We start from the raw sequence: 57671 nt of genomic DNA, 5'->3' as shown, positions 1-57671 counted from the left end.
TTCTTTTTTAGGCGTTTGCTCATCTCTGAAGAAATCCCGCCTACATTTCCGAAATTCTGCCATTAAATGTTCATACTCTTGTGCTTTTCCTGTTCCTTTACACTTAATATACTTGTTCAATAGTGCGTAGATGTTCACAGCCTTATATCGGTTAAATGCCTTTCCGCACCCTTGGTATTTCTCTGCGATAAAGGCTTCAATAGAATTCAAATTCTTTTCTATTACCTTTCTTGCATCGATACTATACTTAAGTTTTGTAATACTTCCGGGTCTGCTTCGATAATAGTATTCATTTGTTCCACAATGAGCAACTTTTCCAGCAGCATCCACTATTTTATAGAACACTGCTATATCCTCATTGTTTTCTCCTACCGGGTAACGAATATCATCAAATAATTCCCGGACATAAATCTTATCCCACGCTGCAACATCAAGTGACTTTCCAGAGAGAATCTCATTCAGTGCCTCTTCCGATGAGTAAACTCCTTCAGTTCCTTCGTAAGCTGTTCCATTTATGACTGTTCCATCAGTGATATACCTGCCACAGGCCGCCAGTTTAACATTGTACTTCTTACAGGCATCCAGTAAATGCTCTACCATCGTGGTTTCTACCCAGTCATCACTATCTATGAATACAAGGTATTCTCCCTTTGCAATGTCGATTCCGGTATTTCTGGCATCAGACAATCCACCATTCTCTTTATGAATCACCTTTATCCTACTATCTTTCCCTGCATATTCATCGCATATTTCTGGGCATTTATCTTTTCCTCCATCATCAACCAGTATAATCTCTAAATTCTTATATGCCTGGTTGATGATAGAATCAACGCATTTGCTGAGATAATCCTCTACGCCATATATAGGAACTATAACGCTTACGAGTTCATTCATTTAGGTTTCCTCCTTAACTTTTCTCTCCCACCCACATACACAATAAAACGCTAACAGTATCAAGAAAGAGCCGCCCAGCGTGATTTCAACAGTTGCCGAAAGAATGAAAGCATACACGCCAAATAGGAAGGGAGCTGTTCTTCCTCCTGAGTTCTTCCCCATTTTACCGCAATGATATGTTATAAGCAGCATCAGCACAACTCCAATGATGCCAGCCTGAATTGCCACCTGTGCTAATCCATTTTGTGCATTAGGACCAAAATATCGTGAAACTACTGCTGTACCATATCCATATCCAATCCAAGGCTTTTTTGATATAATCTCACCCAGATTCTTGTATATCAAAGTTCGAGATAGAATATTTCCTGTTTTACCTATCGTTCCTAGATACGTGGCAATAGTGGGAAGACTCATAATAGCATCAAGTGCAACCGTCACAATTCCCGAAAGAATAACTGAGACTACAAGAACAATCGGGCTGCTGATAAAGTTCAAAAATCCTGTCCAGCGTCTGTTTATTTTAAACTTGAATAGCCTTGAAATAAAAGACAAGAGTAAGACAAAAATAATCATAAACAATCCAGTATATGCCTTCATGTATAGATCCAAATAGATGATTAGGAAATAGAATAAACCGTTCAACACACTACTATGGCGTATTTTTAGTGAAAGCACAAACCGTTGTCGTTCGTTGTTATCACGCCTCATCAGATACAAATTGAAACAAAGCAATATCACATTTAGGTAAGCCACATTAAATTTGTTTCCAATAAAGTATATATTGTTTGCATTATCTACAACATTCCTTCCTTGAATCAGTACTGTTATCACAGACGGAACCCAATATAGAAGCAAGCAGTCCCTTGATACTTTTGCAATCTTCCTACTTCCTCTTTTCATTACTGAAATCCAAGGAACAGCAATATACAGTATCATTTTCCATGCATAAATCACACCTGAAAATGTAACATATAATCCATTATATTGCCTATTTACTGCCGAAGAAATCAAATAGGAAAACGCCAGTACCCCCCCCCAGATGAGTGTTGATCTATTGATACATTTTATATTTTTAATAACATACCCTGTACAAAACAGACAGCCCATTAGCTCAATCAGAAGCCAAGTGATTTCATTAACTGCTGTGATTCGCAAAAATAAGGCAAGCCACATTATTTGAACAGCAAAATAATTTATATCTAGTTTCACCTTCTACACCGTTTAAACCTTTCCTTACTCATTAGCATCGGTAGTTTCAATCTTCTACCAAATCAGATTACTCTTTCCACCCTCATATCACATGACTCTAAAATCCGAAAGTATACAAACGTGCCGGTGAACTTGCATAGCTTAAGAACGACCATGTCATTACAAAAAGTAGGCCTCCAACATATATTAGTCTACTGTTTGTGTTAAAATATTTTTTCATTGTTGGGAAAAAGAGAGGCAATCCTATACGGAAATACATTGCAACACGAGAGATCACCGTATATCTCATTCCGATCAATTCAACGCCAATATAAATGGTTGCCATATAAATCAGCCACCATGTTCTCTCATCATTATCTTTACGTCTTATCATAATCAGAATCGCAATTATTATAATTCCCCATAGTACAAGTGTACCTTTCGCCTCTGCACTCCAAAAACTTGTTTGGAGGTAAGATACATATTTCGGCAAAATCTTGGAAACTATCGTTGTCAATAGGGGAAGTGCGACTGGTAAAATACATACTCCTAACACTATCCATTTGTAATACTTTCTTTTTTCCTTCAGCTTATATATCAATAACACAGCCACAAACAATAGTGCAGACAGATGAAAACACGCCGCAATAGCAACCCACACGATTGCTTTTTTATACTTTTCTTGTTTAACTTCCTCAATAGCCTGCGCCGCAATTGACAAAGCCAAAACCTGTCGCATAATATTAAAGGAACTCATATATATGGAATCACACATATATACATACGTTGCAAGATACAAATCACTATACTGCTCTACATTGTTACAAATAAATCGCATCATGAAATAGCATGTAATAGCAGCAGTTATAATTAGAACCCATTGTGGATTATGGAATACAGACATAATCAGCTTATTATATGCCATGTATATGGTTTCTGTCTGTTCACTATATCCACCATAGATTCCATAAGAAATAAAGTTCCATTCAGTTGTTGGAAAAGATGAAAAAATATCTTTCCATGACATTCTTGATGCGGCATTCGCAACAGATAGATACATTTTTGTATCTTCTCCGACAGTAGATCCACGCAATCCAAGAACAAGGGTCATCGCCATGAAAGAAATCCATAAAAAGTATTTAGACGATAAGTTGGTTTTCTTATTGATGAATGCTACTATAGCAATAAATAACAAAAGTCCTATATAAACTGTCATACATTTATACTCCTTTAGAACTCCCTTCTAATTTGAATTTTCAGGAAAGATATCTTGCTAAAATACTATATGCCTTCGGCATCTTACCAAACAAAACTGTTTTAATTTTTTCCTTTTTGTTCAATGCATTCTTAAAGCAAAAAGAAAAGTCCATTCCATCAATGACAAAACCATGTATATCATATAGTTGGCATTCATGTATGTACATCTTTACAAGCATCCCATACATACACTTCTGTAATGCTTTATCATCTAACAAATCAAATTGATTTTTCCATTCTTTCAAATTCTTAACCGAGTCATTTTTCTTTTTCTCATCCCTCTGCGAAGTCATAATTGAATTTTCACGAATGATATAATGATAGAAAGTTTCATCTATACATGTAATTTTTTTGGCAGGCAAAAAAACGCGCGGTAACATTTGAACATCCTCAAAATAAATACCTTTTTTAAAATATAATTCGTTATCAAGAAGGAATTTTCTCCTATACATATTCAACCATGCCGGCGCGTACCATTGAGACTCACAAACTGCCTTTTCAACAAAGTCTTTTGCGCTATATATAAATCCCGCCGGTGTTGCAGAATGAATCATTTTCTCATTTCCATCCGGCTTCTCCATAATTGCGTTTCCAACGACAATATCTACTTGCCCATCACTTGTGGCACTTATTAATCGTTCACAGGAATCCAATTCGATGTAATCATCCGAATCAACATATAAGACATATTCTCCTGTTGCCAAATTCAAACCAGCATTACGCGCATCTGAAAGTCCGCCATTTTTCTTGTGAATTACACGTATCCGTTCATCTTCCATTGCATACTGGTCACAAAGTATTGGACAACGGTCTGGGCTTCCATCATCAACTAAAATGATTTCCAGATTTTTATATGTCTGTTTCAACAAGCTCTGCACACAGCGATCCAGTTCTTTTTCTACTTTATATACGGGAACGATAATGCTAATTTTCCCCTGCATAATCTGTTTCTCCTTCAAGCCAAATGACTACCGTATTTACTTATACGGCTTATCCTTCATTTGGTATTTATTCTACAACAGGTGATGCAATATACCCCTCGGTGGCATTTTCTTTCGGTATTATTTTCCCCGGATTCCCGATTACAATTGAATGGTCAGGAACATCAAAATTAACATATGCGCCAGGAGCTATCAATACATCATTTCCTACTTTTACTTTTCCTACAACAATTGAGTTTGTGCCCAAAAACACATCATTTCCAATGATTGGCGTACCGGCTTTTGCACCACTGTCAATCTGCCCAAGCAGAACACCATTAAGGCAATCTACATTTTTTCCTACTTCAACACCTGGATTGAAAACAATTCCTCCTAGATGCCGTATTTTGAACCCCCCCCCGATTTTACAGCGAGCCGGAATATCTGTATTGTATTTCACTTTATAGTGTTCGTATATAAATCGGACACATAAATAGACAATCTTACTTTTTTCTGCCCAGTATTCACAACGACGTTTTGCCCTCACAAATCTATACTGTGCAACCAATTCGGGATGACGCATTTCAGAAAGCCATCTTGTTCTATCGCCTTTATACATTTTGGTCTCCTACTATAATCTTATTTTTTATACATTTTTTCAATTTCATGTGCATGTTCTGCCATTGTTTTGACATCGAAATTTTCCACCGTATAAGAATTCATTTGCCGGACAATAGACGGATTGTCAATAATTTTTTTTAAGCAATCTTTTAGCTTGTGAACAGAACCCTCAATTACAAAACCGTTTTTCCCCTCAAGAATCAAATCTTTTGCTCCAACCTTTTCACTCACAATTACTGGAATTCCATAGCTCAACGCCTCTAGTACAGTGAATCCAAATGTTTCTTCCCATTTACTAGGAGTGATCAAAACATCAAATTGATCCATAACATTAGGAAGTTCTTGGTAAGAATATGGCTTGTGACATATCATATATGGCGGTGGATTATTAATTTCAACAAAAATGTGGGCTTCAAAATTATGTTCTCCACTTTGCCACAATGCATCGCATGCATTCTTAAACAAGTTATATCCCTTGTGGGTAGTAAGAGGTCCTAAATAGCCAAATCTTACCGGTGAACCTACTTTTCGTATTCTTTTATGATCTGCAATTGCTCCATTGGATATTGATATTACTTTCGCATTATCTCCGGCGTATCCTCGCTTCTTATAAATACAAAGCGTATTTGTGCTATTGAAATGAACAACGTCCATTTTTTCAAGCAAAACTATATTACGGTTGCGTAAATTCTGATATTCCTTTTGCTTCTTCGCATCAATAATTTCTGATTCAATCACCTGCTCTGTTGCATCGTACATTTTCCTATTGTGTCTAGCACGAAGCATCTTGATAACAGAGCTTTCCTTAACACTTTTATACAGTTCTGACTGAAAAAGTCTCATTTTATTAAATGACAAGCCATATTGATTGCAGCTTACACAATCGGAACATTTTTTGTCATCCTGACAATCTTTTCCAGAATGGAATAAATTGCAACGTGGGCATATCGGAAAATAATCATGAGTAGTAAATACAGTCTTAACTCCCACTTCATGCGCCGCTTCTACTAGTTCAGAAGGAAGTCCCATAAACGTATGAATATGAAACACCTGAAATGTGTGTTTTTGAAAGAATTCGGTATATACCTTTTTTTCTTTCTTAACCAGGTACATCGCAGGATTTTGAATTCCATCCATTAAGGGTATCGGCAATGGATTTAACAATTCATAACTTGTACAATACAAATCATTCTGTAGCTTATATTTTTGTTTTTGATTTACTTTCGACTTTGGAGTAAGATCATATAGTCTACCCGGCCATAAAAGCCCAACCTGATGCCCGACTTTAGCCTGTTCAATCATCAAATCCAAGCAATACTGTGTCATTCCTCCTCGACGGAACGGAGGGAAGCCAAGTGAATAATGTAATATGTTCATCGTCTTTTCTCAATTCAGCATTTCAAAATAGATGTCTTGCATCGCTTTTTTAGAATGTTCAACATCAAATGGTTCTGCTGCTTTCTCACAATTTTCAATCATAGATTTACGCAGGTTTTCGTCAGCCAGCTTACTAATAGCTTTTGCAAATGCATTTTCATCAAATGGGTCGCACAAATAGCCATCAACGTCATCCGTAATATAGTCCACAATACCATGCACATTAGATGCTATCACGGGAAGACCTGCAGCCAGCATTTCAATACCAGAAAGACCAAGTCCTTCTCTCGTTGATGGCATAACACCGATATCTGCACATTTACAAATCTGCGGAATATCATCGCGAAGTCCCATAAGCCTCAAATCAATACCAACTTCTTTGGCAAGTTGTTCTAATTCTTCTTTTGTATTTGCACTTGTCATAGCATTGCCACAAACCATAAAAACTGCACCCGGTATTTGAGCCTTAGCAAGTGCCTTAACAACAATCTGATGATTTTTTCTGTGGGAGAGTTCGCCCACGGCCAGTACTAACAGCTGATTGTCTCTAATACCCAACATCTTTCTATACGCCGAACGATCTATATCTATATCACGAAAACGCTTTGTATCCACACCAACTCCTGGAATATAAAAAACTTTTCTACAATGTAATTTCTTTGCATTCTCGTAATCTTCTCTGTTAATGGTAATGATGGCATCACAATATCTTGACATCATATCTTCAATGGTATGAAAAACGATCCATGTTTTCTTGCTAGAGTGCTTGTGAAAATAGAATCCATGTGTGGTGTATATTACAATACTTCCTGCTTTTCGCTGCCTTCTTCCTGCGAATCGAGCAATTGCACCCGCAATCGGAGTATGGCAATGAATTAAATCAAAGTGTTCTTTTTTGAACAACTTTGCCATCTGTTTATATGCCTTTAATGTTTCAGAAGACAACGGTTTACTAGACGAAAAATCGATCTGATGAAAAATAACATTCATTTCCTCAAAATATGCTAGCATACATTCTGCTCCAGCATGATGAATGTTTGCAGCACAGTGTACTTCATACCCCATTTTTTGAAGTGTAATAATATCGTTCGTTAAAAAGCTTTTTGTAAACCGTGCCAGAGCAGTCACAATCAACGCTTTCTTCATCTTTGTACATTCATTCGTCACCGTTTTTCTCCTCACATCATCTCATATTTAAAAATCCCACATAATCATAATCATCTATCCATCGCCTACCCGTGAATTTTCCCTTGTACTTACACAAATCCATTACATCACCATTCGGTTGCTCTGCACCAGGAATACAATATGAACATTTAATTTCCGGCATAGGCCGTGCCGTCAGTGCCAACTTATGTTTATAAGGCAGTTCATCAAATTTTTTTAAAATTTCTTCTGTGCATCCATTTTGCTGAACTAAAATAACATAAAGGTTATCTCTATTGATTCTTGCTGTTCTTTTTTCCCAAGTTGTTTTTGCTTCACTGAAAGACAGATAGTGCATAAAATAAATTGTCAGATCATCCAGTTTTGCAACAGGATAATCCTTGTCGCTTTGAATCTCTACCAGAGCCTGGCTCAAATAATAATCCAGTTTTTCCAAAAACCGAATGTAGTCCTCTGCACTTAAAAACAAGTTAACCGTTGGAGAGTTAAAGCGTTCCCCCAACTCGTGAAGAATTACCCCCCCTACGCAGTTATTACATAGTATCGTAAAATTTTCATTTTTAAGTCTTTTTCGATTTTCTGCATTTAGTCTTTTCCTCAAAAAAGCTCTGTAACGCTTTGAGATTTTCATAAACTGCACTTCCTCGTATTCTTACTTTGTAAATATATCTTCATATTGCCCACAAATCTTATCCCACGTGTACTCTTCCGCCACACGCTTCTTAGCTCTCCGGCCCATTTCTGCAATTTCATCTGCGCTCATTCGGTCTGCCTTATCAATCAACTTCGCAAGGCTACCCGGTTTACGGCTCCAATACAAAGCGCAATCCTCTGCCACTTCCTTGTTGAAACCAACATCAACCAACAGGTTCAGATCCGTACTGCCGAGAGCCTCAATCAGCGAGGGATTGGTACCGCCAACCGTATGACCATGGAAATACGCATAGGCATTCTCTCGAATCTTCTTCAGCAGTTCCTGATCATAAACAGTGCCAACAAATTTGATTCTCCTATCGCTCTTAAAATGAAGTTTTTCTTCCAACTCATTCAAAAATTTGTCATTCACATTCGTAATGATGGCAAAGTCCTTCTGGCTCTTGCTCTTCATAAACTCTCGGATCATGACTTCAAAAGAGTTCTCCGGCACGAAACGACCGACAACAAGGTAATAGTCCTTCTTCGTCAATCCTTTTTCCTTATACCAGCTCACCAGATTTTTATCATCGTCAGCCAGCTTACTGAGGGTCAAATCTGCACCGTAGGCAATGAAGGTCGTTTTCGGATTTCTGCCCTTGATTCCTTTACCGTCATAGCACTCATGGATATACTTTTCGATATTCACAGAATCACAGATGGCAAGATCACAGTACTTAACCATCATCTGCTCAGAAATCTTCCAGTACTTCCGAATCGGTGCGGACCACTTAGCTCTCATCCATTCATGTCCATCTGGATTCAAGTACACAGTTCCACCCAACTTGTGGATTTCTTTATAGAAATGACCAGCAAAGGGTCCGATACGACATGCCATTATGTAGACGATCGGGTGCGGAATTTGATTTTTCCTGATATGCTCGCAGCACGCTTTCAGCGCAGCAACGTCATAATAGATTGCCTGCGCAGGCCCAATCTGAGGAACATCAATTTTGAAACAGTGGGCATTGTGGAGTTCAAATTCATGTTCGTTGATTTTTGTCACACCATCAAATTTGCTCTCATCCATGCAGCCGTCACCATTGGCTTTGCAGGCAACATGATATTTGATGTTTTCTTTATTCTGGTGATACTCTGTGAGCTTGTAGACAAAGGTCTCATAACCTCCGTAAGCCCCCAATGACTTCGCTCCGACAAGGTATACGTGCTGCACTTCTTTTTTTGAATTCATTCCTCTATTCCATCCTCACATTTTTATCGCTAATGTTGCATCTATTCCCTTATGGATAAAAACAAACCTACGGCGGGTCGCACAAAGGCAATCCACCGTAGGCTTGAACTCTCCTTCAATCTTTATTTGTTGCTCCTTTTTGTGGGTCAAAACAGAGCTTCCAAAAGCCTCCTACATATAACCCCCAGGATTTTCCGCTTCTTGCAGTTTTTCAACAAATAAAACATTTGAAGGACAACTCAAGCCGTCAAAACCCTTTAATTATCGTAGGTTCTCTTGGTTGACCCTATTATATCTCTAGCCCCTTTTTTCTCTATCGTCGGAACGTACTTCTGCCGAATTCCCTCATAGTTTGTGCTATCGGTACTGTCATACTCCGCACCGCTCACATGGTGCCCCGACCGGTTGTAGCAGGTCACCCACCTGACAGCCTTGCTGCGCCATCCGCGTGCACAGCTCCTATACAACGATCTCCACGCCGCCCTCTCTTGACAACCGCTTCTGTCCAAACACCGCAATTCTAAGGTCTTTTTCCATCTCGTCTTTCCAACCGTTATCCTTCCATGTACTATTTTTTTACTCCCCATGCCCCAGCAGACACACCTTGAAGGTCTTAAAAATAATCTTCCAATCGACCCAGAAACTGCGCTCCTTCACATACTTCACGTCCAGATCCATCCACTCTTCAAAAGAAAGGTCGTTGCGGTGCGGGGCGATCTGCCAATAGCAGCTCAGGCCGGGAGTCACATACAGGCGCTGCTTTTCGTAGTCGCCGTACTGCTCCACCTCGCGGGGAAGCGCCGGGCGGGGGCCAACGATGCTCATATCGCCCTTCAGGATATTCCACAGCTGCGGCAGCTCATCGATACTGGTCTTGCGGATAAACTTGCCCACACGGGTAATGCGGGGGTCGTCCTTGATCTTGAACACGGGACCATCCATTTCGTTCTGGTCTAGCAGGTCGTCCAGTTTTGCCTCTGCATTGGGGCACATGGAGCGGAACTTATAGAACTTAAAGGGCTTACCGTTGCGGCCGATGCGCTCCTGACTGAAAACAGGACCAGCAGACGGGTCGTCCACCACAATTGCGATAGCCGTAGCCAGCATGACCGGCGACAACACCACCAACGCCAGAGACGACAAAATTACATCCTGCGTCCGCCGCCCGATCCAGTACAGGCGATGGTCGCGCAGATTTTCCTTGCGGTTAACTTCAACTTCCTTATCGATTCCGACAGTATTCGTAGCCATTTTTTCTCCTCACATAAATCCTTTTCTATGCACTTCTTATCGTTATTCGTTTTATCGCAATTTTCAGAAATAGTGCCTATCAACACGGCTTATTTGCGATATGCAGTTTGCGGATGTTGCTTGGACATTTAAAACGCAAACTTCTATAAAGTAATCTCTTTAACTCACACCGTTCCGGCAAGCACCTTCCTTTTAGATAACCGTTCCTCTTTTCCTAAAACCGGCAGACCGTTATTCCTGATCTCCGGGCAAGCAAAAACCCTCGGACGACAGCTTCGCCCAAGGTCATTTCAAATGCAATGTGGCCGTAATGAAAACCAGAACGTCATGCTGCAGCTCAAGCGCCGCGTGTGCAATGCTTCCAGTATGCAATATTTCACATTTTTGTAGAACCTCAACAAGCCCACTTCATTTTCACCTTTGCGCATCACGCCAGCAAGGGAAACAGCAGTGGGCTTTTTATTTTGATCTATCATTCGGGTTTCCTCATGATCTATCACATGATTGTTCGCAAACAGACATAAGCCCACTGGATTCACCTCCTTACCGCAATCAAGGCGTATCCTTCCATCACAAAACAGAGGATACCAGTTCTTCTACGTGGCCGTCTGAATTCTCTTATTATTCTATCATGGTTATATCTGGGAATCAATAGAAATCCGAGGAAATGTATCCATCCATGCTTTAGAAAAAAATGCGATTCAGCCAGAACTTTTTTGCACATTGCCCAGTTTCGCATGAAAGCTCCAGATGAAATCATCGATGGACAAAATGTGTGGTCATATAGTTGTCCAAGGCGCTGGAGAGTGCAGTTATAAAATTACAGGAGGCTCCTCATGGATACTTATAAAATCGCTATTGACACCTTTCTTGCCGAGACGTCCGAGTGCAAAGCCAGTGGGTGCGCCGTCTTTATCGGGGCAGACATCGCATTTCAAGACATCCAGCTGCATACACACCGGAACAAGTCAGAGCTGCATTTCATGGCCGGACACACCATGCTTTCCATCCCCCTTGCCAGCATCCTGAGTATTGAAAAGCTGGTATTGCGAGATATCCAGTCCACCAAGTATGAGATCATCACCAAAGAGAGCGGCACCATTACCCTTGACGTTGTTTAAAAATGCACCCGTAAAGACAGAGATTCGCCGGGCTGTGAGAGGACGCCCATTATTTAAAGGAGAGCAGCCATGACCATTATATCAGCGCAACAAAGCATGTCTTGACCCATTGAACTCGATTACCAATTTGGTAATTGAGGTAGGAAGTCACACACGGTACTCTCATGATTCGCTTTCAGGGGCAATCAATTTAAGTACCCCTTTTTTGCAGCCTAAAATTCCGCCACAAAACGGTGTCCACCACATAGACGCCCTCGCATTATACGGTAACGCGCCATATTTTGAAATTCATTTTTTAATCGCATCAATCCAGATAGGACAACGGCTTGTGATACCATCCGCCGGGCAGACACTTACTAGAATATAAATAATTGACAAATTGAGGTACCCACATACATTTCCAGACAGAATCACACCGCAACAGATGTTTTTCTCAACTATTTGAGATATTTCACTCTGATCAAATCGTCGCCCATTTCTGATATGCGTCCTATTGGTGAAGGATTGATAAAGAGGAAGGTATTCGCTGGCGCTCATACCATTTAGATCAACTCCAATCTTGAAAAAGCTCACAGGTTCGCTTAGTCAAGATTTACGTTGGCGTGATCATGTTAACCGAGCGTTTCTGTCCCGTCCTCATGCTTCGGCCGTTCAAGAAGCACTCGGCCAACACAACCACGCAAAAAAAAAACAAATAAAGTCAATCAAGAAGCGGTCTTGGTGCGCATATTTTTCACTTTGCTATATAGTATAGTGAATTTTGTGCGCATTTTACTGCTTTGTGACCCACCAAACGTTCTTATTTCGCAGTTCTCCACTTGTTACACGTCTCTTCTGTAAATCATATCCATAGTGCTGCAGCCATTGACGTGCAAAGGTATAGCTTGGCAACGATTTTTCAGCGTGTCCATCTGCCTTGTTGTAGATGTGCCCCAGCTCAAAGAAGATCTTCTGCCAGTCTTCATAGTAGCGTTCCTCATTCAGATGGGCATCCAGATATGCAAGCAGCAGCGGCGGGTCAAGGCGCTCTACTTTTGCAAGCAGGCTTTCATCGATTTTTTTCAGCAGCTCTGTCTGATACCCCTGTTCGAGCATTTGCAGCAGGAAAACACGTTCTACACGAGCCTGCAAGGTCGCACGCTTCCGCCAGCAGTATTCACCTTCCCGTGGGTCCAGAACGACTGTATGGCTTTTTTTCAGTATTTCCACTGTTTCAGGCTGATGCAGGTATGCCTTCCATGCCTTCCTATCATCAAACCATTTTCGATATGCCTTGACCGGTTCCAGCTGATACTTCTCGATTTTTTAAGTTCTCCTTCCAGACGTTCTTTGGGGTAATGCAGCAAATATACCGCGCAGGTATCCCCCTCATCCAAGGGACGTTTGCGGCCAAGGATCTGCGCATTAACGAGCGGGTTCCACAGTTCACTGACAATATATTTCAGCGCACGGTCTTTCATATCCACACCATTATAGAGGGTCGTTGTGGTCAGTGTAACCTGATGCTGCAGAACATTGCCCACGAGCACATCATCCAGTTTGTCAAATTCCTCCGCTTCCTGACGGTATTTGGAGCACAGGCACACCACATCCTCTATACCATCTGCTTTCAGAGTGTCCCGCAGTTTTCGTAGCTTGGCGATGGTATTCACAAAAACGAGGATCTTTTCTCCCGGCTGTACCCGGCGGATGATATCCAATTCGTCATCGTCACGGTAAAAGAATTTCACGCTTGACACAAACCGATAATCCATCGGCAGACGATAGTGCTGTCCCTCCGGGATCATATTCCGCAGCTCCCAATAGTCAAAGAAGGGGCGGGCGGTAGCGCTCATAAAGATACAGGTCTTCGTTGTCCAAAGCTCTTTAATAGCCTCATAGCTTGCATCCACATGATCGTTGAAGCTGGCATCTGTTACCATGTAGTGATACTCGTCTGACACGATACAATCAAACGATCTCAGATAAGTTTTGGCGGCATCTTCATTCCTTTGCAGGAAGGTTTCCAGCCACTGGTATGTTTCAACACAGATGGTGTGCTCATACTTGTTATCTATGGCGGTTTTGTCAACAATTCCTCCAAGCGCGGGATCATAGTCCTCGTAGGATACCTCTATACTCCCCAAACGGTTCACATCGCGCTCGATCTGGTTGCGCAGAGCTTCGCGATTGCACAGGATCAGGATACGCTTACGATGTTCATATGCCCACGGCAGCAATGTCTTCAGAATAAAATAGGTCTTGCCGGAGTTCGTGCCCGCATCAAGCACCACGATCCCATGCCAGTTCTTGTAATCCTCGCCAACAAGATCTGTGATGTACTGTTTTGCAGGCTGTAGGGTCGCCGCTGCGATGCTCCAGATACTCCTCCATGATCCTGACCAGTGCCTTGGAGAGCGGTACGATCTGCTGATTACGCGCCTTCATGTGGCGGAAAAATACTGTCCCGGCAGAAAGGTCCAAATCTCCGATCTGCAGGTTGAGCAGCGTGGACGCACGGCAGCCGGTACCAAGCAGGAAGTTGACAATGACCCAGTTGCGGTATTCGGCAAAGGAGCAGGTCTTGCAGTCCGGTTCCTTCAGCAGCTTCTGCAGCTCGTCGGTGGTATAGGGTTCCTTGATCGGATCATCGGCACGCACCAGTCGAATGGGATACTTTTCCAGATAGCCTTTTTCCATGCACCAGTACAAAAACGCACGCACCATGCGGAGGTTCGTATTGATGGTCGTATCGTGGAGCTGCTGGTCCTTCATATAGAAGATATAATCCTCCACCGTTTCCTCTGTGATGGTATGGATGGGCTGTTCTGTATCCCCCAGAAACCGAAAGAAGCTCCTACCTTTTGCGGCATAGAAGTCGAGCGAGCCTTGGGAGAGGTTCTTGAGCCGGTTGTACTTTTGGAACCTTTCAAAGGCCTGTTGGATGGTGGGATTTGCCTTGGCAGCGGGTCTTAAATCACGGTTACGCACGAGAGAGACTCCTCCTTTTTTCGCGAAAAATCCCTCTCGCCCGCTCAACACTTCCAGAAAATGGAACAAAAAGAAAAAGCCTAAAATCATTCGAATCAACGAATAATTCTAGGCTTTCCGATGCCGCCGACGGGGGTCGAACCCGTACTCTGTCTCCAGAAAGGGATTTTAAGTCCCTCGTGTCTGCCAATTTCACCACAGCGGCGCAAACCCGGCTTACAAAGCCCTGCTGCCCTCTGGCTTGGGAGGGAACCGGGAATAACAGGTGTGAGGTAAAATGTCATCCAAATGACTTGCCGTCACTTGAAGTAACATGAAATTCAGCGATATTTATGATACAATAGTTTCCGTACTTTGTCAAGAAAAACCGCTTATTCGGTGCTGCTTACACCTTGCCGCCGTGCAGCTCGGCGTACATCCGGGAGCGGCACTCGGCCACTGCGGGGGTCATATTGACGTAGTGCTTGTGGGGGCACTCCAGACGCAGCTCGCTCTCCCAAGTTTCCTCGGTGAGCTGCTTTGCAATATAGGCTTTCTTCTCCGCAATAGAGGGCAGTTCAATGGCCAGCTTACCGCCCAGAATATGCGGCACCAGCAGCGGACGCACAGCGGTGGGGGTAAAGGTGATGGTGCGCTCGATGGCGTCTGAGTCCAGATTGACCATGGTGACCGGCTTACCGGCCTCGATGACCTCGCCGTCCATGGCAATCAGGTCACACTGCGCCTGACCGTTTTCGTCGTACAGACGCCACGGCATCTTTTTGCCCGGGATGATGGCCTTGCTGGCGGAGTCCGAGCACTTCATCTTGGGGGTGTAGCTGCCGTCCGGCTTTTTCACCGCCACCAGCTTGTACACGCCGCCGAACACGGGGTCGGAGGCAGAGGTGATGAGGTTTTCGCCCACGCCGTAGGAGTCGAAGTGTGCGTGCTCGTACAGCTCCATGTTGGCGATCTTTTTCTCGTCCAGACCGTTGGAGGCCACCAGCTTGATGTAGGGCTTGCCGGCGGCATCCAGTGCCTTGCGCAGCCGCTTGGAGCCGCGGGCAAGGTCACCAGAGTCGATGCGGGCGCTCTTAACACGGCGGTTGGGATCGTTGGGATATTTCTCAATGAGATAATCGTCCAGCTTGATCAGGTTGGGCAGGCCGCTTTCCATAATATTATAGGTATCCAGCAGCAGGCTGACCGAATCCGGGTAGGTATCAGCAAAGGCCTTGAACGCATCGAACTCGGTGGGGAAAAACTCGATAAAGCTGTGCGCCACGGTGCCCACGGCCTTGACCTCTGCGCCGAACTTCATCTCGGCCAGACAGTTGGCCGTGCCGATGCAGCCGCCCAGCACTGCTGCGTAAGCACCATCGTTACCAGCGCTCTCGCCCTGTGCGCGGCGGGTGCCGAACTCCATGACGCTGCGAGGGGTGTGGGTGTTCAGGCCGGTAACGCGGGTGGCCTTGGTGGCGATCAGGCTATGGAAGTTCATGGTCTGCAGCAGGTAGGTCTCGATGAGGATCGCGCCTACCAGATCGCACTCGATGCGCACCATCTGTACATGGGGGTAGCAGACCGTGCCTTCGGGCAGGGCGTACATATCGCCCTGCCACTTGTAGGTGCGCAGATACTCGCAGAACTCCTCGCTCATGCCCTTGGTGCGCAGCCAGTGGATGTCCTGCTCATTGAAGTGATAGTCCAGCAAAAAGCGGGTCAGCTTGCGCTGGCCTGCGCTGATGGAATAGCCCTGATTATCCGGGTTTTTACGGAAGAACATATCAAACACCAGCGTGGTATCCTTAAAACCATGCAGGAACAGGCAGTTTGCCATGGTGAATTCGTAAAAGTCCACCACCATCGCGGGGTTATCGTAGTCCTCATCGGGGATATAAGGCTCAACCTTGATCTCGTTCATGAATGTTTTCCTCTCTATTTATACCCGGCGTCAGCTCTTCCCTACTGCGCGCCGCCTGCCGCTTGCCCGGCAGGGGGATCTGCCGCCCTGTCATGACAGAGCGTTTCTATCATGATAGCACGATTTCCCTGCCTGTGCAAGTATTTTCGCGCAAAAAGACCGCTGCACAAACGCTGTGCAGCGGTCTCTGCGCTTATAACAAATAAATCAGGCTCAGCCGTTCATAATGCTGGGGGTGGCGTTCTTCAGCACAACGTCGTGGCTGCCGCCCTCCACGATGGAGGTGGAGGAAACAACGGTCAGCTTGGCCTTCTGCTGCAGTTCGGGGATGGACAGAGCGCCGCAGTTGCACATGGTGCTCTTGACCTTATACAAGGTGGTCTGCACGCCGTCCGCCAGAGGGCCTGCGTAGGGCACATAGCTGTCCACGCCCTCCTCAAAGCTCAGCTTGGTGGAGCCGCCCAGATCGTAGCGCTGCCAGTTGCGGGCACGGTTGGAACCTTCGCCCCAGTACTCCTTCATATACTGGCCGTTGATGCGCACCTTGTTCGTGGGGCTCTCGTCAAAGCGGGCAAAGTAGCGGCCCAGCATCACAAAGTCTGCGCCCATAGCCAGCGCGAGGGTGATGTGGTAGTCATGGACGATGCCGCCGTCGGAGCAGATGGGCACGTAGATGCCGGTCTCCTTGTAGTACTCATCGCGTGCCTTGGCAACCTCGATAACAGCGGTAGCCTGACCGCGGCCAATGCCCTTGGTCTCGCGGGTGATGCAGATGGAGCCGCCGCCGATGCCGATCTTCACAAAGTCTGCACCAGCCTCAGCGAGGAAGCGGAAGCCCTCGGCGTCCACCACGTTGCCGGCACCCACCTTGACAGTGTCGCCGTAGTGCTCGCGGATCCAGCCGATGGTGCGGCTCTGCCACTCGGAGTAGCCCTCGGAGGAGTCGATGCACAGCACATCCACACCGGCCTCTACCAGTGCGGGCACGCGCTGAGCGTAGTCGCGGGTGTTGATACCGGCACCCACAACGTAGCTCTTGTTCTTATCCAGCAGCTCGTTGACGTTTGCCTTGTGGGAGTCGTAGTCCTTGCGGAACACCATATACACCAGATTGCCCTCGGCATCCACCAGCGGCAGGGTGTTGATCTTGTTGTCCCAGATGATGTTGTTGCAGTCGTGCAGGGAGGTGTTGGCCGGAGCAGTGACCAGCTTTTCAACGGGGGTCATAAAGGTGGTGACGCAGGCGTCGTCCGGGGTGTGGTTGATGCGGTAATCGCGGGAAGCCACGATGCCCAGCAGCTTGCCATTGGGAGTACCGTCGGCAGTGATGGCAATGGTGGAGTGACCGGTGCGTGCCTTCAGCTCCAGCACGTCATGCAGGGTGGCAGTGGGAGCCAGATTGGAATCGGACACCACATAGCCGGCCTTGAAGCTCTTGACGCGGCGCACCATAGCGGCCTCGTTCTCGATGCTCTGAGAGCCATAGATAAAGGAAACGCCGCCCTGACGAGCCAGTGCAATGGCCAGCTTATCGCCGGAGACCGACTGCATGATGGCGCTGATCATGGGGATATTCATCTGCAGCGGGCACTCCTCCTGTCCCTTGCGGTACTTGACCAGCGGGGTCTTCAGGCTGACCGCCGTAGGCACATTCTCCGCAGAGGAATAGCCAGGGACCAGCAGGTACTCGCCAAAGGTGCGGGAGGGTTCTTCGTAGAAATAAGCCATAATCAAACTCCTTTTCTCTTAGGGTGTATCTGAAAAGTCGAAAATTTAGCCTATTTCTACAAGCACAGCTGGATTTTGCGTTAAACAGCCTTGAAATCCACAAAGGATTCCTGCGGCTATTTGCCTTAAATCCCGCTTGTGCTTGCGAAATATTCGTCATTTTCTTTGTTTCCAGATACACCTTTAACGCATCCGATAAAGATCAGCATCAAAATCCTTCATGTTTGCTGCCTATAAATTGATTGTATATACTTTACCACAAAGCCCGCAAGAATACAAACCCCTGCCGCGCCAAACTTTATAATTGTCCTTTGCGGAAAAACAGACAAATTGCCAAGCGTTTTTAGGCATTGGTCATACTTTGATTTTTGAAGTATCACTTTTGCAGGCAAATCAGAGCTTACAGAATGCAAAAAAGCTCGTCCGGAACATCGGACGAGCCCTTTTGCACACGAAGCGGGACACTGCCTGTGCGGCGCATGGATCATAGCTGTGAAGGAGAACAGCCGGAGGAGGAGGATCCGCGCCCAGTATCCCAAAAAACAAGAAGAAAAAGATTTCACACACAGCCTTGGGGCTTTGCCCTTGCTGTAACCATATTGTAACTCTTTTGAAACCGTTTTGCAATAGGGTATTGTAATTTTTTTGTAATTTATTTTGTTAACTTTTTATGTCCTGCACCGCCGGGCTGCCGCAAACATCATTTCCCTTTTTGTGCCCGGTATGGTATACTGGCTTTGAATATGCTGCCACAGGCAGAAAAAGGAGTTTAGGATACGGATATGAAAACAAAATTGGGTATTGTGGGCTGCGGCTTTCTGGGCAACATCGTGGTTGACGCGTGGAAGAAGGGTCTGCTGCCGGACTACGAGCTGGTGGGCGTGACCAGCCGCACCCGCGCCTCGGCTGAAAAGACCGCCGCCAATGTCGGCTGCGCTGTTTGTGAGGACGTGGACGCGCTGCTGGCGCTTGAGCCGGAGTACATCGTGGAGGCCGCTTCGGTGGAGTCGGTGCGTGCTATGGCCATCCCGGTGCTGAAGCGGGGCGTGAATCTGGTCATTCTGTCCATCGGTGCCTTTGCGGATCTGGATTTCTACGCACAGGTCAAGGCAGCCGCCGTGGAGGGCGGCGCCAAGGTGCATCTGGCCAGCGGTGCCATCGGCGGCTTTGATGTGCTGCAGACCGTCACCCTGATGGCACAGGCGCAGGGCTTGCCGGAGACTGCCGGCATCGAGACCCACACCGGTGCAAAGGGCTTCCGCAACACGCCGGTATGGGCAGAGCACCTGCTGACCGACACCGAAAAGACCACCGTGTTCACCGGCAACGCAAAACAGGCCATTGCTACCTTCCCCCGCCGGGTGAACGTGGCGGTGGCTACCTCTCTGGCCACCACCGGTCCCGAGATCACCGGTGTGACCATGCACTCCGTGCCCGGCTGGGTGGGCGATGACCACTGCATCACTGCCGAGATCGAGGGCGTAAAGGCTGTGGTAGATATCTGCTCCTCCACCAGCGCCATTGCGGGCTGGAGCGCCGTCTCCCTGCTGCGCAATCTGGCTTCGCCCGTCTGCTTCTACTAATATAAGGAGGAGTCCGTCATGTTTGAAAAGCTTGTTGCCATTGAGCCTGTCAGCCTGATCCCCTCTGCCGAGGAGGAGCTGCACCGCTACGCCAAGCAGGTGGTGCTGTACCGGGACGTACCCGCCAGCGACGATGAGATGGTGCGCCGCATTGGAGACGCCGATGCCGTACTGCTGAGCTACACCTCCCGCATGGGCAAGGAAGTCATCGCGCAGTGCCCCAACATCCGCTATATCGGGATGTGCTGCAGCCTGTACTCTGAGGAGAGCGCCAATGTGGATATCGCCTACGCACGCACCCGGGGCATCCAGGTGCTGGGCATCCGGGACTACGGCGACCGCGGCGTTGTGGAGTACGTTCTGCACGAGCTGACCGGCCTGCTGCACGGCTTTGGGATGTCCATGCTGCGGGACGAGCCGGTGGAGATCACCGGCCTGAAGGTGGGCATCGTGGGTCTGGGCGTTTCCGGCCGGATGATCGCCGATGCGCTGCAATTTATGGGCGCAGAGATCAGCTACTTTGCCCGCAGCGCAAAGCCGGACGCCGAAGCCGCCGGTATGACCTTCAAGCCCCTGCCCCAGCTGCTGGCGGACAGCGAGGTGGTATTCACCTGCCTGAACAAGAACGTGCTGCTGCTGGGCGAAAACGAGTTTGCCCAGCTGGGTGTAGGCAAGGTGCTGTTCAACACCTCCATCGGCCCCGGCTTTGACTCCGCTGCGCTGGAAAAGTGGCTTAACCTGCCCGGCACACGCTTTTTCTGCGACACCCGCGCCGCAGCGGGGCCCGTGGCTGAGAACTTCTTTGCCCGGGAAAACGTGCGCTGCGCCAATGTGTCCGCCGGCCGCACCAAGCAGGCCTTTGTGCTGCTGAGCAAAAAGGTGCTGGACAACCTCCGCACCGCACTGGGCGAATAAAAAACAAGGAGTGTTTATCTATGAAAACTGCATTGACCATTGCCGGCAGTGATTCCAGCGGCGGCGCCGGGATCCAGGCCGATATCAAGACCATGACCGCCAACGGCGTGTTTGCCATGAGCGCCATTACCGCCCTGACCGCACAGAACACCACCGGTGTGACCGCCATTTTTGACACTACGCCGCAGTTTCTGGCGCAGCAGCTTGATGCCGTGTTCACCGACATCTACCCGGATGCGGTGAAGATCGGCATGGTATCCTCTGCCCCGCTCATCGACACCATCGCCGAGCGGCTGCACTTCTACGGCGCAAAGCATATCGTGGTGGACCCTGTGATGGTGGCTACCTCCGGCGCAAAGCTGCTGCAGGACGATGCCGTGCAGGCGCTGACCGAAAAGCTGCTGCCGCTGGCTGAGGTGCTTACCCCCAACATCCCGGAAGCGGAGATCCTGTCCGGCATGACCATTGCCAACGCCGCCGACATGGAAGCCGCTGCCCGCACCATCAGCGAGCGCTACGGCTGCGCCGTACTGTGCAAGGGCGGCCACCAGATCAACGATGCCGACGACCTTTTGTGGCGCGGCGGCACCGGCAAGTGGTTCAAGGGCAAGCGCATCGCAAACCCCAACACCCACGGCACCGGCTGCACCCTGTCCAGCGCCATCGCTTCCAATCTTGCCAAGGGGTACGACCTTGACACTGCCGTGGAGCGTGCCAAGGCCTACATTTCCGGCTGTCTGTCTGCCATGCTGGATTTAGGGCACGGCTCCGGGCCCATGGATCACACCTTCAACCTGAAGGGAGATTTTGTCCGTGACTGACCTGCCCTTTGTTTCGGCGCTGGTGCAGGCCGACCTGCCCGTGTGGGAACAGTGCTTACAGACCGAGTTTCTGCAAAAGATGGAAAACGGCACCCTGAGCGAGGACTGCTTTAAAAGCTACCTTGTGGAGGACAGCCTGTATCTGCGGGAGTACGCCAAAATTTTTGCGTGGGGCATGACCAAGGCCACCACCATGGCGGCTATGCGCACTTACTATTCCCTGCTGTCCTTCGTGCAGGAGAACGAGGATCTGACCCGGCTGCGATATCTGGAAGAGTACGGCCTGCGGGAAGCCGATATCCAGTCCCTGCCCCTGCGCCCGGAAAGCCGCGCTTATCTGGACTGCATGATCGACGCCGCCCGCAACGGCGATGGGGAAGCCGAGTGCCTGATGGCCTGCCTGCCCTGTATGCTGAGCTATGGCTGGCTGTTCCAGAAGCTTTTGCAGCGCTCCCCCGCCGTAAAGGACACCTACTACGGCGCGCTGGTGCTGGACTACGCCGGCCCCGGCTACGATGCCGCCTGCCGCGCATGGGCAGAACGCGCCGAAGCCGCCTGCACCGGCCTTTCGCCGGAGCGCGCCGCCCGCTGCCGCGCGATCTTCCGCGCCTGCTCGGAGCACGAGCTGCACTTCTGGGAGATGTGCGCCACACCCCGGACGGATATTTAGTCTTTGATACGCAAACGACCCACTGCAAGTTTTATGCAGTGGGTCGTTTATTTTCAGCCTACTTACCCCTTCCGTCTGCTCCCGTTGGTCGCAGCCACCTTCCCCAAGGGGACGGCTTTTGTAGCAACGGGCAGCTTTCCGGCACAGCCATAAGGCGTCCCCTTGGGGAAGCTGTCGCCGCAGGCGGCTGAAGGGGTAAATAATAATATTTTTTATCGCAGCACCGAGAGTTCCTCAATGCCATAACGCTGCATCAGGGCGATAGCCGCCGGGGTGATCTCCTCGCCGCTGACCGCCACAGGGATGGCGGGCGGGCAGGACACCGTGGGCATGGCACACACCCGTCCCAGTGCCTTGTGTACCGGGATGCGCACCTGTGCGCCCAGCACCGCCTGCCGGATGGTACAGCACTGCACCACCTGCTGCTGCAAGGCGGCAAACTCCCCTGCCCGGTTCTCGGGGCGGGGCAGCCCGGCAGGCACAGCAGCCAGAAGCTGTTCCAGCGCCGTTTGCAGGCGTTCAAAGTCCTGCGGCGGGTTCTCCGGGGTGAACATCAGCACCACATAACGGGGGTCGGCATACTCGCACTCCAGCTGTGCGCGGCGCAAAGCCTCTGCCAGCGCTGTGCCGGTGCAGCCAAGGGCGGCGGCATCCAGTGTGAGCTTCATCGGCTCCTGCTGCGCACCGGCAACTGCCAGCGGCACCGGGCACTGCCGTGCCGCTGCGGCCTTGTTCAGGCTGCGGCGCAGACCTTCCAGCGCCGCGCAGCACTGCGCCAGCCGCCGGGGGTAGTCCCCTGCCAGCACCGCGTTGCAGGCATCCAGCGACTGCAAAATGAGGTAAGAGGGGCTGGTAGAGCCGAACAGCGCCAGCGCACCCCGCACGGCGGCTTCGTCCTGCACGGGGGCATCGTGCGCCAGATGCAGATACGCGCCGCCGGTGACCACCGGCAGGGTCTTGTGGGCAGAGTCGCAGCACATGGCCGCGCCCTGCGCGATGGGGTGGCAGTTCTGCGGCAGAAAACGCAGATAGGCACCGTGGGCGTTATCCACCAGCAGCGGCACGCCCTGCGCCCGGCAGACCGCCGCCAGCGCCGGGATGTCCTGCACCCCGCCCAGATAATCCGGGCTGGTGACGTACACGCCAAAGGGCTCTATCCCCTGCTGCGCCAGCGCGTGTAAAGCCCCGGTCAGCGCTTCGGCTGTGACGGGGCAGCTGCACAGTGCGCCCTCTGCCTGCGCAGACGGCCAGAGCCAGCGGATATCAAAATCCAACAGCGCCGCCGCGTACAGCAGCGCCTTGTGGGCGTTGCGGGCAGCCAACAGCACCGGGCGCTTACCGTTTTGCGGTGCGCCTTGCAGCGCCAGAAACAGCATGGCACGGATGCACTGAGATGAGCCCTCGGTGCTGTAATAGCTGTGTGCCGTGCCAAACAGCCGGGTGGCGTTGGCTTCGCTTTCGGCAATAATGCCCTCCGGCGCGTAAAGCTCGTCCGCACCGCAGATCTCGGTGATATCCAGCGGCTCAAAGCCTAAAAGGCTCTGCCCCTTGTGGCCGGGCATGTGCAGCCGGGCGGTGCCGGACTGTGCATAGCTGCGCACAAAATCCACGATGGGGGTGGTCATGCTCATTCGCAGGCTTCGCCGTCAGCGCAGGCGTTGCAGGTGGAGCCCAGCTCAATGGGCACCTCAATGCCCTTGGCTGCCAGTTCCTGATTCTCGGCTACCTTGATCATGATGGCGCACTCCATGCGCTTTTTGAACAGCTCGCAGCCGTACTCATACACGCCGGTAATGCTGCCGGTGGCATGGTAGGAGTTGGCAGCGCAGCCGCCGGAGCAGTACAGCTTTGCCCAGCAGTCCTGACACTCCTTCCGGGCGTAGGCGTTGCAGTGCTTGAACTCATCCCGCACGGCGGTGTTGGTAACGCCCTTCCAGATATCGCCCAGCAGGTACTTGGGGTCGCCCACGAACTGGTGGCAGGGGTACAAGTCGCCCCAAGGGGTAACCGCCATGTACTCGGTGCCGGAGCCGCAGCCGGAGATACGCTTATAGATGCAGGGACCGCCGGTCAGGTCGATCATGTAGTGGTAGAAGGTAAAACCTCTGCCCTCGCGGTCGCGCTTGATCATCTCCTTGGCAAGGATCTCGTACTGCTCCTTCAGGATGGGCAGATCCGCCTCGGTCAGGGCGCTGGGGTCGCTGGGGTCGCAGACCACCGGCTCCATGCTCAGCTCGGTAAAGCCAAGGTCTGCCATGTGGAAGATATCGTTGGTGAAGTCGGTGTTAAAGTGGGTATAGGTGCCGCGCATATAGTAGTTCTTGTCGCCGCGCTTCTTGACGAACTCCTGGAACTTGGGCACGATGCGGTCATAGCTGCCGTTGCCTGCGCAGTCCACACGGAAGCGGTCGTTGACCTCCTTGCGGCCGTCCAGACTCAGCACCACGTTGTGGCACTCCTTGTTGCAGAAATCAATGACATCATCATCGATCAGCACACCGTTGGTGGTCATGGTAAAGCGGAAGTTCTTGTTGTGGATCTTTTCCTGCTCGCGGCAGTAGGCCACCAGCTTTTTGACCATATCAAAGTTCATCAGCGGCTCGCCGCCAAAGAAGTCCACTTCCAGATTGCGGCGGGTGCCGCTGTTCTCGATGAGGAAGTCCATGGCGCGCTTGCCCACCTCAAAGCTCATCAGGGCGCGGTCGCCGTGGTAGCGTCCCTGCGAGGCAAAGCAGTAAGAGCAGCTCAGGTTGCAGCTGTGGGCAACGTGCAGGCACAGTGCCTTTACCACAGTGTTGCGGTTCTTGAAGTCAAAGGCCATGTCCTTATAGACATCCGGGCTCCACAGCTTGCCGTTTTCCTTCAGGCTGGTCACATCGTCGATGCACTGGCGCAGATCCTCCTCGGTCACGTCCGGGCGGCTGCCGTACTTTGCCAGCATGGCGGCAACGATCTCGTCTGCGGTATGCTCCGGGTACATGGCGATGACATCGTAGGCCACCTCGTCCACAACGTGCACCGAGCCGCTGCAGGTGTCCAGCACGATGTTATAACCGTTTAATTGATACTGATGTACCATTTTACACTCCATTCCAGATTACACAAAAAAATGCCGCCCGGCAAAGGCGGCATAAGGTTTGCAAAAATTACTTGTTGCTGTTCTCGCACTGCTGGTTAGCCACGCCGCAGGAAGTCTTGCAGGCGGACTGGCAGGAAGTCTGGCACTCGCCGCAGCCACCGGTCTTAACGCTCTTGGTCAGGTCACGAGTAGCAATAGTCTTGATACGCTCCATGATAGAAACCTCTCTAACTCTCAAAAATTTATCGCGCCGGACATAGTTCCGGTACGCTTTTATCTTGTAATAGGATATCACGCAGCGCGGCTTTTGTCAAGATTTTTTCGCTAAGCCCTTTCACCCGCCCATGGGCTGGTAGCGGGTAAGCACCGTATGCAGTCCCAGCTCCCGGGCGCGTGCCAGTAAGTACCGGTAACGGCACAGCAGCGCCTGCCGCTCGTAGATGCGCTGCTCAATGAGGTCGGTATCCACCTCCATATCAAACATCATCTCGTTGCGCTTCAAACAGAACAGGCATTCTTTCAGTTCTTCTTCCAGTTCCGGGTGGTAGCGCTCGTGCTCGGTATCCCGCGGGACGCGGGGCGAAAGCAGGGTCTGGGCGTTTTGTGTGGTTCGTTCCGGCATAGGCATCCTCCTTCTGGTACTTTGCAAGGTTTTGTACCTTCCAGTATAGGCGGTGCGGTGCGCAGAATGTGCCGAAGCGCGGCAGTGCTCCGGCACAGATTATCCGGCGCTGCTGCGGCATTTTCCAAAAAAGTACAACTTTTTTCAAAAATATGCTTGACAACTCCGGGCTTTTCCCGTATAATAGCACACGTTGAGCGGCTCACCCCGCAAAACACAACAGAATATTGGGGATTTGCATAGTGGTAGTGCGGTAGACTCTGACTCTACTTGTGGGAGTTCGATTCTCTCATCCCCAACCAGAACAAAGCCATCTGAGGAAACTCAGGTGGCTTTTCTGTTTGTATGATTCTGAGCCACAGCCGCAAGGCCGTGACTCTTCAAAACCCCTGTGGGTCATAGGGAACTTTTGAAGAGTCACCCCTGCCGGGGAAACTCCCCCAGTCTGCTGCGCAGACAGCCCCCTCGGGGATGGGGCCTTTGGCATGGTGGGAAAGTTCCCGGTTTCGCCAGAGGCTCCCTCCCAGAGGGAGCTGGCAAAGCCGTTAGGCTTTGACTGAGGGAGTTTCCCCGCACACACAAAAACCGGGCAGCCCGCAGACTGCCCGTTTTTTTGCTATACCGTTGATTTTGCCTTAATAAAGAGCTTTCTTTTACAGAATAGTAATGCGGCCTGCACCGTAGGGCTGCTCGTAGTTGAGCAGATAGCCGGGGTAAGCGGCCAGCGGGCTGTTGGCGCTGGACAGGTGCGGCAGACCCGCAGCATCTGCGCCGTCAAAAATCATAGCGTAGGTAGCCATCACCAGATAATCCTCGGACACATAGTCCTTGATCAGCTCTGCGCCGTCAAACATGGCAAAGCCGTCGCCCAGATTGCGCAGGGTGTAGTTCATGCCGGCCAGCGCGTAGGTAGCGCCCGGGTCCAGCGGCAGATAGCTGCCGGAAGCCTTATCGTAGATCTTCACGTTCTGCACGCGCGGAGTGCCGGTGGCGCTGCCGATCCAGACATTCTTCTCGTCGGTCTGCACGGTGTTGGGGATATCGGTGTGGATCTCGTAGGTAGCACCTGCCACCTGCAGGAAGCCGCCGTTCTCCTTGCCGCCCTCGCCTGCAAAGCGGGCTGCAAACTCCAATGCGTCCTGGATCTGCTTGCCGGTGACCGACATCAGGCAGGCCACGTTGCCAAAGGGGCTGACCTGCTTGCAGGTCTTGAAGGTCCAGTCGCCTGCGGGCACGTCGGCGCGGATGCCGCCGCCGTTCATGATGGCCAGATCACAGTGCAGCTTTTCCACCTCGTTGAAGTAGGCGTAGATGCCGTCGGCCACAAAGTCGCCGAGGTTGGTCTCGGCAGAGCGGATGCGGCGCTTGCCGGTGGCAGGGTCGGAAACATAGAAATCACTGTCGCCCACAGCGATCTTCTCGCCCAGCATATCGTCCACGGTGTTCACCCAGCTGGTCTGCATGGCAGCGATCGTTGCATCCATACCCTCGTGGGTGGGGATGAGCTTGGTGGTGATGGTGCCGTCCGCAGCGATGGTCATCTCGCCAACGTTGGCAAAGTAAGAACCGGTCTGGGTCAGGGTGACCGCCTTGCCGGAGGCATCCTGCACCTGCTTGTTCTCCATTACGGTATGGGAGTGACCGTCGATAAAGGCGTCAAAGCCGCTGGTGTGGGCAATGACTTCCTCACTGGTCCACGGAGAGGAAGAGGGGTCTACGCCCAGATGGCCCAGACCGATGACCACGTCTGCCAGAAGCTTTGCCTTATCAATGGCCTTCTGCACGGCGTCATAGAGCTTTTTGCCGTCCTCGCCGCCCTGAATGTCGTAGATGTACTTGCGCTGTGCCTTGTCCATAAAGTAGGCAGGGGTGGACTTGGTAAAGGTCTCGGGGGTGGTCACACCCACAAAGGCAATGCGTCTGCCGCCGCGCACGAACACCTTGACGGAGGGCAGCACACGCAGGCCGGTGCGCAGGTCTACCCAGTTACAGGACAGGTACGGGAAGTCCGCTTCCTTCATGATGGCCTTGGCGCGGTCCATGCCGTAGTCAAACTCGTGGTTGCCGGGGGTGGCGACATCGTAACCGGCAGCGTTCATCAGCTTGATGATGGAAGCGCCCTCGTCCATAGAGCCATAGGCAGTGCCCTGCACATGGTCGCCTGCGTCCACCAGCAGCACGTCCTTACCGGCGTTCTGATAGCTCTGCTTCAGGTCGGCAATGGCGGCGTAGGTCAGCTTGGGGCTCTGCTTGTCGATGTAAGTATGGACATCGTTGGTGTACAGGATGGTGACGTCAGACTTATCACCAAGCCAGCAGGCCGATGCGGCGGGTGCACCGATGGCCATGGATGCAGCGGCAGCGGTCACACCAGCAGCCTTTAAAAAGCTGCGACGGGAAATAAGTTGTTTCACAGGAAAACGACCTCCTTTTATTTTTGGCGTATCGCATTTGGGGCAGGCTCTTCCCTCCTGCCCTTTCAATAGTTCTAGCATAGCACAGAACGCCGCCGCAGACAAGCCAAAATCATTCTTTTGGCACAAATAATTTTCACGTCCCGCTTTATTTTGACACACATTGTACCATTTTTACACAAATCCCATACAAAAAAGACCTCCCCGCGCCCTGTCGCAGAGCAGCGGAGAGGTCTTTTTTAGGGGGGATTCAGACCCGTTGCCGGGTCTATCGGAGGAGAGGAAATATCAGATAGCGTTATACTCCTTGAGGAACTTCTCAAGGTCGGTACCCTCGATCTTCTTCAAGGCTTCCTTCAAAGCCAGACGCGGGATCAGCGGCAGATCCATGTCGGTGATCTTTTTGCCGTCGCGCAGCTTCACGGTGGCATCGATCAGGGCGCGCACATCGTAGGTGCTGCCCCAGACCTCGGGCACGCCGCGGTCAATGTTCAGCAGGGTGTACACGGCCTCCATACCGGTGCGCATGGAGTACTCGGTGGTAAAGATGGTATCGCGGGCGGTCTCGGCAAACTGGCCAAGGAAGGCAAAGTTCACAGCACCCTCGGGCACAACATCGGGACGGTCGCCCATGGCACGGGGCATGAAGAAGGCATCGATATAGGGCATCATCACAGGCACGGTGTTGGCGCTGTGCTCTGCCAGTTCAGCGATCTGATCCTCGGGCACGCCGATGTGGTACAGCCACTCCATGCAGATCTCGCGGCCGGTGCAGTCACGCATGGGCTTTTTGACGTAATCGCCGGGCTTATCGCTGAACAGGCCGTACACCCAGACGCACAGCTGGTTCTTGGGCTGATCCTTGAACTGCTGCTGACGGTTCAGTGTCCAGCTGAGCAGCCAGCTGGAGTCCTTGACGGTGACGATGCCGCCGGTGACGGTGTGGCCGCTGAAGGGGTCGCGCTTGCAGATCTTGCGGATATACTGGGGGATCTTGTCGTCCAGCGTGGTGATGGTAGCGCTTTCCCAGTTGCTCAGCTCCGGCTCGGAGCAGAACTTTTCCGGGTGACCGAAGGAGGGATCCTGTGCGGCGATCTTTTTCCACAGATCCCAGCCGTTGCCAGGCTGGATGGTGGGGTCGAAACCGGTGGCCTTATTCTGTGCGCCCACGGTGCAGCTTTCCACGCAGCCGCCGTTGGTGATGAACAGCAGATCGTTCTCGGTCAGGTCGATGTTGGTGGTCTCGCCCTCGTGCTCCACGGTGACAGAGCTTGCCAGCTTGCGGCCCTTCTGGATGTCGAACTTGACATCCGTGACCTTGGTGTTGTAGTGGAACTGCACGCCAAAGCTTTCCAGATAGTGCACCATGGGCAGGATGATGGACTCGTACTGGTTATAGCGGGTAAAGCGCAGGGCGGTAAAGTCCGGCAGACCGCCGATGTGGTGGATATAGCGCTTGAGGTACAGCTTCATTTCCAAAGCGCTGTGCCAGTTCTCGAAGGCGAACATGGTGCGCCAGTACATCCAGAAGTTGGTGTTGAGCACCTCGTCATCGAAGAAATCGGTGATCTTTTTATCCTGCAGCTGCTCGTCCGGGGTGAAGAACAGCTTCATGATCTCCATGGCACCCTTATCGGACAGGCCGAACTTGCCATCGGTGTGGGCATCCTCGCCGCGGTTGACGGTGGCACGGCACAAGGAGAAGTTGGGGTCCTCCTTGTTCAGCCAGTAATACTCGTCCAGCACGCTGGCACCCTCGGTCTCCAGAGACGGGATGGAGTGCAGCAGATCCCACATGACCTCGAAGTGGTTGTCCATCTCGCGGCCGCCGCGCATCACATAGCCGATATCGTACTTGTAGCCATCGCAGGCACCGCCGGCCAGTGCGTTCTTTTCAAACACATGGACGTGCTCGCCCTTCATCTGACCGTCACGCACCAGATAGCAGGCAGCGGTCAGCGCAGCCAGACCGGAGCCGATGATATAAGCGGATTTATGATCCACGCCCTCCGGCTTTTTGGGGGTTGCAAAAGCTTCGTAGTTGCCACTGGAATAGTACATAAAAAAGCCTCCCTGCTTCAAAAATATCTTTTCACAGCCTTCATCGTGCTGTTCTCTATGGCAACAGTATACCCCGCAAAGTGAACTTGAACAACAAACAAACTTTGCCCGGTGTATAGATTTTTTACATCCGCCCTTATTTGCTGGAAATGCGTACAAATTGTGACATAAAAGCGATATGCAAAATCTTTCAGCTTAGTCGTTGCCTTGCTCTTGCCATTTTCAGCGGGCTCGCCCTCTCAGTCATCGCTGCGCGATGCCAGCTCCCCCAAAGTGGGAGCCCTTGGCAGTCCACGCAAAGTTCATCTCTTTGCCAAGGCCTCTCCCTTTGGGAGAGGTGGATTTGCGAAGCAAAGACGGAGAGGGCGAGGATGCTCCCCATGTACAACAAAAGAGAGCCGCCGCACAAAGGTCTGTGCAGCGGCTCTCCAGTGAGTTTAGTTCATCTCTTCCAGAGCCTTTTTCAGGTTCTTGGCGATCTGGTCCGGGCAGCTGGTGCTGCGGAAGCCGCACAGCGTACCGTCCAGACGGGCAATGGCGTCCTCTGCCTTCATGCCGGTGAGCAGCTGGCAGATGCCTTTCAGGTTGCCGTTGCAGCCGCCGATGACCTCGATGGATGCAATGGTGTGGTCATCGTTCAGCACAAAGTTGGTCTGCTTGGAGCAGGTGCCCTTGTTCGGGAAGGAAAATTCCTTGCTCATGGTCTTTACGTCCTCTCTCTTTTACGTTTTTCAGCGATGGCGCGCAGCTGCGCTGCGGCTTCGTCCGGTGCGGTACAGGTACCGATGGGGTGGGGGTGCTTGTGGTTGCGGCCATGGAAGTCCGTGCCCGCAGTGGCAACAAGGCCGTACTGCTTGCACAGGGCAAGGCACTCGGCGCTGTCCTCCGGGCTGTTGCTGGGGTGGTACACTTCAATGCCGTCCACTGCGCCCTCTGCCGCCAGCTCGCGCAGCAGGGGCATACTTTTGTACACCGTGGGGTGGGCAAACACCACCGCGCCGCCGCTGGCTTTAGCGGTAGCCAGCACCTGCCGCACCGGCAGATACTCCGGCGAGTGCAGTACGATGCCCCGGGGGTTCCACCCGAACAGCTTGTGGTAGGTCTCGCCGTAGATGCTGCCATCGGTCAGGCCCAGCAGTTCCAGCGCCTGCATCAGCCCGCTTTTGAACAGCACTCCGCTGGCCTTGGTGGTCTCCCACGCAAGGTCGGTGGTAAACTGCGGGTACAGCTGCTCCAGCTCCTTTGCGCTCTGCAAAGCGCAGGCGTTGCGGCGCTCCTTCATGATGGCGCAGTGCTCCCGCAGCGCCGGGCAGTCCACGTCCGGGTAGTAGCACAGCAGGTGCACCCGGTGCTGCCGCTCAAAGTCGTAGCCGGTCAGCTCCACGGCAGGGATCAGCTCTACCCCGTCCTGCCCGGTGTGGGCGTAGGCGTACTGGGCGCTGAGCAGGGTGTCGTGGTCGGAAAGGGCGATGGCGTGCAGCCCGGTGCGGGCGGCGATGGACGCCAGCCGCTCGATGGGCACAGCACCGTCCGAGCAGGTGGAATGGATATGCAGGTCACAGGACATAGCGGGTTACTTCCTTAGTGCTTATAGAAATTGATCAGGCAGCCGTCAGCCAGGATCTGGCGCTCGTCAGTGGTGAGCGGAGCCATGTACAACTCGAACTCCTTGACGGTATCGCCCAAAACGTAGGCCTTGATGCTCTGCAGATCGCCCTTGAGTGCTTCCCGCACATTGGGGATGAGCACATAGTCCCCCAGACCAAAGGGGGTGGCACCTGCCAGCTGCAGGGGCAGCATACCCCAGTTGATCAGGTTGGAGCGGTAACGCTTGGTGGCGTACTCGGTAACGATATTGGCACCGGCACCCAGCACACGCTGGCAGCTGGCGGCCTGCTCGCGGGCAGAGCCGTCACCGGGCTTGACTGCAAAGATGGTAGAAGCGATCTGGATATCGTTCCACTTCAGCTGCTCGCAGCCGGGCACGGCGTTCACCTTTGCCAGCAGGGCGGCGTCCCCTGCACCGGCGCGGCGGGCAGCTTCCTCGGCCTGCACGGCCTTGGCGCGGCCCACATACTCCGGGTCCTTGCGGCTGAGGGTGAACTCAGCCAGACCCAGCGGATTGGAACGGTAAGAGGAGGTCTCGCCGGAGGGGATCAGCTCGTCGGTGGTGGTGACAGGGTCGGTGATATAAGAAGCCACCTTCAGCAGCAGGTTGTCGCCCAGCGGTGCGATCTCCGGCCAGTCCTTGATGTTGGGGCCGAACTTGAGCAGGGCATCGTAATCGCCCTTGCCAAAGCCCTGATACACGCGGGTGTCGTAGCTGGAAGCATCGTACTGGTACTCCGGCACGGTGGGATCGTAATCAATGTCGGTGGCAGGGGTCAAGATGCCGCCGTTTGCGGTGGTGGCTGCAATGCTGCGGGCATCCATCAGTGCCACACCGGACAGCTGGCCGCTGCCGGGCTTGGAGCCTTCGCGGCTGGGGAAGTTGCGGGTGGTGTGACGGATGGACAGTGCGCCGTTGGCGGGCACATCGCCTGCGCCGAAGCAGGGGCCGCAGAAGGCGGTGCGGATGGTGGCACCGCTGGCCATCAGCTCGCCGATGACGCCGGTGCGCACCAGTTCCATCATGATGGGCTGGCTGCCGGGATAAACGCTCAGGGCGTAGTCGCCGCAGCCGCCGGTGTGACCCTTGAGGATGGAAGCAGCCTCGTAGATGCTGTCGTACAGGCCGCCTGCACAGCCTGCAATCACGCCCTGATCCACACGCAGCTTACCGTTTTCGATCTTGCTGCACAGATCCAGCTGCACATCCTTGCGGCCGATCAGCTTCTGCACATCCTGCTCGCAGGCGTGGAGGATGTCCTCCAGATTTGCGTTCAGCTCCTCGATGGTAAAGGCGTTGGAGGGGTGCATGGGCAGGGCGATCATGGGACGGATGGCAGAAAGATCCACCTCCACCACGCCGTCGTAGTAGGCAAGGTCTGCCGGTGCCAGCTTTTTGTAGTCCGCTGCACGGCCGTGCACTGCCAGAAAACGCTGGGTGACTTCGTCAGTCTCCCAGATGGAGGACAGGCAGGTGGTCTCGGTGGTCATGGCATCAATGGCGTTGCGGGTATCCTGCCGCAGGGAAGCAATGCCGGGGCCAACAAACTCCATGACCTTGTTCTTGACGTAGCCGCTCTTGAACAGCTTGCCCACAAGGGCAATGGCTACATCGTGGGGGCCGCAGCCCGCCGGCAGACTGCCGGTCAGGTAGATGGCCACCACGCCCGGGCGGGCAACATCATAGGTGCGGCCCAGCAGCTGCTTTGCCAGCTCACCGCCGCCCTCGCCGATCGCCATGGTGCCCAGTGCGCCGTAGCGGGTGTGGGAGTCCGAGCCAAGGATCATTTTGCCGCAGCCCGCAAAGCGCTCACGCATATACTGATGGATGACTGCCATATGCGGGGGCACAAAGATGCCGCCGTACTTTTTGGCAGCGGACAGACCAAAGCGGTGGTCGTCCTCGTTGATAGTGCCGCCCACAGCGCACAGGCTGTTGTGGCAGTTGGTAAGCACATAAGGGATGGGGAACTTTTCCAGCCCGGAAGCACGGGCGGTCTGGATAATGCCCACAAAGGTGATGTCATGGCTTGCCATGGCATCAAACTTGATCTTCAGATTCTCGGCATCGCCGCTGGTGTTGTGTGCCTGCATAATATTGTAGGCCATAGTGCCGGTCTTAGCCGTGGCAACGGCAGCGGCATCAAAGCCCTTTGCTGCCAGTGCAGCGGGTGCATTGCCGTCTGCGGGCACCCACTCGCCGCGCGCATAGTACGCGCCGCCGGTGCTGCATCTGATCATATCCAACATCTCGATTCGCCTCTCTTTTTGTATTTTCCCGCCCGCCGCAATTGCGGGCATTGCCCCGGCAGTGCGGGGTCCCCCCTGCCCTGCCCTGTTACGGCAAAAGCCGTATTTATTTGTTATTATAGCATGAAAAGGCGAAAAGAAAAAGCACTTTTTATGAACCCTTACTGCGCCTTTGCGGCGGCTTCCTGCTGCTTTTCCTTTTGCAGTTTACGGAACACCACAAAATACGCCGGGATCAGGAAGAAGCAGGCAAAGAACCATGCCACCGGGTTTGCGATGCAGGCGGCAAAGTAGCCCCACAGCGGCACGAACCAGAAGCCCACCATGGCGCGGGCGATCATTTCAGCCACACCGGCAAACATGGCAAGGCCGGAGTGCCCCAGACCCTGAATGGTGTAGCGGTAGATGATAAGCACCGCCAGCGGGATGTAGAACACGCTGTTCCAGAAGATGAACTCCTGCGCGTTGGCCATAATGGCGGTCTCGCCTGCGTCCAGAAACAGGCCGATCAGGGGCTTGTCCAGCACGCGCAGGATGAGGAAGGACGCCACACTGTACACGCAGCCGATGCCCAGTGCGGTGTTCACGCCGCGGTTCACACGGCCAAGGTCTTTTGCGCCCATATTCTGGCTGGTGTAGGTGGTCATGGCGGTGCCGATGCTCTCCAGCGGCACGCTGAGGAACTGCGCGGCCTTGCCGCCGGCGGTCTGCGCCGCCACGATATCGCTGCCCAGACCGTTCACCGCGCCCTGCAGCACCACGCTGCCAATGGCGGTAATACTGCACTGCAAGCCCATGGGGAGACCCATGGCGCAAAGCTTTGCGCAGTGCGGTGCGCTGATGCGGCCCTCTTCCCTGCTCCAGCGCAGCTCCGGGTAGTGGCGCATGATGTAAATAAGGCTGCCGATGCCCGCCACAGCCTGACTGAACACGGTGGCAAAGGCCGCGCCGAACGCGCCCATGTTGAACACAATGATGCAGGCAAGGTCCAGCCCGATATTCAGCACACTGGCCACCAGCAGAAAATACAGCGGGCGCTTGCTGTCGCCCAGTGCACGCATCAGGGCGCTGGTCACATTATAAAGCAGAGTGAAGGGGATGCCTGCAAAAATGGTGCGGATATACACATCCGCAAGGTCAATGATATCGGCCGGGGTGTTCGTCCACACCAGCACCAGACGGGTCATAGCCACCGTAACGATGGTAAGCACCGTGGCAAAGGCGATGGACAGCCACACGGTATTGGCGGTGTAGCGGCGCATCTCGTGGTGGTCGTGGGCACCGAAGGTCCATGAGATGGGGATGGAAAAGCCGCAGGCAATGCCGTTGACAAAGCCCAGCACCAGATAGTTCAGGCCGCCCACGCTGCCTACCGCCGCCAGTGCTTCCACGCCCACGAACCGACCCACGATGATGGTATCGGCCAGATTGTAGAACTGCTGGAACAGGCTGCCCAGCATCAGCGGCACAGCAAAGGCAAGCAGCAGCTTCAGCGGGCTGCCCTGCGTCATATCTTTGGTCATGGAAATATACCTCCTGCCAACACAAAAAAAGATGGATGTTCGCATTTTTGCCGTGAAAAACGCCCTGCCGGAAAAGCGGCAGGACGTTGTAAGGATTCATGAGTGGTATTATAGCGGAGCAGCGCCGGTTTTACAAGACTTGGTTTGCATCAACATTTCCATTTTTTTGCGTAAAGAATTGGTGATTTTGCTCACTCCGCGTAGTGTGCCAGAAACTGTTTGGTGCGCTGCTCGCGCGGGTGGTCGATCAGCTGCTTTGCAGGGCCTTCCTCCACCACCACGCCGCCGTCCATGAACAGGATGCGGTCAGCCACATCCCGGGCAAAGTGCATCTCGTGGGTCACGATGATCATGGTGGTCTTGCGGTCGGCCAGCTCCCGCAGCACCCGCAGCACCTCGCCGGTCAGTTCCGGGTCAAGGGCGCTGGTAGGCTCGTCGAAGCAGAGGATGTCCGGGTGCAGTGCCAGCGCACGGGCAATGGCTACCCGCTGCTGCTGCCCGCCGGAAAGCTGGTGCGGGTAGTGGTCTGCCCGCTCCGAAAGCCCCATCTGCGCCAGCAGCTCCCGCGCCTGCTGTTCCAGCTGGGCGTGCACCGCCTTTTTGTTGGCGCGGTAGTCCGGGCGCTCCTTTGCCAGCAGTTCCCCTGCCAGCATCACGTTCTGCAAGGCGGTATACTGCGGGAAAAGGTTGAAGTTCTGGAACACCAGCCCGAAGTGCAGCCGCTTTTTGCGGATCTCGCTCTCCCGCTGGGTGGCGGGGTCGGCGGCGTCCCACATGGTCTCGCCGTTCACCCGGATGCAGCCGGTGTCCGGCCGCTCCAGAAAGTTCAGGCAGCGCAGCAGGGTGGTCTTGCCGGAGCCGGACGAGCCGATAATGGCCAGTGCCTCGCCCTGCTCCAAAGTAAGAGAAATGTCCTTTAAGACCTTTGTATCTCCGAAATTTTTGCCAATGCCGGAGGCTTCCAGTAATGCCATATTCTTAAAAACCTCCTCAGCAGCGGAAATAATCCAGTTTCTTTTCAGCCCAGTTGAACAGCAGGGTGAGCGCGCCTACGAACACAAGGAAGAACAGCGCCGTGGAGAACAGCGGCCAGATCAGGCCCTTTGCGCTGTACTCCTTGGCCATCATGATGATTTCCTTGTTGGCGATGGTGTTTGCCAGCGAGGTGTCCTTGACAAGGGTGATGATCTCGTTGCCCATGGGCGGCAGGATGCGCTTGACCACCTGCAAAAGGGTGACCTTGAAAAAGATCTGCGTGCGGGTCATGCCCAGCACCTGCCCGGCCTCGGTCTGCCCTTTGGGCACGGCCTCGATGCCGCCGCGGTAGATCTCCGAAAAATAGCAGGCGTAATTGATGGCAAAGGCCACCACCGCCGCCACCATGCGTCCGCCGGAGCCGGAGGGCCACGGGTTATTCATGCCCAGCAGACCGGGACCAAGATAAATGACGATGATCTGCAGCATCAGCGGCGTGCCGCGGATGACCCAGACAAAGGTCTTTACCGCACCGGACAGCAGCCTGCACCGGCTCATGGAACCAAAGGCCACCACCAGCCCCAGCGGCAATGCAAACAGCAGCGTAAGGGCAAACAGCTCACAGTTGAGCAGGAACGCGCCGGAAAGGCGCCCAAGGATTACAGACACAAAAACACACCCATCTATCGTTTTGTTTTACGCCCGGCTCAGTCCGCCAGCGCCAGCTCGTACTTCTCTGCCAGTGCCTGCATGGTACCGTCAGCCTTCAGCTCATCAAAGGCGGTGTCCACTGCGGCGGCGGCATCGCTGCCCTTGCGGAAAGCCACGCCGTACTCCTCGGCGTTCAGCTCGTCCACGATCTTCAGACCGGCGTAGTCGGTGCCCTCCCCGATCATAGCGTTGGCAAGGGTCAGATCCAGCACAGCGGCGTCTGCCGTACCGGCAGCAACCTCCATCAGGCAGTCGGTCTGCACGCTCTTGGAAACATAATCGGCCTTGGCAAGGTTTTCATCGCCCTGAATGGCGGCTTCACCGGCAGAACCGGCCTCGGCCACCACGGTCTTACCGGAAAGGTCGGCGGTGGAGGTGTAGGCGGTGCCCTCCTTGACCACCACGACCTGTGCATTCTTGGCGTAGGCCTTGGTGGTGGCGGTGTTAGCCATGATATCCTCGGTCAGAGTCATGCCGTTCCAGATGCAGTCGATGCTCTTGGCGTCCAGCTCCACCACCTTGGTGTCCCAGTTGATCTCCACGAACTCCGGCTCTACGCCCAGCTTTGCGCACACAGCGGTGGCAAGCTCGGTATCAAAGCCGGTAAAGTTGCCGTCGGCATCGGTGTAGTTCATGGGCTCGTACACGGTGTAGCCGATGACCATTTTGCCCTTGCCCTTGATGTAGTCCAGATCGCTGCCCGCTGCGGCAGAAGCCGAACCGGCTGCACTGCCGGAAGCAGAAGCCGCCGCAGAGGTGGATGCACTGCCGCCGCAGGCTGCAAGGCTCAGTGCCAGAGCACCGGCCAGAAATGCACTTGCAATACGCTTGAGTTTCATATCTTTTTCCTCCCATGGGGGACGTTCTGTGTCCCGCTTCCCTCTTGTTTTACCATTTTACCATGCTAAAGTGGTAAACTGTAGCTATAGAATAGCGCGTTTGCCGCCGTTTGGCAAGAGGAAACCTTCATTTTTTGCACAATGCACTGCTTTGCCCCGCCCGTAAGCCCGCTTTTTGTGGGAAAGTGTGCATACCCCTTTCGGCTTTGCGCCTGAGAGGGCAGCTGCAAATACCCCTTCCGTCTGCTCACTGCGTTCGCAGCCACCTTCCCCAAGGGGACGGCTTTTCGCGGTGGCGAGAAACTTTGCGGTACCTCCATAAGGCGTCCCCTTGAGGAAAGACTTCCCCCGGCCGGGGGAAGATGTCACCGCAGGTGACAAAAGGGGGAATCTGGCGCGTTAGCGCCTGAGGGGGTATCTCCCGCAGCGCCGCCGCTTCCGTAGGAAGTAGGCGCTGCAAATGCCGTTTTCCTTCACAACCCCTCCCGTGAAAATGAGATAGCGGAGCGTCCGCAGACGCTCCGCTATCTCGAAATAAAAAATAATTTTTCCGCTGATCATGCCCAAAGCGCACGCGGCGGGCATTCCAAATCGTCCTCTACTGCTCCGCCATGGCCTTCAGCACCGCCTTTTGCAGGTCGGTGACCGAGATGGTGCACAGCGCCTTCAGGTCGGCGTCTGTGCCGTCTGCGGAGAGTTTGCCGATCTCCACGGCGTTTTTGCCTTTCAGGTAGCCGCACCAGCCTGCGCTGTGCTCGTACCACTCCTTGCCTAACGCGCTTGCGCTGCGCATCCCGTAGCGGTCGCCCAGTTCGTTTTTGGTGTACACCGGCTCACGCGGGGCAGACACCGTGCCGTCCGCGCTGACCGTCAGCTCCGGCTCGGTCATATCCCCGATGGCGCTGGTCACCCGGGCGTTCTCGTCCATAGTCACCACCGCCAGCGTGATCTTAGCCTGCACCTGTGCGTCCTTATCATCTGTGCCCGCAAGCCCCTGCGGCATTTCGGCTACCTCAACGCCCAGTTTGACCGTATCGCCCCGGGCAGCGCCCAGCACCTGCGCATTCTCGCAGGCGCGGACAACGGCATCCCGGTAGCGGTCCACCGCGATGGTGCAGCCGGAGAGAAGGTCTGCATCGGTGGGCTTGCCGTCTGCATCCGTTTTCAGCTTTTTCACTTCCTCCGGGGTCTTGCCCTCAAGCCAGCTGCCAAAGGCATCGGCCTGCTCTGCCCAGCCCTTTTTCAGGCCGGACACCTCTGCCAGCGGATAGTCCTTCCCCTTCTGGCGCTTGGTGCGGGTGTCGGTAGGGGTGGTCACCTTGCCGGTGCCGTCCGCGCTGACCGAAAGCTCCAGCTCGTCCAGTGTCACCCCCGCCAGCTTGCCGTCTGCATCCAGCAGCACGGCAGCCGCCACGGTGCGGATATTGCCCGCACGGTCTGTACCCGTCGCTTCGGTCAGAACGCCCAGTCCGGTGCGCCACGCCGCGCTTTGCGCCGCGCTGCTGCCCGCAGAGGTGCTGCCGCTCATAGAGCCGGAGCTGCTGCCGGAGCTTCCCCCGCCGCAGCCGGTCAATGCCAGTGCTGCCGCCAGCGTGCAGCACAAAAACCATCGCGATGCCTGTTTCATATCGTCACATACGCTCCCTTTCCGTGCCTGCATTGCTAACGCAGGCTTTGGAGCCAGTATGCCCCGCCGCGCGGGATTTTATGAGCAGGCAGTTACATCAAGGGGCTTAACAGCCGCAGCACGCTGTCCAGCACCGTACCGGCCAGCCCGGTGCGGCAGTCCGCGCACTGCACCTCCCGGCACTGGGGCAGGGTGCGGCGCACATCGTCCCGCAAAGCCAGCACCTGACTGTTTTGCAGCAGCAGCACCCCGCACTCGAAGTGCAGGAACATACTGCGGTAGTCCATATTGATGCTGCCCACCACCGCCGCGCGGTCATCGCTGACGCAGCACTTGGCGTGGAGAAAGCCCGGGGTGTACTCGTAGATGCGCACCCCCGCCCGCAGCAGGGGCAGATAGTACGAGCGACTCAGCCGGAACACCAGCTTTTTGTCCGGGATGCCCGGCAGCACCAGCCGCACATCCACCCCGCGCTTGGCGGCGTTGCGCAGCGCGTCCAGCATTTCCTCGCCGATGGCGAGATAGGGCGTATAAAAATAAACGTACTGCTGTGCTTGTGCCAGAATATCCAGATAGACGGTTTCTGCCACCGGCTCTTCGTCCAGCGGGCTGTCCGCGTAGGGCTGCACCACCCCATCGCTGGCGGGCAGTACCGCAAGCTGCGGACGGAAGGCGCTGTAATCCTGCTCGAAGGGGCGGAAGGCGTTCCAGAAATCCAGAAACATCACGGTAAAGTTCCACACCGCAGCGCCCTCGATGCGCAAGCCCGCGTCCTTCCAGTAGCCGAAGCGGGTGATCGCGTTGATGTATTCGTCTGCCAGATTGATGCCGCCGGTGTAGGCTACTTTGCCGTCTATCACCACGATCTTGCGGTGGTCGCGGTGGTTCATCACCAGCGAAAGCAGCGGCACCACCGGGTTAAAGGGGATGCAGCGGATATGCGCCCGCTCCATGCGCACCACAAAGTCCTTGGGCAGACCCAGCAAACTGCCAAAATCATCATAGATCAGCCGCACGTCCACCCCCTGCGCCGCCTTGCGCCGCAGAATGTCCTCCACGCCCTGCCACATCTTGCCCTGACTGACGATGAAAAACTCCAGAAAGATGCTCTTTTCCGCTTTTTCAAGATCCGCCAGCAATGCCGGATACATGGCTTCGCCGCAGGAGAAATACCGGGCGGTGGTGTTCTGCCATGCAGGATAGCAGCCGTACTGGGTCAGGTAGCGGCTCACGCCCCGGTTTTCATCGCACAGCCCGGCAGTCTGCCCGGGCTGCTGGGCGCGGTCTGTGCGGTGTGCCTGCTCCACCGCTTGCATTTTGCTGCGCAGGCGGCGGGAAGGGCGCTTGTTGCCAAAGGCCAGATACAGCGCCCCGCCCAGCAGCGGCAGCAGCCCGATGAGGGCGATCCAGCCCACCTTATAGGCGCTGTTTTCGTCCTTGCGCACCAGATACAGAATGATCAGCAGGCTCAACCCGTTGAGCACCCCGGTGACCCACACCCGCGCCGTGCCGGTGGTGAGGGCAAAAAACACCCACGCCAGCCATGCAAGCTGCAGCGCCACCAGCACCACCGTGACCGTGATGCGGTTGAGGATGCGGTTGAAAAATTTGACGATCGGCAACCGGAACAGCATACCATCTCCCCTTTCCGTGTTTCTAATACGGTTAAGTATAACGCGGTTTTTCACCCTTTGCAAGTTTTTGGTGTCGGGTGCACCGGAATTATTCCTCGTAAAAAAATTCACCGGAGCGTCCGCAGAGGCCCCGGTGAATCAAGATCCTATTCTATATTTTCTGCTCAGACGGTCGGTGCTTCGTTATCCTCGTAGCCCACCATCAGGCCGCCGTACTCCGCATAGTAGCTGCACAGAGCGCCGCAGGTGCCTACCTCCACCTTGGCCTCCGGGAACACGGCATGGACCATGTGCTTCAGCCGCTCCGCAGCGGCAGCGTTGCAGCAGTGGTCGATGTGCACCCGGCCGTTGGTCAGGCCGTGCGCCTTCATTTCCAGCACCATGCGCTCCAGTGCGCCGTGCTCGCCGCGGGTCTTGCAAAGAACCTCCAGATCACCGGCATCGCTGGCCTGCCCGATGACCCGGATACCCAGCATCCGCGCCACAGCAGCCACAGCGGGCTTCACGCGGCCATTGCGGGCAAGGTTTGCCAGAGATTCCAGCGCAAACAGCAGATGAGTGTGCTCATGGTACGCCCGGATCTCCTCACATACGGTATCAAAGGGCTTGCCGGCCTTGATCAGCGCCGCCAAACGCTCCACCAGCAGCCGGGACTCCGCACCAGTAGACAGGCTGTCCAGCACAAAGACCCGCGCGCCCTCGTGGCTCTGCTCGTATTCCTCGCCCGCCAGCAGCGCGGCGTTGTAAGCGCCGGACAGCGTGCCGGTAATGGTCACAACGTACACCTCGTCTGCACCCTCGTAGGCGGTGAGCCAGTCCGAGATATTGGGGCAGGAGGTGCTGGTGCGGCCCTTATAGGTGCGCATCATCTGAGCCAGCGCGGGGGCATCCACCTCTGCGGTGTCCACATACTCCTGCTCATCGGTCAGGATCTTCAGCGGCACGCAGGCAAAATCCACATCGGGGAGCTGGTACACATTTGCAGAGGAATCTACAATGATCTTGCTTTTCATATTTTTCTCCACTTTCAAGCGGCGCAATGCCGCGGTCATTCCTTTGTTTGTGACCATCATAGCAGTTTTTCAAAACCCTGTCAACTGTTTTTTCAAATTCTTTTACAAAGTTTTCGTTGCCCGTTGACCAATTTTTCAAAATGCGGTATACTATTTTACAGGCAGAAGTGCTTTTGCGGAAAGCAATTGCCCTGCCTTTGCACAAAAACAACGTTCCTGCTTGCAAAAAGTGCAGGAGCATGAACGGAACAAGATACTATGAAAGCTGAAACCAAACTCCGCGTTGCGGCGTGTGCTGCGGGCTTTGCCCTGCCCCGGTACAACGATCTCCCCTCGGTAGGGCTGTATCTGGACCAGACGGTGCAGTTCGTCAACGGCTACTTCCGCAGCTTCTGCGGGGTGGAACTGACCCCCTCTATGGTAAGCAACTACGTCAAAAAAGGGGTGGTGGATCACCCCATCCGCAAAAAATACACCCGGGATCAGATCGCATCCCTGATGTACATTGCAGTCTCCAAAACGGTGCTCTCGATCGAAAATATCGACACCCTGTTCAAAATGCAGCGGGAGCACTGCTCCGCCGGGACAGCCTACGATATCTTCTGCGAGGAACTGGAGGCCAGTCTTTCCGTGGTGTTCGGCAGCAAAGCCGCCCAGCCGGAGACTGTGCTCAACGACGAGCGTCTGCTGCTGCGCAGCACCATTTTTGCGGCGGTCAACAAAATGTATCTGGACTGCTGCTTTGATGCCTTGCGGCAGGAGCAGGCTCTGTGGTCGGATATCCTGCCAGATCTGGCGTGACAGAAAAGCACGGAATAGCAGATATAGCAAAAGCCACCTGAAAACTTACGTTTTCAGGTGACTTTTGTACTGGTGGAGGCGATGGGAGTCGAACCCATGTCCGAAAAGAGCTCAGTGTAGGTGTCTCCGGGTGCAGGCGATCTACAACATTCCCGCCGCGCCACGCCGATCGTCAGGCTAGCGCTTTGGTAGCTTCATGAGTTCCTGCCGGTCCGCAAAGCTTAGGTCCGTTCAGGTGCTGTGTCTAAAGGACGCCCCGGCCCCACACGACACAAGAGTGGGCGGAACGCGCAGCACTCAGGCTGCGAGCAACTGATAATTATTGTTGTCAGTTAATTTTTTTGGAGGAGTTATAGAGCAGTTCCCCCACTGCTACCCGCTGCCCAGACCTCGCTCCCCCCGTCGAAACCTTTACGCCCCCTTATAAAGCACATCTTGCGATGTGCGGAAAGCTTGGTTTTCTGCGGTGAGCCGCAGTCTGCAATTGGAATGCTTAATAATACTTGCCGTTGGACTTCACAGCCCGGTCAATGGAGCGCTTTGCATCGCGCTGGGCGGCATCGGCACGCTTGTCGTACAGCTTTTTGCCCTTGCACAAGCCCACTTCCATCTTTACGCGGCCATGCTTGAAATAAAGCGAGAGCGGTACCAGCGTATAGCCCTGCAGCTTGCACTGCTGGTGCAGACGCCGGATCTCACTTTTGTGTGCCAGAAGCCGCCGGACGCGCATGGGGTCCTGATTGAACAGATTGCCGTGGTCGTAGGGGCTGATGTGCATCCCCTTTACCAGCAGCTCGCCGTTTTCAATATCCACCCAGCTGTCCTTCAGGTTGACCCCGCCGGCCCGCAGGCTTTTCACCTCGGTGCCTTTGAGTTCCACACCGGTCTCCAGCGCTTCCAGAACAAAATACTCGTGGCGCGCTTCGCGGTTGGTGGCGATGGTCTTGGTCGCCGGGCGCTCCTTTGTGGGTGCCATGCTGCGCGCCTCCTTTCTCCGTTCGGTTCGTTGTTTCAGTATACCATTTTTTCAGGGTAATGCAAGGGCTGTTTCTGACAGAATTGTAAATTTTTACAAACTCACAGCTCTCCCCGGCCGGAAAGCGCCCGGTACAGGGTGGTCTCGTCGGCGTATTCCAGGCTTGCACCCACCGGCAGACCGGAGGCAAGCCGGGTGACCCGGATGCCCAGCGGCTTGATGAGCTTTGCCAGATACATGGCGGTGGCTTCGCCCTCCACGGTGGGGTTCATTGCCATGATGACCTCCTTCACCGTGTCGTCCTTCAGCCGCGCCAGCAGCTCCTTGACGGTCAGCTGCTCTGCGCCCACACCGGCCAGCGGGTCCAGCAGACCGTGCAGCACATGGTACAGACCGTTATACTCCCGGGTGCGCTCAAAAGCCTGCACATCCCGGGGCTTTTCCACCACGCAGATCACCGAGGTGTCCCGCTTGGCGCTGGCGCACACCGGGCACAACTCGGCATCCGTAAAGTTCTGGCAGATGCGGCACCGGTGCAGCCGGGTGTGCGCGCCGCGGATGGCATCGGCCAGCGCCGCAGCGTCCTTATCCGACATACTCAGCACCTGATAGGCCATGCGGGTAGCACCCTTGCGGCCCACGCCCTGAAACTTGCCGAACTCTTCGATCAGCTTTTCCAGCGGTGCGGCAGTGTAGTCCATGGTATCTCCCCTTCCCGGCTCAGAGACCCGGAATGTTCAGGCCGCCGGTCAGCTTGCCCATCTCGGCTTCTGCGGTCTCATCCACCTGCTTCACGGTGGCGTTGATGGCAGCAGCCACCATGTCTTCCAGCATCTCGATGTCGTCCGGGTCCACGGCCTCGGGCTTGATGGTAATGGACAGCACCTCGTGCTTGCCGTTCATCTTTACGGTCACCATCTCACCGGCGGCGCTGCCGGTGTACTCGGCGGCTTCCAGCTCGGCCTGCTTGCTCTTCATGTCCTCCTGCATCTTCTGAGCCTGACGCATCAGGGCGTTCATATCGGGGCGGCCGTAGCCTGCGGGCATTCTTGCTTTCATAATGGTATTCTCCTTTATTATAAACAATTTTTATCGCTTTTTGCGGGCGGTATCCTCAATGCTGACCTCTAACCCCAGCTTTTCCAGCGCCAGAAGGGACTGCTCCGCGTTGGAGGAGGTCTTTCCTGCCGTTTTGGGCTCGTAAGGGCCGATGGGCACCGGCACGCCGGATACCTCGGCGATCAGCTTTTTGATCAGCTTCTGGCTGTCCTTGTTCACCCGGATAAAATCCCGGAAGGTCTTGCCGCCGTCGATCAGCACGCGGGTGCCGTCAAAGTAGGCCTTGGACTTGCGCAGATACATATACAGCATGGGGTCGATGCCTTCCAGTTTCTGCACGATCTGTCCCCAGTACGGGAAGGGGTTCGTGCCCTGCTGCGCCACGCTGCGGGGCTTGGTCAGCACCGGGTCGGCGGGGTGCTCCTGCACCGGGGCAGGCGGTTCCCCTGCCGCAGAAACCGGCTGCGCGGGCTCTGCAGGGGCGGGCTGTTCCGGCTGGCTGACCGGTTCCTCCGGCGGCGGTGCCTGCGGGGCAGGCTCGTCCCACGGCAGGGCGGCATCGCTCTGCTGTACCGGCGGTTCGTCCGGCATCGGCGGCAGCTCCTCCGCAGGGGCGGACGGGGCTTCCGGCGCGGCAGGCTGCGGAGAGGTCTGCTGCACGGCAGGGGCAGGTTCTGCTCCTGCTGCCGGGGTCTGGGGTGCAGTTGCTGCGGGGGCAGGCTGCACCGGGGCGCTGGCAAAGGGCTGCACCGCTGCCGCAAAGGGGCGGGGCGCTTCCGGCTGTGCCGCCCGGGCGGGGGCTGCCTGCACCGCTGCCGCCTGCAGCTGCTGGGGCGGCTCGGACAGGCTGAACAGTGCCAGTTCCAGCTCAATGCGCTGGTCGCTGCCGCGGGTCATGTGCTCCAGCGCCGTGCCAAGGGTGCGGATGGCGCGGATGGCTTCCCGCTGCCCCATCTCCGGGCCTTTTTGCAGGTACAGCGCTTCTTCCTCCGGCGAAACACCGGACAGCAGCGCCTGCCCGCCGGGCAGCGCCGCCAGCATCAGGGCGCGGTAGTGGGCGATCAGTTCCTCGGTCAGACGTTTTACGTCCACCGACTGCTGCCGCAGCTGCGCCAGCTGTGCCAGCGCGGCGGCGGCGTCCTGTGCTTCCAAGGCGTCCGAGATGTGGAACAGGTAGCTGCGGTCGGTCACGCCCGCCATGCGGCGCACCACGTCCGCATCGATCTTTGCCGTGACACCGGCGCAGGTGTCCAGAATGGACAGCGCATCGCGCAGCGCACCATCCGCCAGACGAGCGATCAGCTCCGCGCCGTCGGAGGTCAGCTCCAGCTTTTCCTCCCCGGCGATATACTCCACCCGCCGTGCGATATCCTCCGGCCCGATGCGGGTAAAATCGTACCGCTGGCAGCGGGAGAGGATGGTGGCGGGCACTTTCTGGATCTCGGTGGTCGCCAGAATGAAGATAACGTGTGCGGGGGGCTCTTCCAGCGTTTTCAGCAGCGCATTGAAGGCCGCTGTGGACAGCATATGCACCTCGTCGATGATATACACCTTATACTGGCAGGCGCTGGGGGTATAGGCGGTCTCGTCCCGCAGGTCGCGGATATCGTCCACGCCGTTGTTGGAGGCTGCGTCCATCTCCACCACGTCCAGCAGGCTGCCGTTGTCGATGCCTTTGCAGATCTCGCACTCCCCGCAGGGGTCGCCATTTACTGGATGCAGGCAGTTGACCGCCTTGGCAAAAATTTTGGCGCAGGTGGTCTTGCCGGTGCCGCGCACGCCGGTAAACAGATACGCATGGCCTACACGCCCTGCGGTGATCTGGTTTTTCAGGGCAGTCACGATGGCGCGCTGACCCACCACATCCTCAAACCGCTGGGGTCTCCATTTGCGGTAAAGTGCACGATACACGGCGATGTCTCCCCTTTCCCGGCCTTTGCGGCAAAAATAAAAGGACAGCGCTCGACGGGGTTTTGTCCCCGCCTTGCGTAACTCGGCATACGGATGCAGGCTTACTGAAACGCACGAACGCACTGCTTAAGGCTGCTTGGTTCCCCACCTGACCTGGTTCACAGCGAGCCCATCGTACAGGACCCGCATCCGTATGCCGAACCACGCAGCAGGCGCTGTCCGACACATCCTTGTGGATGCTAAGATATTGTACCATAAACCCCGCCGGATTGCAAGAGGGGGCAAAACAAAAAGGAGAAGCCCGAAGGCTTCTCCTCGTTTGTGCTAAAATTGTTTAAGACTGGCAAGCGGTGATCAGGCTCATCTTGTAGACCTCGTCTGCGTTGCAGCCGCGGGACAGGTCGTTGATGGGTGCGTTCAGACCCTGCAGGATGGGGCCGTAGGCAGCGTAGCCGCCCAGACGCTGTGCGATCTTATAGCCGATGTTGCCGGCCTCGATGCAGGGGAAGATGAAGGTGTTGGCCTGACCGGCAACCTTGCTGCCCTTGCACTTGACCTGTGCCACCTCGGGAGCAACGGCTGCGTCAAACTGCAGCTCGCCGTCCACAGCCAGCTCGGGGTCCATCTCCTGAGCCTTGATGGTAGCATCGTGGCTCAGTGCCACGGTGCCGCCCTTGCCGGAGCCCTTGGTGGAGAAGCTCAGCACAGCCACCTTCGGGTCGATGCCGAACAGCTTTGCGGTGCGGGCAGTCTCCACAGCCACCTCTGCCAGCTTGGAAGCAGCAGAGATCTTGACCTCGCCGGTAGCCTTATCGACGGTATCGGTGTAATCAATGTTGACAGCGCAGTCGCCCATGGCAATGCGCTTCAGACCCTCTTCGCCACAGTCGCGGTCCAGAATAAAGCAGGAGCTCACCAGATGTGCGCCCTTCTTGGTCTTGACCAGCTGCAGAGCGGGACGGATGGTGTCAGCGGTGGAGTAGGTAGCGCCGCCCAGCAGGCAGTCAGCCTTGCCCATCTTCACCAGCATGGTGCCGAAGTAGTTGGACTTCTTCAGCAGTGCGGTGCACTCCTCAGCGGACTGCTTACCCTTGCGCAGCTCCACCATGGTGCTGACCATCTCATCGAAACCGGCGTAGTTCTCCGGGTCGATGATCTCGGCAGCGGAAATATCAAAGTTACCGGCGGCGGCAGCAGCCTTGCACTCTGCCTCGTTGCCCACCATAACGACCTTCAGCACGCCCTCGGCCAGCAGCTTGCTTGCGGCCTCCAGAATGCGGGGGTCATTGCCCTCGGTGAACACGATCGTCTTGGGATTTGCCTTCAGCTGTGCTACCAGCGGTGCAAACATATCAGCCATTGTGATTACCTCCGAAAATGCTTTCCAAAATTTGCTTCCTCTGCCTGTTGGACACAAGGATGCCTTTCTTCTTTATTCTAGCACAGACAGCAAAAAGTTCAAGACAAAATTGTGTTTTTGTGCTATATTTTAGGAGAGAAAGCCTTGTTTTATTTGTGAATAAAATATCATACTGATTTTAAAGGATATTTTCCCCGCAAATATAAAAGAGCCCGTGCAGTCCACAGGCTCTATGGGCAGATGCTCCATCATGCAGTTTTCTTTACGGGGACGCTGTTCTCATACAGTTCGTGGGGCGCAACGTCCTGTCCCTCCGGCCATTCGATGCCCACGCCGCCGGGCAGCAGCTGCACCGCGTTGAAATAGCTTTCGTCCTTCAGCTGTCCGTACCACGGCCCCGTTGCATAGGGTGCAACGTCAAAGAGCTTTACCTCTCCCGTTTCGTAGAACAGGCGAAGCTTCAAGGGGCTTATGGTCTCCACCTTAGTCAATTTCGGCTGCAACATAAGATCACTCCTTATTTCAAAGGGTCAATGCGGAAGAACTGCTCGCCGTTGCTCAACAGCTTCCAGTTCGCTTCCAGATCATCGCGGTGTATTACTACCCACGCTTCCAGCAGCTTCAGCTTGTTTTTGGGAAAGCCGCCTTCCAAAATCGTCCCGTCCAGTGCCATCACGATCTCTTCCCCGGAATACTCCGCATGGATATGCGGCATATTGTGTTTTCCGCCCTGTTCCCGGTACATTCTGACGATGATGCCATAAAATATGCTTAATACCGGCATTTTACCCACTCCCTTCTTCAAGTTCATTTTATCATACGCAGGTGTTTTTTTCAAGAAACTGTGATGATCTCTTTTTGTGCGTTTGCCGTACTCTTGAATCTGTGTTATAGTTTACAATATTATAATTTGCAAATAAATCGTTGATCTGATTTTAAAGGAGATGTTCTCCATGGATATGGATACTTTAAAGGCCGAATGCCTTGCCTGCACCCGGTGCGAGCTGTGCGCCACCCGGACGAACGTGGTGTTCGGGCAGGGCGTGCCAGACGCCGAGGTGCTGTTTGTGGGCGAGGGCCCCGGCCAGAGCGAGGACGAGCAGGGTCTGCCTTTTGTGGGGCGCAGCGGGCAGCTGCTGGACAAATACCTGTTTGCCATCGACCTTGACCGCAAAAAGAACTGCTATATCGCCAACATCGTCAAGTGCCGCCCGCCCCAGAACCGCGACCCGCTGCCCGCCGAGAGCGAAGCCTGTATGCCGTGGCTGCGGGAGCAGTTCCGGCTGATCCAGCCTAAGATCGTGGTCTGCCTTGGGCGCGTTGCCGCCCAGCGGATGATCCGGCAGGATTTTTCCGTCACCCGGGAGCACGGGCAGATCATCAATAAAGGCGGCATTTTGTTCATGGGCACCTTCCACCCCGCCGCCCTGCTGCGCCAGCCCCAGAACAAGCCCGAAGCCTTTGCGGACTTTACCGTGCTGCGGGACACCATTGCCGCCGTGTGCGAGCATACCTATAATAGGTAAGGTCAGGAACCAACCGCGCCGCTTTTGCATACTGTAAAGCAAAAGCGAGGTGTTTTTGTATGGAAAGTTCCGTGCATCCTTCTGTGGATTTCTTTCTGGGCGCTACAACGCCCGCCGGGTTCAAGGGCTACTTTGCGCCGCTGCGCCGGGAGCCCGGGATGCAGCTGGTGCTGCTCAAAAGCGGGCCGGGCTGCGGCAAGTCTACTTTGATGAAGCGTCTGGCGCGCGCCGCACAGGAGAAAGGCGAGCCCATCCAGCGCATCCACTGCGCCAGCGACCCCGACAGTCTGGACGGGGTGGTGTTCCTGCGGCAGAAACGCGCCATCATCGACGCCACCGCACCCCATGTGGTGGAGCCGGAAGCCCCCGGCGCAGACGAGCGGGTGCTGAGTTTGTACCACACCATCGACGCCGATGCCCTGCACTCCCACAAGGACGAGGTGACCGCCCTGTTTGCCCGCAACCAGCTGCTGCGCAGCCGGGCGGCGCGGTATGTGGCTTCGGCGGGCAGCCTGCTGCTGGACAGCCGCCGCGCCGAAGCGTGCAGCGCAAACTTTGAAAAAGTGCGCCGCTACGTCAAGCGGCTGTGCACCCGCCTGTTGCCCCGCACCGAGGAGATGGGCTCTGAAGAGCTGCGGCTGCTCTCTGCCATCACGCCCAAGGGCGAGGTGTTCTATCAGGGCACAGTGCAGGCGCTGGCAGACCGGTGTATCCTTTTCCGGGACGACTACGGGGCAGTGTCCCGTCTGCTGCTGGAGCTCATCCGCGCCGAGGCGCTGGCGCGGGGCTACCACATCATCACCTGCCCCTGCGCCATGCACCCGGAGGACAAGATCGACCACATTATCATCCCCTCCCTGCGGCTGGCATTTTTGACCGACAACCGCTGGCATCCGGTGCGGCTGTCTGCCGCGCAGACCGTGCGGTGCAGCCGTTTTGTGGACAGGGAGAACCTTTCCGCCTGCCGGGCACGGCTGCGTTTTAACGAGCGCGCCGCCGCCGAATTGCTGGAACAGGCCTGTGCCCTGATGGCGCAGGCAAAAAGCTGCCACGATGAACTGGAGACCTACTACCGCACCGCCGTGGACTTTGCACAGGTGGATGCCGCAGCCGCTCAGTGCATGGAACTGTTCGGGGTAGGATAACGTAAAAACCAACGGAGGTGAAACGCCTTGGCAAGCATCCATCTGCCCATCCGGCAGCTGGTGGAGTTTTTGCTGCGCACCGGCAGCATCGACAGCCGCTTTACCGGCTTTGACCGCGCCAACGAGGGTGCACGCATCCACCGCAGGCTGCAAAAAGCCGCCGGGGAGGGTTATCAGGCTGAGGTGTTCCTCAGCGCGGAGCGGGAAGCCTGCGGCATCGCCTTTACGCTGGAAGGCAGGGCAGACGGCATTTTCACCGACGAAACCGGCACTGTGACCATCGACGAGATCAAGACCACCACTGTCCCCTACGAGGAGATCACCGAGAAACTGAACCCCTGCCACTGGGCACAGGGCATGGTGTATGCCGCCATTTACAGCAGCCAGCAGGGACTGGAAACGCTGGCGGTGCGGCTGACCTATTACCAAGTTGACACCGACCAAATTCAGCGCTTTACCCGGCAGTTCACCCGGCAGCAATTGGAACAGTTTTTGCAGCAGCTTTTAACGCAGTATGCCCCGTGGGCGCAGCGGCAGCTGGACTGGGACACCCGGCGCAGCCAGAGCCTTGCGGCGCTGCAATTCCCCTTTGCGGAGTATCGCCCCGGGCAGCGGGCGCTGGCGGGCGAGGTGTACCGCGCCTGCCGCGCCGGAAAAAGCGCCGACCGCAAGGGCGGCACCCGCGTTTTTTGTCAGGCACCCACCGGCATCGGCAAGACCATGAGCGCCCTCTTCCCTGCTTTAAAAGCCATGGGCGAGGGCTGCGGCGCAAAGCTGTTCTACCTGACCGCCCGCAACACCACCCAAGCCGCCGCCGAGGACGCGGTAACGCGGCTGCGTACCGCCCAGCCCGGTCTTGCCCTGCGCAGCGTGACCCTGACCGCCAAGGAAAAAGCCTGTCTGCACCCGGACGCCGAAGGCCACCCCGCCTGCCTGCCGGAGGTGTGTTCCTTTGCCAACGGCTACTACGACCGCCGCAAGGATGCGCTGGCGGCTCTGCTGGACGGCAGCGGCAGTTTCAGCCGCGCCTCACTGGCGGACACCGCCCGGCAGTTCTCGGTGTGCCCCTTTGAGCTGGGGCTTGATCTGAGCGAGTGGTGCGATGTGGTCATCGGGGACTACAATTATCTGTTTGACCCTGTGGTGCACCTCAAGCGCTTTTTTGATGCCGCCGGGGACTGGCTGTTCCTCATTGACGAAGCACACAACCTGCCGGACAGAGCCCGCGCCATGTACTCGGCGCAGTTTGCCAAAAGCAGCCTGACCGAAGCAAAGCGGGCGCTGGGCAAGGGCAAAAGCAGCCTGAAAACCGCGCTGACCAAGGCGGATAAAGTCTTTCTGGCGGCGCGCAGAGCCTGCGCACAGGCTGCGCCCCGCACAGGTGCAGAGCCCGCCGGGGAGACCGAGCCTACGCAGGTGAGCCTTTTGCCCGCCGAAGCTGCCCCGGATTTTGCCCTGCCGCAGCCGCTGTACGCCCGGGACGGCACCGTGTTTTTGCAGCAGCTGCCCGCCGCTTTGCCCGCTGCGCTGCGGGCGGTGCACCCCCCTTTGCAGGACTGGCTGGAACAGAACCCCGAGGACCCCGCCCACGCGCAGCTGCTGGAGCTTTACTTCGCCTTGCAGGATATCGCCCGTGCGGCTGACCGGTACGACAGCCATTTTGTCACCCAGCTCACCGCCCGGGGCAGTGAGTTGGAACTGCATCTGCTCTGCTTAGACCCCGCGCCCTTTGTGGATGCCAGTCTGGCGGCAGGGCGCAGTGCGGCGCTGTTCAGTGCCACCTTGACCCCGCCCGCCTTTTACCGCAATGTGCTGGGCTGTGCCGATGCCCGGGCAGTGGCGCTGCCAAGCCCCTTCCCGCCGGAAAATCTGGGGCTGTTCTGCCTGCCGGGCATCTCCACCCGCTACCGCCAGCGGGAAGCCAGCGTGCCCGCCGTAGCCGATGCGCTGGCGGCGCTGGCAAAGGGCAAAACCGGCAACTATCTGGCGTTTTTCCCCAGCTACGCCTATTTGCAGCAGGTGTACGAAGCCTTTGCCGCCCGCTGGCCGGACATTTCCACCCTTGTGCAGCAGCGCAGTTTGGACGATGCCGGGCGCGCGGAGTTTCTGGCGCAGTTCGTGCCCCGCCCTGCCCAGACGCTGCTGGGCTTTGCCGTGATGGGCGGCATCTTCGGCGAGGGCGTAGACCTTGTGGGCGACCGGCTCATCGGGTGCGCCATCGTAGGGGTGGGTCTGCCGCAGGTGAACCCCCGGCAGGAGATGCTGCGCCGCTATTACGAGGAGCAGTCCGGCTGCGGTTTCGACTACGCCTACCGCTACCCGGGCATGAACAAGGTGCTGCAAGCCGCCGGGCGGGTGGTGCGCACCCCGCAGGACAAGGGCGTGGTGCTGCTTTTGGACGACCGCTTTGCGCAGCCCGACACCGCCCGCCTGTTCCCGCCGCACTGGCGGCACATCCAATATCTGCCTGGCACCGCCGCGCTGGAAACGGCGCTGGCAGGGTTCTGGGGTTAGCATCCTCGCCCTCTCCGTCTTTGCTACGCAAATCCACCTCTCCCAAAGGGAGAGGCCTTGGCAAAAAGATGAAGTTTGCGTGGACTGTCAAAAGGCTCTCCCTTTGGGAGAGCTGGCGCGTTAGCGCCTGAGAGGGCGAGCCCGCTAACCGAAGGGCATACCTGCTAAAGAAAAAGCATCTGCAACCAAATCGCCAGCTTTCTGAAGCTCAGAAGCGACCGTTGCAGATGCTTTTTGTCTGATTCTTTAGGGATTATACCCTTAATACTCCACGCCCTTCCGTGCGGCGATGCCCTTCTGGTAGGGGTGGCGGCGGCAGCACATCTCGGTAAGGTAATCTGCGGCGTCCAGCATCCATGCGGGGGCTGCGTGGGCGGTCAGGACGCACTCCTGCCCGGCGGGGCGGTGCAGCACCGCCTGCTGCAGCAGGTCTTTGTCCACCATGTCCAGTTCCCACGCGCTGCCGGCTTCGTCCAGCACCAGCAGATCACAGGGCTGCGCCAGCGCCGCCGCAAGATTTTGGTTCTGCAAAGCGCGGGTAGCGGCCTTTTCGGCTTCGTTCATCTGAAAGACGAATTTCTGCCCGGCCTTGCCCCGGTAGACGGTGGCACCCAGCTGTTCCAGCAGCGGGATCTCGCCGCTCTGCCCGCCCTTTAAAAACTGCACGATGACCACACGTTTTCCGCTACCCAGTGCCCGCAGGGCAAGCCCCATGGCGGCTGTGGTCTTGCCCTTGCCGTCGCCGTAATACAGATGCAAAAGACCTAAGCTTTCCATCGTCTTTCTCCTTTTTTGCAGCAAAAGGCACCCGCAGCAGAACGGCTGCGGATGCCTTGTTATTTATACTTTGCCTTTACTGGTACAGCGGGAACTCCCGAGTCAGGCGCAGAACGCGCTCGCTGATCTCGTCCTTCTTTTCCTCATAGTGCCAGATGCAGTCTGCAATGCAGTCCGCGATCACCTGCATCTCGGCTGCGCCCATGCCGCGGGTGGTGACAGCCGGGGTACCCAGACGCACGCCGGAGGTCACAAAGGGGCTGCGGGTCTCGCCGGGGACGGTGTTCTTGTTGGCGGTGATGTGCACGCTGTCCAGACGCTGCTCCAGGTCCTTGCCGGTGCACTCCTCGTCCCGCAGGTCAATGAGCATCAGGTGGTTGTCGGTGCCGCCGGATACAAGCTTTACTCCGTGCTGCTGCAAAGCCGCAGCCAGCGCCTGTGCGTTTTCCACGATCTTGCGGGCATATTCCTTGAACTCCGGCTTCAGTGCCTCGCCAAAGCAGACGGCTTTTGCTGCAATCACGTGCTCCAGCGGGCCGCCCTGCGTGCCGGGGAACACTGCCGAGTTGATGCGCTTGGCAATGATGGGGTTGTTGGTCAGGATCAAGCCGCCGCGGGGTCCGCGCAGGGTCTTGTGGGTGGTGGTGGTCACCACGTCGGCGTAGGGTACGGGGCTCTGGTGCTGACCGCCCGCCACCAGACCGGCAATGTGCGCCATATCCACCATCAGGTATGCGCCGTAGCCGTGGGCGATCTCGGCAAGCTTTTCAAAGTCGATGGCGCGGGGGTAGGCGGAAGCGCCCGCCACCAGCATCTTGGGGCGCACCTTGCGCACCTGCTTTTCCAGCTCGGCGTAGTCGATCACGCCGTCTGCGCCGACACCGTAGGAGATGAAGTGGTAGTTTTTACCGGACATATTCACCGGGGAACCATGGGTCAGGTGACCGCCCTGCGAAAGGTCCATGCCCATGACGGTATCGCCCAGCTCCAGCAGGGCAAAATACACGGCAAGGTTGGCCTGTGCGCCGGAATGGGGCTGGACGTTGGCGTACTTTGCCCCGAACAACTGGCAGGCGCGCTGGATGGCAATGTTCTCCACCTCGTCCACATAGACACAGCCGCCGTAGTAGCGCTTGCCGGGCAGACCCTCGGCGTACTTATTGGTCAGCACGCTGCCCATCGCTGCCATCACGGCGGGCGAGACGATGTTCTCGCTGGCGATCAGCTCAATGTTCTCGCGCTGACGGGTCAGTTCCCGCTCCATGGCTGCGCCCAGTTCCGGGTCGGCTGCATTGACCATGCCGATGGTGTCCATCATATCCTTGTACATTTTACTTGCCCCTCTCCACAAAATGTTGCAGGTTCTCTCAGCGCAGCGCCCGCGCGGCGCTTGCTGCTGTAACATAATCATAGCAGAAAGCGGCAGCGGCTTCAATCCTCTTTTCGCCAAAAGGCTTGCTTTTTTTGTCTGAAGTGTTTATTATGTTTGTATAAAAATGCGCTGTCGATTTTGTATATTTTTCAAGTATCCTCCCCCACAGGTGAAGCGAGGTGTTTTGTATGACCATTGCCGAGGAAAAACAGGCGCAGCGTGCCGCAGGCCGTGCCGCCCGCAAGGCGCTGGATGCACCGCAGCGCGCCGCCGCCAACGCGGCGCTGTGCCGCCGGGTGCTGGAACTGGACGCCTACCGCGCCGCCCATACCCTTTTGCTCTACGCAGCCTTTGGGGGCGAAGCCGACCTTGCCGCCGTGGCTGCCGAAGCTGTCCGGCAGGGCAAGACGGTAGCCTACCCGGTGTGCGGCGAGGGCTTTACCCTTATCGCAGCCGTGCCGGGCGCGGACGGCTGGGCGGTGGGACAGTACGGCATCCGTGCGCCGGTGCCGGAGCGCTCTGCGCTTTTGCAGCCGGAGCAGCTGGATCTGGTGCTGGTGCCCTGCACCGCCTTTGACGCAGACTGCCGCCGGGTGGGCATGGGCAAGGGCTACTACGACCGCTACCTGCCCCGCTGCACCCGGGCGGTGAAGATCGGCATTGCATTGGAAGTTCAGCGCGTCCCCCGCGCCGCCGTGGACGCCCACGACCAGCGGCTGGACGCCTTTGTAACAGAGAGGGGTATCTACACATGGAAATGAAGGATCTAAGCTGCGCGCAGTTTCTGGCACAGCTTGCCAGCAAAGCGCCCACGCCGGGCGGCGGCGGCACCGCCGCGCTGGCAGGCGCTGCCGGTGTGGCGCTGGGCAACATGGTGGGCTGCCTGACCACCGGCAAAAAGAAGTACGCCGCCGTGGCAGCGGACATTCAGGCACTGAACGCCCGGGCCAGTGCCCTGCGGCTGGAACTGGAAGCGCTGGTACAGGCCGATGCCGATGCCTTTGCGCCGTTGGCTGCGGCCTACGGTCTGCCCAAGGACACCCCGGAGCAGACCGCGCACAAGGCTGCTGTGCTGGAAGCCGCGCTGGACGGTGCAAGCGCTGTGCCGCTGCAGATCATGGAAAAGTGCGCCGAGGGCATCGCGCTGGCGGGACAGTACGCCGCGAAGGGCAGCGTGCTGGCGGTATCGGACGCGGGGTGTGCTGCCGTGCTGTGCAAGGCCGCTTTGCAGGCCGCAAGCCTGAATGTGTTCATCAATACCAAGCTGATGGCAGACCGCACCCATGCCGCCGCGCTGGACGCCCGGGCAGACGCATTGCTGGCAGAGTTTGTGCCCCGGGCAGACGAGATATTCACCGCCGTCAGCGGGAAACTCCGCAACAAATAATATCATAAATGAGGGAAAGTATATGGCAACGATTTTAAAGGGCGCGCCGGTGGTGGCCGCCATGAACGAGCGCAACGCCGCACTCTGCGAGCAGCTGAAAGCCAAGGGCATCACCCCCACGCTGGCGGTGGTGCGTGTGGGCGAGCGGGAGGATGACCTCTCCTACGAGCGGGGCGTGATGACCCGCTGCGGCAAGGTGGGCGTTGCCGTCCGGCA

53 protein-coding genes, 2 tRNA genes and 2 other RNA genes (2 of these 57 cut by a window edge) are annotated in these 57671 nt (G+C 55.2%); 13 read left to right on the top strand and 44 right to left on the bottom strand.

Annotated elements, in window-relative coordinates; translation table 11 throughout:
• The 11 genes from C4N24_RS08650 to C4N24_RS08595 all read right to left on the bottom strand — a co-directional run.
• A protein-coding gene (locus C4N24_RS08650; protein ID WP_112091074.1) for a glycosyltransferase family 2 protein crosses the window boundary here: on the bottom strand, positions 1-894 show its 5' portion. 81 nt of this gene lie to the left of the window's left edge; only the first 894 of its 975 coding nucleotides appear in the window; the start codon lies at positions 892-894; its stop codon lies beyond the left edge, outside the window.
• Positions 895-2103 carry an O-antigen ligase family protein gene (locus C4N24_RS08645; RefSeq protein WP_112091073.1) on the bottom strand — a complete coding sequence of 403 codons (1209 nt, stop codon included), beginning with the start codon at positions 2101-2103 and terminating at the stop codon, positions 895-897. It abuts the gene before it with no gap.
• Positions 2104-2200: 97 nt separating this feature from the next.
• The gene (locus tag C4N24_RS08640) at positions 2201-3298 is read right to left on the bottom strand and encodes an EpsG family protein (protein WP_112091072.1); all 1098 of its coding nucleotides are present in this window, start codon (positions 3296-3298) and stop codon (positions 2201-2203) included.
• 40 nt (positions 3299-3338) lie between these two features.
• The gene (locus C4N24_RS08635; protein WP_112091071.1) at positions 3339-4280 is read right to left on the bottom strand and encodes a glycosyltransferase; all 942 of its coding nucleotides are present in this window, start codon (positions 4278-4280) and stop codon (positions 3339-3341) included.
• 67 nt (positions 4281-4347) lie between these two features.
• Positions 4348-4878 carry a serine acetyltransferase gene (locus C4N24_RS08630; RefSeq protein WP_112091070.1) on the bottom strand — a complete coding sequence of 177 codons (531 nt, stop codon included), beginning with the start codon at positions 4876-4878 and terminating at the stop codon, positions 4348-4350.
• A 20-nt stretch (positions 4879-4898) separates the two neighbouring features.
• Positions 4899-6206: a glycosyltransferase gene (locus tag C4N24_RS08625; protein WP_181573067.1), complete on the bottom strand. Its 1308-nt coding sequence runs from the start codon at positions 6204-6206 to the stop codon at positions 4899-4901.
• 60 nt (positions 6207-6266) lie between these two features.
• On the bottom strand, positions 6267-7424 hold the full coding sequence (locus tag C4N24_RS08620) for a glycosyltransferase (protein WP_146746798.1): 1158 nt from the start codon (positions 7422-7424) through the stop codon (positions 6267-6269).
• Between the two features lie 16 nt (positions 7425-7440).
• Positions 7441-8055: a DUF1919 domain-containing protein gene (locus C4N24_RS08615; protein ID WP_112091067.1), complete on the bottom strand. Its 615-nt coding sequence runs from the start codon at positions 8053-8055 to the stop codon at positions 7441-7443.
• A 21-nt stretch (positions 8056-8076) separates the two neighbouring features.
• Positions 8077-9309, bottom strand: coding sequence for a beta 1-4 rhamnosyltransferase Cps2T (gene cps2T, locus C4N24_RS08610; RefSeq protein WP_112091066.1), 1233 nt, complete (start codon positions 9307-9309; stop codon positions 8077-8079).
• A 576-nt stretch (positions 9310-9885) separates the two neighbouring features.
• The gene (locus tag C4N24_RS08600; RefSeq protein WP_112091065.1) at positions 9886-10560 is read right to left on the bottom strand and encodes a sugar transferase; all 675 of its coding nucleotides are present in this window, start codon (positions 10558-10560) and stop codon (positions 9886-9888) included.
• Between the two features lie 290 nt (positions 10561-10850).
• Positions 10851-11036: a hypothetical protein gene (locus C4N24_RS08595; protein ID WP_146746797.1), complete on the bottom strand. Its 186-nt coding sequence runs from the start codon at positions 11034-11036 to the stop codon at positions 10851-10853.
• Positions 11037-11396: 360 nt separating this feature from the next.
• Here C4N24_RS08595 and C4N24_RS08590 point away from each other — a divergent pair, with 360 nt between their 5' ends.
• Complete coding sequence (locus C4N24_RS08590; RefSeq protein ID WP_112091063.1) at positions 11397-11681, top strand: hypothetical protein; 285 nt, start codon at positions 11397-11399, stop codon at positions 11679-11681.
• Positions 11682-12452: 771 nt separating this feature from the next.
• Here C4N24_RS08590 and C4N24_RS15655 read toward each other — a convergent pair.
• The 6 genes from C4N24_RS15655 to C4N24_RS08565 form a co-directional block, all read right to left on the bottom strand.
• Positions 12453-12890 (bottom strand): hypothetical protein, encoded by a 438-nt coding sequence (locus C4N24_RS15655; RefSeq protein ID WP_242983221.1) that lies wholly within the window; start codon positions 12888-12890, stop codon positions 12453-12455.
• A complete protein-coding gene (locus C4N24_RS08585; protein ID WP_242983220.1) occupies positions 12878-13954 on the bottom strand; it encodes a DEAD/DEAH box helicase family protein in 1077 nt (358 codons plus the stop codon). Before C4N24_RS08585 ends, C4N24_RS15655 begins: the two co-directional genes overlap by 13 nt.
• On the bottom strand, positions 13944-14651 hold the full coding sequence (locus tag C4N24_RS08580; protein ID WP_181573066.1) for a tyrosine-type recombinase/integrase: 708 nt from the start codon (positions 14649-14651) through the stop codon (positions 13944-13946). The genes C4N24_RS08585 and C4N24_RS08580 overlap by 11 nt, the downstream gene beginning before the upstream one ends.
• 121 nt (positions 14652-14772) lie before the next feature.
• Positions 14773-14856, bottom strand: a tRNA-Leu gene (locus tag C4N24_RS08575).
• A gap of 180 nt (positions 14857-15036) precedes the next feature.
• Positions 15037-16554 carry a nicotinate phosphoribosyltransferase gene (locus tag C4N24_RS08570; RefSeq protein ID WP_112091061.1) on the bottom strand — a complete coding sequence of 506 codons (1518 nt, stop codon included), beginning with the start codon at positions 16552-16554 and terminating at the stop codon, positions 15037-15039.
• Between the two features lie 213 nt (positions 16555-16767).
• Positions 16768-18282, bottom strand: coding sequence for an IMP dehydrogenase (locus C4N24_RS08565; RefSeq protein WP_005926656.1), 1515 nt, complete (start codon positions 18280-18282; stop codon positions 16768-16770).
• A 782-nt stretch (positions 18283-19064) separates the two neighbouring features.
• On the opposite strand from C4N24_RS08565, the gene C4N24_RS08560 reads away from it, so the two are divergent.
• From C4N24_RS08560 to C4N24_RS08545, 4 genes are read left to right on the top strand one after another with little or no spacing between them, the layout of a single operon-like run.
• Positions 19065-19865, top strand: coding sequence for an aspartate dehydrogenase domain-containing protein (locus C4N24_RS08560; RefSeq protein ID WP_112091060.1), 801 nt, complete (start codon positions 19065-19067; stop codon positions 19863-19865).
• A gap of 18 nt (positions 19866-19883) precedes the next feature.
• Positions 19884-20780 carry an NAD(P)-dependent oxidoreductase gene (locus tag C4N24_RS08555; protein ID WP_112091059.1) on the top strand — a complete coding sequence of 299 codons (897 nt, stop codon included), beginning with the start codon at positions 19884-19886 and terminating at the stop codon, positions 20778-20780.
• Positions 20781-20800: 20 nt separating this feature from the next.
• A complete protein-coding gene (gene thiD / locus C4N24_RS08550; RefSeq protein ID WP_112091058.1) occupies positions 20801-21601 on the top strand; it encodes a bifunctional hydroxymethylpyrimidine kinase/phosphomethylpyrimidine kinase in 801 nt (266 codons plus the stop codon).
• Positions 21594-22271 carry a TENA/THI-4 family protein gene (locus C4N24_RS08545; protein ID WP_112091057.1) on the top strand — a complete coding sequence of 226 codons (678 nt, stop codon included), beginning with the start codon at positions 21594-21596 and terminating at the stop codon, positions 22269-22271. The genes thiD and C4N24_RS08545 overlap by 8 nt, the downstream gene beginning before the upstream one ends.
• Positions 22272-22483: 212 nt before the next feature.
• Here C4N24_RS08545 and C4N24_RS08540 read toward each other — a convergent pair whose 3' ends face one another.
• The 4 genes from C4N24_RS08540 to C4N24_RS08525 all read right to left on the bottom strand — a co-directional run bounded on the left by C4N24_RS08540 (position 22484) and on the right by C4N24_RS08525 (position 25972).
• Positions 22484-23902: an amino acid decarboxylase gene (locus C4N24_RS08540; protein WP_112091056.1), complete on the bottom strand. Its 1419-nt coding sequence runs from the start codon at positions 23900-23902 to the stop codon at positions 22484-22486.
• Positions 23899-25350 (bottom strand): thioether cross-link-forming SCIFF peptide maturase, encoded by a 1452-nt coding sequence (gene scfB / locus C4N24_RS08535; protein WP_044960665.1) that lies wholly within the window; start codon positions 25348-25350, stop codon positions 23899-23901. Before scfB ends, C4N24_RS08540 begins: the two co-directional genes overlap by 4 nt.
• 67 nt (positions 25351-25417) lie before the next feature.
• Complete coding sequence (scfA, locus tag C4N24_RS08530) at positions 25418-25564, bottom strand: six-cysteine ranthipeptide SCIFF (RefSeq protein ID WP_005926683.1); 147 nt, start codon at positions 25562-25564, stop codon at positions 25418-25420.
• A 120-nt stretch (positions 25565-25684) separates the two neighbouring features.
• Positions 25685-25972 (bottom strand): hypothetical protein, encoded by a 288-nt coding sequence (locus C4N24_RS08525; protein ID WP_015538363.1) that lies wholly within the window; start codon positions 25970-25972, stop codon positions 25685-25687.
• Positions 25973-26200: 228 nt separating this feature from the next.
• Between C4N24_RS08525 and C4N24_RS08520 the strand changes: the two genes are divergently transcribed.
• Positions 26201-26274 (top strand) — tRNA-Gln (locus C4N24_RS08520).
• Positions 26275-26625: 351 nt separating this feature from the next.
• Here the strand turns inward: C4N24_RS08520 and C4N24_RS08515 are convergent.
• From C4N24_RS08515 to C4N24_RS08455, 12 genes are all read right to left on the bottom strand, one after another.
• Complete coding sequence (locus C4N24_RS08515) at positions 26626-28386, bottom strand: bifunctional metallophosphatase/5'-nucleotidase (protein WP_112091055.1); 1761 nt, start codon at positions 28384-28386, stop codon at positions 26626-26628.
• Between the two features lie 288 nt (positions 28387-28674).
• The gene (locus C4N24_RS08510) at positions 28675-30447 is read right to left on the bottom strand and encodes an oleate hydratase (protein WP_112091054.1); all 1773 of its coding nucleotides are present in this window, start codon (positions 30445-30447) and stop codon (positions 28675-28677) included.
• Between the two features lie 437 nt (positions 30448-30884).
• The gene (locus tag C4N24_RS08505; RefSeq protein WP_112091053.1) at positions 30885-31148 is read right to left on the bottom strand and encodes a TIGR03905 family TSCPD domain-containing protein; all 264 of its coding nucleotides are present in this window, start codon (positions 31146-31148) and stop codon (positions 30885-30887) included.
• Positions 31149-31153: 5 nt separating this feature from the next.
• A complete protein-coding gene (locus C4N24_RS08500; RefSeq protein WP_112091052.1) occupies positions 31154-32014 on the bottom strand; it encodes a PHP domain-containing protein in 861 nt (286 codons plus the stop codon).
• Positions 32015-32028: 14 nt separating this feature from the next.
• A complete protein-coding gene (locus tag C4N24_RS08495) occupies positions 32029-34296 on the bottom strand; it encodes a hydratase (protein ID WP_181573070.1) in 2268 nt (755 codons plus the stop codon).
• Between the two features lie 170 nt (positions 34297-34466).
• Complete coding sequence (locus tag C4N24_RS08490; protein WP_112091050.1) at positions 34467-35828, bottom strand: MATE family efflux transporter; 1362 nt, start codon at positions 35826-35828, stop codon at positions 34467-34469.
• 191 nt (positions 35829-36019) lie between these two features.
• Positions 36020-36802: an amino acid ABC transporter ATP-binding protein gene (locus C4N24_RS08485; protein WP_005926712.1), complete on the bottom strand. Its 783-nt coding sequence runs from the start codon at positions 36800-36802 to the stop codon at positions 36020-36022.
• A 16-nt stretch (positions 36803-36818) separates the two neighbouring features.
• Positions 36819-37472 (bottom strand): amino acid ABC transporter permease, encoded by a 654-nt coding sequence (locus C4N24_RS08480; protein ID WP_097780084.1) that lies wholly within the window; start codon positions 37470-37472, stop codon positions 36819-36821.
• Positions 37473-37510: 38 nt separating this feature from the next.
• On the bottom strand, positions 37511-38353 hold the full coding sequence (locus C4N24_RS08475; RefSeq protein ID WP_112091049.1) for a transporter substrate-binding domain-containing protein: 843 nt from the start codon (positions 38351-38353) through the stop codon (positions 37511-37513).
• 598 nt (positions 38354-38951) lie between these two features.
• Positions 38952-39980: a hypothetical protein gene (locus tag C4N24_RS08465; protein WP_112091047.1), complete on the bottom strand. Its 1029-nt coding sequence runs from the start codon at positions 39978-39980 to the stop codon at positions 38952-38954.
• Positions 39981-40072: 92 nt separating this feature from the next.
• Positions 40073-41614 carry a cardiolipin synthase gene (gene cls / locus C4N24_RS08460; protein WP_112091046.1) on the bottom strand — a complete coding sequence of 514 codons (1542 nt, stop codon included), beginning with the start codon at positions 41612-41614 and terminating at the stop codon, positions 40073-40075.
• 164 nt (positions 41615-41778) lie between these two features.
• Entirely contained in the window at positions 41779-42627 is an 849-nt protein-coding gene (locus tag C4N24_RS08455) for a DegV family protein (protein WP_112091118.1), read from the bottom strand.
• Between the two features lie 258 nt (positions 42628-42885).
• Between C4N24_RS08455 and C4N24_RS08450 the strand changes: the two genes are divergently transcribed.
• The gene (locus tag C4N24_RS08450; protein WP_112091045.1) at positions 42886-43428 is read left to right on the top strand and encodes a DUF1836 domain-containing protein; all 543 of its coding nucleotides are present in this window, start codon (positions 42886-42888) and stop codon (positions 43426-43428) included.
• Positions 43429-43498: 70 nt separating this feature from the next.
• Here C4N24_RS08450 and ssrA read toward each other — a convergent pair.
• The 9 genes from ssrA to C4N24_RS08405 all read right to left on the bottom strand — a co-directional run bounded on the left by ssrA (position 43499) and on the right by C4N24_RS08405 (position 49518).
• Positions 43499-43849: a transfer-messenger RNA gene (gene ssrA, locus C4N24_RS08445) on the bottom strand.
• A gap of 72 nt (positions 43850-43921) precedes the next feature.
• Entirely contained in the window at positions 43922-44404 is a 483-nt protein-coding gene (gene smpB / locus C4N24_RS08440) for an SsrA-binding protein SmpB (RefSeq protein WP_112091044.1), read from the bottom strand.
• Between the two features lie 101 nt (positions 44405-44505).
• The gene (gene recR, locus C4N24_RS08435) at positions 44506-45105 is read right to left on the bottom strand and encodes a recombination mediator RecR (protein ID WP_015538351.1); all 600 of its coding nucleotides are present in this window, start codon (positions 45103-45105) and stop codon (positions 44506-44508) included.
• Positions 45106-45124: 19 nt separating this feature from the next.
• Positions 45125-45463, bottom strand: a complete 339-nt coding sequence (locus C4N24_RS08430; protein WP_015538350.1) for a YbaB/EbfC family nucleoid-associated protein — start codon at positions 45461-45463, stop codon at positions 45125-45127.
• Positions 45464-45493: 30 nt separating this feature from the next.
• The gene (gene dnaX / locus C4N24_RS08425; RefSeq protein ID WP_112091043.1) at positions 45494-47374 is read right to left on the bottom strand and encodes a DNA polymerase III subunit gamma/tau; all 1881 of its coding nucleotides are present in this window, start codon (positions 47372-47374) and stop codon (positions 45494-45496) included.
• A gap of 90 nt (positions 47375-47464) precedes the next feature.
• Positions 47465-47563, bottom strand: an RNA gene (ffs, locus tag C4N24_RS08420) — signal recognition particle sRNA small type.
• 145 nt (positions 47564-47708) lie between these two features.
• Positions 47709-48734 carry a phosphate acetyltransferase gene (gene pta / locus C4N24_RS08415; protein WP_055184761.1) on the bottom strand — a complete coding sequence of 342 codons (1026 nt, stop codon included), beginning with the start codon at positions 48732-48734 and terminating at the stop codon, positions 47709-47711.
• A gap of 248 nt (positions 48735-48982) precedes the next feature.
• Positions 48983-49240 carry a DUF2442 domain-containing protein gene (locus C4N24_RS08410; protein WP_112091042.1) on the bottom strand — a complete coding sequence of 86 codons (258 nt, stop codon included), beginning with the start codon at positions 49238-49240 and terminating at the stop codon, positions 48983-48985.
• An 11-nt stretch (positions 49241-49251) separates the two neighbouring features.
• Positions 49252-49518 carry a DUF4160 domain-containing protein gene (locus C4N24_RS08405; RefSeq protein ID WP_112091041.1) on the bottom strand — a complete coding sequence of 89 codons (267 nt, stop codon included), beginning with the start codon at positions 49516-49518 and terminating at the stop codon, positions 49252-49254.
• A gap of 169 nt (positions 49519-49687) precedes the next feature.
• On the opposite strand from C4N24_RS08405, the gene C4N24_RS08400 reads away from it, so the two are divergent.
• Genes C4N24_RS08400 through C4N24_RS08390 form a run of 3 tightly spaced genes read left to right on the top strand, consistent with a single transcriptional unit; the run spans position 49688 to position 53919 of the window.
• Positions 49688-50260 carry a uracil-DNA glycosylase gene (locus tag C4N24_RS08400; RefSeq protein ID WP_112091040.1) on the top strand — a complete coding sequence of 191 codons (573 nt, stop codon included), beginning with the start codon at positions 49688-49690 and terminating at the stop codon, positions 50258-50260.
• A 59-nt stretch (positions 50261-50319) separates the two neighbouring features.
• Positions 50320-51405 carry a hypothetical protein gene (locus C4N24_RS08395; protein ID WP_112091039.1) on the top strand — a complete coding sequence of 362 codons (1086 nt, stop codon included), beginning with the start codon at positions 50320-50322 and terminating at the stop codon, positions 51403-51405.
• Positions 51406-51432: 27 nt separating this feature from the next.
• Positions 51433-53919 (top strand): ATP-dependent DNA helicase, encoded by a 2487-nt coding sequence (locus tag C4N24_RS08390; RefSeq protein ID WP_112091038.1) that lies wholly within the window; start codon positions 51433-51435, stop codon positions 53917-53919.
• 261 nt (positions 53920-54180) lie between these two features.
• Here C4N24_RS08390 and C4N24_RS08385 read toward each other — a convergent pair whose 3' ends face one another.
• Both C4N24_RS08385 and glyA read right to left on the bottom strand, forming a co-directional pair.
• Positions 54181-54696 carry a cob(I)yrinic acid a,c-diamide adenosyltransferase gene (locus tag C4N24_RS08385; protein ID WP_112091037.1) on the bottom strand — a complete coding sequence of 172 codons (516 nt, stop codon included), beginning with the start codon at positions 54694-54696 and terminating at the stop codon, positions 54181-54183.
• A 76-nt stretch (positions 54697-54772) separates the two neighbouring features.
• Positions 54773-56026, bottom strand: a complete 1254-nt coding sequence (gene glyA, locus C4N24_RS08380; protein ID WP_112091036.1) for a serine hydroxymethyltransferase — start codon at positions 56024-56026, stop codon at positions 54773-54775.
• Between the two features lie 230 nt (positions 56027-56256).
• On the opposite strand from glyA, the gene C4N24_RS08375 reads away from it, so the two are divergent.
• The 3 genes in view from C4N24_RS08375 to C4N24_RS08365 are tightly spaced (at most 22 nt apart) and all read left to right on the top strand, a layout consistent with a single transcriptional unit that may run on beyond the window.
• Positions 56257-56829 carry a 5-formyltetrahydrofolate cyclo-ligase gene (locus C4N24_RS08375; RefSeq protein WP_112091035.1) on the top strand — a complete coding sequence of 191 codons (573 nt, stop codon included), beginning with the start codon at positions 56257-56259 and terminating at the stop codon, positions 56827-56829.
• On the top strand, positions 56820-57455 hold the full coding sequence (locus C4N24_RS08370; RefSeq protein ID WP_112091034.1) for a cyclodeaminase/cyclohydrolase family protein: 636 nt from the start codon (positions 56820-56822) through the stop codon (positions 57453-57455). Before C4N24_RS08375 ends, C4N24_RS08370 begins: the two co-directional genes overlap by 10 nt.
• 22 nt (positions 57456-57477) lie before the next feature.
• A protein-coding gene (locus tag C4N24_RS08365; protein ID WP_112091033.1) for a bifunctional 5,10-methylenetetrahydrofolate dehydrogenase/5,10-methenyltetrahydrofolate cyclohydrolase crosses the window boundary here: on the top strand, positions 57478-57671 show its 5' end (the start). Its footprint extends 661 nt past the window's final position; 194 of the gene's 855 nt are visible here — the first part of the coding sequence; it begins with the start codon at positions 57478-57480; the stop codon falls past the right edge of the window.

Source organism: Faecalibacterium prausnitzii, assembly GCF_003287405.1.
Taxonomy (GTDB): domain Bacteria; phylum Bacillota; class Clostridia; order Oscillospirales; family Ruminococcaceae; genus Faecalibacterium; species Faecalibacterium intestinale.
Note: the sequence above shows the minus strand (reverse complement) of the source record. Positions and strands in the feature narration are given on the sequence as shown.

Excerpts from the sequence above, each read along its gene's own strand:
- C4N24_RS08495 (WP_181573070.1), bottom strand. The coding sequence starts at position 34,296 with ATGATCAGATGCAGCACCGGCGGCGCGTACTATGCGCGCGGCGAGTGG.
- C4N24_RS08455 (WP_112091118.1), bottom strand. The coding sequence starts at position 42,627 with ATGAAAAGCAAGATCATTGTAGATTCCTCTGCAAATGTGTACCAGCTC.
- C4N24_RS08475 (WP_112091049.1), bottom strand. The coding sequence starts at position 38,353 with ATGAAACTCAAGCGTATTGCAAGTGCATTTCTGGCCGGTGCTCTGGCA.
- C4N24_RS08500 (WP_112091052.1), bottom strand. The coding sequence starts at position 32,014 with ATGTCCTGTGACCTGCATATCCATTCCACCTGCTCGGACGGTGCTGTG.
- C4N24_RS08635 (WP_112091071.1), bottom strand. The coding sequence starts at position 4,280 with ATGCAGGGGAAAATTAGCATTATCGTTCCCGTATATAAAGTAGAAAAA.
- C4N24_RS08490 (WP_112091050.1), bottom strand. The coding sequence starts at position 35,828 with ATGACCAAAGATATGACGCAGGGCAGCCCGCTGAAGCTGCTGCTTGCC.
- C4N24_RS08525 (WP_015538363.1), bottom strand. The coding sequence starts at position 25,972 with ATGCCGGAACGAACCACACAAAACGCCCAGACCCTGCTTTCGCCCCGC.
- C4N24_RS08485 (WP_005926712.1), bottom strand. The coding sequence starts at position 36,802 with ATGGCATTACTGGAAGCCTCCGGCATTGGCAAAAATTTCGGAGATACA.
- smpB (WP_112091044.1), bottom strand. The coding sequence starts at position 44,404 with ATGGCACCCACAAAGGAGCGCCCGGCGACCAAGACCATCGCCACCAAC.
- C4N24_RS08615 (WP_112091067.1), bottom strand. The coding sequence starts at position 8,055 with ATGAAAATCTCAAAGCGTTACAGAGCTTTTTTGAGGAAAAGACTAAAT.
- C4N24_RS08410 (WP_112091042.1), bottom strand. The coding sequence starts at position 49,240 with ATGTTGCAGCCGAAATTGACTAAGGTGGAGACCATAAGCCCCTTGAAG.
- C4N24_RS08395 (WP_112091039.1), top strand. The coding sequence starts at position 50,320 with ATGGAAAGTTCCGTGCATCCTTCTGTGGATTTCTTTCTGGGCGCTACA.
- C4N24_RS08450 (WP_112091045.1), top strand. The coding sequence starts at position 42,886 with ATGAAAGCTGAAACCAAACTCCGCGTTGCGGCGTGTGCTGCGGGCTTT.
- C4N24_RS08385 (WP_112091037.1), bottom strand. The coding sequence starts at position 54,696 with ATGGAAAGCTTAGGTCTTTTGCATCTGTATTACGGCGACGGCAAGGGC.
- scfA (WP_005926683.1), bottom strand. The coding sequence starts at position 25,564 with ATGGAGCGTATCAAGACTATTGCTACTCGTGACCTGACCAAGAGCGTT.
- recR (WP_015538351.1), bottom strand. The coding sequence starts at position 45,105 with ATGGACTACACTGCCGCACCGCTGGAAAAGCTGATCGAAGAGTTCGGC.
- C4N24_RS08405 (WP_112091041.1), bottom strand. The coding sequence starts at position 49,518 with ATGCCGGTATTAAGCATATTTTATGGCATCATCGTCAGAATGTACCGG.
- C4N24_RS08640 (WP_112091072.1), bottom strand. The coding sequence starts at position 3,298 with ATGACAGTTTATATAGGACTTTTGTTATTTATTGCTATAGTAGCATTC.
- C4N24_RS08600 (WP_112091065.1), bottom strand. The coding sequence starts at position 10,560 with ATGGCTACGAATACTGTCGGAATCGATAAGGAAGTTGAAGTTAACCGC.
- C4N24_RS08370 (WP_112091034.1), top strand. The coding sequence starts at position 56,820 with ATGGAAATGAAGGATCTAAGCTGCGCGCAGTTTCTGGCACAGCTTGCC.
- C4N24_RS08505 (WP_112091053.1), bottom strand. The coding sequence starts at position 31,148 with ATGAGCAAGGAATTTTCCTTCCCGAACAAGGGCACCTGCTCCAAGCAG.
- thiD (WP_112091058.1), top strand. The coding sequence starts at position 20,801 with ATGAAAACTGCATTGACCATTGCCGGCAGTGATTCCAGCGGCGGCGCC.
- C4N24_RS08630 (WP_112091070.1), bottom strand. The coding sequence starts at position 4,878 with ATGTATAAAGGCGATAGAACAAGATGGCTTTCTGAAATGCGTCATCCC.
- C4N24_RS08400 (WP_112091040.1), top strand. The coding sequence starts at position 49,688 with ATGGATATGGATACTTTAAAGGCCGAATGCCTTGCCTGCACCCGGTGC.
- C4N24_RS08590 (WP_112091063.1), top strand. The coding sequence starts at position 11,397 with ATGGATACTTATAAAATCGCTATTGACACCTTTCTTGCCGAGACGTCC.
- C4N24_RS08560 (WP_112091060.1), top strand. The coding sequence starts at position 19,065 with ATGAAAACAAAATTGGGTATTGTGGGCTGCGGCTTTCTGGGCAACATC.
- C4N24_RS08465 (WP_112091047.1), bottom strand. The coding sequence starts at position 39,980 with ATGAAACAGGCATCGCGATGGTTTTTGTGCTGCACGCTGGCGGCAGCA.
- cps2T (WP_112091066.1), bottom strand. The coding sequence starts at position 9,309 with ATGAATTCAAAAAAAGAAGTGCAGCACGTATACCTTGTCGGAGCGAAG.
- C4N24_RS08540 (WP_112091056.1), bottom strand. The coding sequence starts at position 23,902 with ATGAGCATGACCACCCCCATCGTGGATTTTGTGCGCAGCTATGCACAG.
- C4N24_RS08430 (WP_015538350.1), bottom strand. The coding sequence starts at position 45,463 with ATGAAAGCAAGAATGCCCGCAGGCTACGGCCGCCCCGATATGAACGCC.
- cls (WP_112091046.1), bottom strand. The coding sequence starts at position 41,614 with ATGCTGTTCCGGTTGCCGATCGTCAAATTTTTCAACCGCATCCTCAAC.
- C4N24_RS08510 (WP_112091054.1), bottom strand. The coding sequence starts at position 30,447 with ATGTACTATTCCAGTGGCAACTACGAAGCTTTTGCAACCCCCAAAAAG.
- C4N24_RS08570 (WP_112091061.1), bottom strand. The coding sequence starts at position 16,554 with ATGAACGAGATCAAGGTTGAGCCTTATATCCCCGATGAGGACTACGAT.
- C4N24_RS08555 (WP_112091059.1), top strand. The coding sequence starts at position 19,884 with ATGTTTGAAAAGCTTGTTGCCATTGAGCCTGTCAGCCTGATCCCCTCT.
- scfB (WP_044960665.1), bottom strand. The coding sequence starts at position 25,350 with ATGGTACATCAGTATCAATTAAACGGTTATAACATCGTGCTGGACACC.
- glyA (WP_112091036.1), bottom strand. The coding sequence starts at position 56,026 with ATGTACAAGGATATGATGGACACCATCGGCATGGTCAATGCAGCCGAC.
- C4N24_RS08595 (WP_146746797.1), bottom strand. The coding sequence starts at position 11,036 with ATGATAGATCAAAATAAAAAGCCCACTGCTGTTTCCCTTGCTGGCGTG.
- C4N24_RS08625 (WP_181573067.1), bottom strand. The coding sequence starts at position 6,206 with ATGACACAGTATTGCTTGGATTTGATGATTGAACAGGCTAAAGTCGGG.
- C4N24_RS08375 (WP_112091035.1), top strand. The coding sequence starts at position 56,257 with ATGACCATTGCCGAGGAAAAACAGGCGCAGCGTGCCGCAGGCCGTGCC.
- pta (WP_055184761.1), bottom strand. The coding sequence starts at position 48,734 with ATGGCTGATATGTTTGCACCGCTGGTAGCACAGCTGAAGGCAAATCCC.
- C4N24_RS08565 (WP_005926656.1), bottom strand. The coding sequence starts at position 18,282 with ATGGCTTATTTCTACGAAGAACCCTCCCGCACCTTTGGCGAGTACCTG.